Raw genomic sequence first — 57,671 nt, 5'->3', positions numbered from 1 at the left:
CGAGGGACACCATCGAGTCTCTGGTTGCGTGATGAATTGCGCGATATCTTTGGTATCGAGGAGAAGATAAACTCCGCCAACGCGCAGAAGATTTACGACGCCCTTGAAGAGAAACTACACAGCCCTGAGTTTCAGCCGCGCCAGATGTTTGAACGCTTTCACATTGAGGTACTCGCCACGACCGATGCCGCTACCGACACACTTCACTATCATGAAAGCATTCGCCAATCGGGCTGGCACGGGCGCGTCATTCCAACCTTTCGTCCTGACATGGTTGTGAATATCGACGCGGAACACTTTGCAGAGAATATTCAACGCTTGAGTCAGGTATCCAACATCGATGTAACCAGTTATCACTCGTATATCGCAGCGCTGAAACAGCGGCGTCGCTTCTTTAAAGAGATGGGAGCCACCGCCACCGATCATGCCGCCATGACCGCGTACACCGAGCATCTCAGCGAACGTGAGGCTGAGATTATTTTTCAACGAGCATTGAAGGGTCAGGTCAGTACAGAGGATGCGCGCCGCTTTACAGGTCATATGTTGCTTGAAATGGCGCGCATGAGCGTTGAAGATGGCCTCGTCATGCAATTGCATATTGGAAGCTATCGTGACCACAATCCTGCGATTTACGAGCGCTTCGGACGTGACATGGGCGCTGATATCCCTGTCGCCAGCGAATTTACACGCAACTTGAAACCCTTGCTTGACCGCTTTGGGCGGGAAGATGACCTGACCATCGTTGTATTTAACCTCGATGAGACAACCTATAGCCGAGAACTCGCGCCACTGGCGGGCCACTATCCCGCCCTGCGCCTTGGTCCCCCCTGGTGGTTCTTTGATAGCTTGAACGGTATACGCCGCTTCTTCGATAATGTCGTGGAGACTGCCGGGATATACAACACCACTGGCTTCAACGACGATACGCGCGCCTATCCCTCCATTCCTGCGCGCCATGATTTATGGCGGCGTGCCAGCGCCGACTGGCTGGCTGGAATGGTGCTACGTGGCATCATTGATGAAGAGGATGCCCATGAGATGGTTGTGGATATGGCCTATCGCCTGGCAAAACAGGCCTATAAACTGGAGTCATAAGAATGCTTCATAATCTCAATCTACCGATCATTGATACATCAGTCGTTACCCTCGATAACACAACATATGCTCTGATCACGACAGCCATACCAGGCGAGAAGCTGCTCGTCGTGCAGGGCCATACCAATGGCTTTGTTGGGGAACTGCGACACAGCGACCAGGTTATGCTATGCGCCCGAACCCCTGAAAACGCGCGTGTTCTACGCGCACGTCTTCCATGGCTACAACCAAGCGTACTAGGCCTGCAAACATCAGCAGGCTTTGGTGATCGCCTGGGCATCGCCACCCCCGGACATGTGCAAAGCGTACGCGGCACAGGCGTGGCTCCCATCTTCGCGCAACAATCAGTACGCGAAAATACACGTACGGGTCGTACACCACAACAGGTACTCGATGACGCCATGTGGGGAGCGTTTGAAGCGGGCTGGCGCGAACCCTGGGGAGCGGATGCCGACCACTTGAAAGCTCTGGCTGATATTGAACCCTTCATCGCCGCCGGTTATACATTCTATACTATTGACCCCGGCGATTATGTTGACGATGATGCCGAAGAAGATAACACTGCAACCCTACGTCAGAAAGCCTCTGCTCTTCCCTGGAGCGATCTACGAAGCTCGCTCAATGAAACGCAACAGCGGTATCACCGACAATTCGATATTGAAGATCTTCCTCTAGCGTTTGATGAACATACCTTGCTCAAAGCGGTTGTCAAATATGGTGCTGCCGTGGCTCACATGGCGCGCATGACACGGAGGATTCAAGAACTCGCTGGTCAGCGTCCCTTTGAAATGGAGATCTCGGTTGATGAGACCAGGACCACAACCGCATTGCTTGAACATTTCTACATTGTATCCGAGTTGAAGAGGCTCAGTGTTCCTTTCGTCAGTCTGGCACCGCGCTTTGTGGGACGCTTCGAGAAAGGGGTGGACTACATTGGTGATCTCGCGGAACTGGAACAAAATATCGCTGGACACGCCAGCATTATGCGCTACTTTCACAATGACTATAAGCTCAGCTTGCATACGGGCTCGGACAAATTCGAGGTCTATCCCATCACGATGCGCCATACCCAGGGCCTTGTACATCTTAAGACCGCAGGAACAAGCTATCTTGAAGCCCTGCGCCTCATCGCTTCCATCGACAGTTCGTTCTTCAGGGAGATCGTCGAATTCGCCTGTAGCCGCTATGATACCGACCGCAAAACGTATCATGTCTCGGCCACGCTAGCGAAGCTCCCACTCATCGCGTCCTTAACTAAGGATCAACTACCAGATCTCTTAAACCAGTTTGATGCACGCCAGGTCTTACATGTCACCTTCGGATCAGTCCTAGATACCTTTGGCTCCAGGCTGCATCACCTCCTGAATGAACACCAGGCGGACTACCATGTGTATATCAAGAGGCACTTCGATAAACACCTGGAAGCCTTTCGAAGCCGTTGATCTCATAAGGAATGTCTTTTGAAATAAAGAAGGCACTAGGAAGAGCACTATATCATGAGCTTTTCCTGGTGCCTTTTAAATGGGTCTAATGACCCATGTTTGGCGTGACCAAGAGACATATACTGAGGTGACAATGGTCGTTGTTGATATGGTAAAAGCACCATAAGAAAAATATTCTCGTGGCCCAATATATCACAGTGGCTCAATATATTACATTAGAATAGCAAGGAAGTTTTCATGAGCACTTTCATCAGCAATACGCCTGTTCGGGTTGTAGCCCCCAGGAAATCTCGCCTTCTGAGTCCGCAAAGGATCTTAGTGACCTTGCTCTCGCTGATTCTTCTATGCGCAATCGCGTGCGGAGGCATTGGCTATTACTTCTCCAATGTACTTTTAGTACCTACGCACGATATATCCTATAATTTAGAGGCAACCAATGTGAGCACGCAAGTGGTGACCCTGCCACACACCCAGGACACCGAGCAGCCAGGTACATTTGGCATCACCTGGGCCAACGGAGCAGCCATCGTGGGCAAGGTTACCGACGAAAACCAGGACACCGTGACGCGCCAGTTACTCCAGACAACCGCCCCTCTGGCATCACACACTATGGTTTCCTGGAATAGAGAGGTATATCTAAACGGATTGAAGGATACACTGGAGCTACATATCAGCACCGTTCAAGTCTCGACGTCTTTAGGAGAGATGCCCGCCTGGTATGTGCCTGGTAAGCTGGATACCTGGGGCATCCTGGTTCATGGGCGAGGCGATACGCTCGATAGCAGCCTGCGCTTCATGCAACCGCTGGCGAAACTTGGCATACCCATGCTTGCCATCTCGTACAGAAATGATATGAATGCCCCAGCTAGCCCGGATGGCTACTATCACCTGGGTGATACTGAGTGGCAGGATCTGGAAGCTGGCGTCAAGTATGCTCTGGCTCATGGCGCCCACCACCTCGTGCTATATGGCTGGTCGATGGGTGGCGCGATCGTTGAAGCGTTCCAGCATCGCTCACAATATGCGAGCAACGTTCAGGCACTCGTGCTCGATGCCCCATTACTCGATTGGCGCTCCACGCTGAGCTTTCAGGCTGCCAGTCGCTACTTGCCAGATGTGGTTGCCAGCACCGCCGAGTTCTTCGCCACTCAACGCGCCAAAATCAATTTCGACGCGCTCAACCAGCTCAATCAGCCGCAGGGCAAGACCCCCATTCTGCTCTTCCATGGCACAAATGATACCACCACGCCCGTCTCGGTAAGCGATACCTTCGCGCAAGCACATACCGATATTGTCACCTATAATCGCGTCAATGGCGCGGACCATGTCCAATCATGGAATCTCGATCCTCAGTGGTATAACACACAAGTGGAATCGTATCTGACGCGCGTCCTGCACCTGTAATCCTTCTGGTGAATCTCGTCTCATTCGCCTGTTTCCTCCTCATGTATGAATGTGGGGGCTCCAAGAGCATTATCCAAGAAACAATACAACGTGTCTCTGATGCGAGTTTCATCGATATATACCGGGTAACCTGCCTGTTGCTCAGCACACGAGAAGCGAATGACACGTTGCGGATGCGCATATTGTACCTCTTCAACAATGTGTCGTGTAAGCTCGGCCAAATTGGAACGTTGTTTATGCAGGATGAGATTCCCGGACTGGAGCAGTGAGTCATCAATCATGTGATTGATGAGGCGCTTCATCTGGTAGGCACTCAACCAGGCGCTCCTGAGTCCATGTTGCATACGCTCAAAGCATCGTATCAGTTGTTGCGGATCGATATTCCCATTTGCGCATTTTTGTAAACGATGTTGCGCCAACTGCAGGCTTCCCATCAAGCTGGTGAGCGGAGTGTTCAATTCATGGCTGGTCAAGCTGATAAAGCTGTTCATGCGTCGATTCGTCTCTGCGAGCGCCACTTCGTTTGCCTGAGATTTTACCCATTCATGCATTACAAATAAACGCTCGAGCGCCAACATAATCAGTGTGGCAATGGCTTTGATAATCTCGAAGTTTTCCTGTGTATACGCATTTGCGTAACTCGGCTTTCCTACGATAAGAATGCCACTCAAACAATCTCTTGCATAGAGAGGAGCAATGAGAACATTTTGGTCTCGCATCATCCCCTCATATTCGGAAGGAATGTGAATATGTGTGCGAGGCAAGAGAAGCACTTGCCCCGCGTGGAGAGAGGCGCGTGCATCTGCATCAAAGTAATCTGAGAGGGTATGGCTACCAGATCTTTCTTGTAAAAATTGAGCTTCTACAGGCGTAAATCCACTAACTGCCACTGTATGCAAATATTCTTCAGGAGGAGAGATAGCAATCATACCGATCTGATCACAATCAATTTGCTGTTTGGCAAGCATGATCAGATGTTGCGCCATGCCCCTCATCTCAGTCAGTGCATGCCAGGCCTGTTGAGGTGGCATGAGGGATGTATGGACTGGTAATGCTTCAAGCAGAGAGACAAACGACAACACCGGCTGCTCGGCCGCAGTCGATGCACTTTGCCTCTTTTCCGCTTGCGCTGTTGCTGTTGACCGTTTAAAGGCATGACTATCTTTTTTCATAGGTTGCCTCATATTGTTGGAGACCTGGCGCCAGCACGCATGAACTCTCTACACATTCCCACTCACATCATTATTTTGCCGTCTTCCAACCTGAGCAAGTGCAATGTGGGGAGTTTTCAGTGCTTTAGCCAGGCAGAGGCATCAAAGACGTAATGTCGCTGTGCGGAGAAAGAGGCAGGGGAACGATGGAAAAATCAAGAATATCCTCATCCATATGCAGCATCCTGAAAAGGCTGTTCTTGAAAAAGAGCGGCACCTTTTCACCATTGAGCCAGATACAAATAACTCCTTCCTGTCTGCGCTGGCTCGAGCCAGAATAAGCAATTCTTGCTTCTCCCGCAGCTTCTGCCTTAATTTTATCTTCAATTTCATAGGCGAGTTGTCTCAAAACAGAAAGTGAGCATGTACATATAATATATGATTCAGTTCCTTCTAGCACCTTCCCACCTCTCTTCATATACATCATTCCTCTCTACCTTTCTGACAACAAGAGCAACCTATCTGCTTTCAGGATGGTGTTATTACTATCTGCCCTTGTGCTTTGCTTCTTCCGCGATAATGGGTATAATGTGAGAGAAGTGTAGCATATAACCTTATGGTCATACATCGGTGAGTTCCCCTATATCCAGATCTTTTTATAGAGTAGAGAGCTGTTTGTGCACCACAGGTGAGAGCGTGTTATGGTTGAAAACAAGCAGTCAGATGAGAATCTAGCGACGCTGCTCTGCGCGCTTTCCTTTGCCACGGGTATGGGCTTTGGTGAGGATATGGAGCACGGGATGAAAAGCGCCTACCTTGGCCTCCAGCTTACCAACGCCCTTCGACTCTCGCCCGACATACAGGAAGCCGTCTTCTACGGCGCGCTACTCAAGGATGTCGGCTGCACCGCCTGTTCGGCAGGTATCTCGGCATTCTTTCCGGACGACGAACAGGTGCCGCGTGCTGATTTCATGCTCGTCGATCCATCACAGCTTCATGAAATGCTAGGCTGGCTCTCGCGCAATGTCCCCCTGGATGCACGCTTCCCCAGTCGCGTCACCAAACTCTTCTCCTTCATCGCCCAATGTGGCCCTGTCATTCGTGAAGCTATGCGCGGACATTGCGAAGTGGCTGAGCTCTTTGCGCGCAGGCTCGGGTTTCCAGAGACTGTACAACATACGCTCCGCTTCCAGTGGGAACGTTGGGATGGCAAAGGGTTGGCTTATAGCTTAAAGGCCAGCGAGATACCGCTTCCCGCGCGTATCTTACACCTGGCACAGGTCATGGAACTCACAACCAGCGTTGGAGGAATAGCCGCAGCACGCACCCTCGCCAGAGAAAAGCAAGGTACCCGCTTTGATCCAGACATTGTGGAGGCGTTCCTGCACCTGACCCCCTCAGACCAGGGGGGAGACGACCTGGAGCACCCAATAACCCGCGAAGCGATCATACAAATGCGCCCATATACATCCGCTGATACTGTCACGACAGACCGCAAAGAAGACGTATGCCAGGCCCTGGCGGACTTTGTTGATGGCAAAACGCCTGGAACCTGGCATCACTCACAACTTGTCGCCCAGGTAGCGGAGGGCATAGGCAAGCAACTTGACTTAAGCCCTGGCGAGCTCTACACACTCAAATGCTCGGGCCTGGTCCATGACATTGGCAAGGTCGCGACACCCTCTGGTATTCTTGTCAAAGGAGCGCGTAGATCCCAGAGCGAATGGGAAATTTATCGTCTCCACTCTTACTATACCCAGCGTGTCCTGGAACAGGTCGCCCCATTGCGCGATCTTGCCCCTATTGCCGCCTCACATCACGAATGGGTCAACGGGCAAGGCTACCATAGGCAACTCCAGGGTGAGCAGATACCACTTGCAGGGCGTATTCTTGCCGTCGCCAATACCTATGTGCGCGCAACGCAAGAGGGGCAGCAAAATCATGAAGAACAAAAATCGCGTGTACTCGCCTCAATGTCTGCATGCGTGGGAACGCAACTTGATACTGCATGCTATGAGGCCCTGGTCGCTTCCTTGCAAGCTGGCGATACTAGCAAAAAAGTAGCGCCGAAGCGCTCACAGGCGACTGATCTGACCCAGCGCGAAATAGAGGTGGTGCGCCTCCTCACCCGGGGGCAGAACACCCCTCAAATCGCACGCACCTTGAGTATCAGTAAAAAAACGGTTGAGCACCACCTGGCCCATATCTATACAAAATTCGGCGTCTCCTGCCGTACCGCCGCGGTTGCCTATGCCGTACAACAAAACCTCGTCTAGTATACTGCGAATCTCATCAGGTTAAGGAGAGCGAACTTTGGGGGCTGTGCCTCGCGCCATTGTGAAGCGCCCCCGGTGGCCAGCGTTCGTACCCGGCGAGATAATGCATGCGGGCTAAGGTCTCATTCTAGCACATGGGGATGAAAGCGAGCTATCCAGGAACAAAGCGACCAGGTAAAACACATCGCAGATATCTCGATGAGATACCCGCGACCAGGATCACTTAGATTTGTGCCTGCCCTCCATCGACGAAGAGTTCAATCCCATTGACAAAGCTGCTCTCATCTGATGCGAGGAACACGGCGGCTTTCGCAATTTCGTCAGGATCACCCAATCGCCCTAGCGGCACGATGGACGCGAAGTGCGTCAAAAGCTGTTCACGCTCCTCCTCAGTCTGTACTAAGCCATTCAGTCCCGGCGTATTGGTCGGGCCAGGGCTGATGGCGTTAACCCGGATCTGGCGGGATCTCAGGTCCAGAATCCAACTGCGCGCGAACGAGCGTACAGCAGCCTTGGCTGCACTGTAAACACTCAACGCTTCAATACCTGTAATCGAGGTCGTCGAGCCAGTGAGAATGACTGAACCGCCGTCTCGCAAGAGGGGAAGGGCCTTTTGCACGGTAAAGAGCGTCCCTTTGACATTGGTGTTAAACGTTTGATCGAAGTGAGCTTCAGTGATGGCCTCTAATGTAACCAGTTCTCCCCCACCGGCGTTGGCGAAGAGGATGTCAATGTGATCGTGACGCTGCTTGACCGTGGCATATAACTGATCAAGATCCGCGAGATTCGAGATATCCGATTGAACTCCAGTAATGTTTCTCCCGATCTGCTTGACTGCCTCATCGAGGAGGCCCTGGCGGCGACCGGTGATGTACACGTACGCCCCCTCTGCGACGAAGCGCTGGGCTGTGGCGAGGCCAATGCCACTGTTCCCACCCGTGATAACAGCAACTTTCCCTTCGAGTTTGGTCATGATTGTTCCCTCCATTCGTAGTGTGGGTTGTCAGAAAAAAATAAACAGCCTCAAGGTCTCTCAAGCCACTATTCAGGCAGTTTTGCCAGGAGGATATCGACCTTCTCTATGGCAAGCGATCCCTCAACAAACAGTTGGGAAGCTCTTGTTTGCAATTGCGGCCAACGGGCCTGGTAATATGCTTGCCGACCTGCTTCATCGGAGAACACATCGAAGACATTGAATACTGAAGGCTCCTGGCGAAATGCGACCCAGGTGGTTGTGGCATGCTCCTGCTGAACGATGGAGAACGCTTCCTGGAGAGCCTGTACAATGAGTGCCTCATTACCGGACTTTACCTCTACTCGCGTAAGAGTTCCTACAATCGCCATTACCGTAACTCCTTTTCTTCTTGCCTATACCCTTTCTGCAAAATACACCTCTTGCAGAAAAACATCTTAATTCCTCATGTATTGGTTCCAGGAAATAGTATAGAAGGGAGCAGGTGTTGTACCAAGTGTAAAACTACACCTGGATTGGCGAGAAATTATTCAATGGATCGGATCTTAGCCAGTCCTCATAGCAGGAGAGAGGCATGATTGAAAGCAACCCCAAATCTTCTCAGAGATCAAATGTGCTACACGACACCCTTGAGGAGATTGAAATCCTGCGGCTCGCTCGTCAGAAAGAGGTGAGGGATCACCCTCATCCACTCCTCAAACGCTTTACGCAACAGGAGCTAACTGATGAAGTGTGTCCCACCTATAAAAATTTGCTGGTCGGCCGCTCACAGCGAATTCCCAGCCGCCAGACATTGATGCAGATTGCCGATTATCTGGAATGTACCATTGCCCAGCGCAATGACTTGCTCTTAGCCGCTCGCTATCTTCCAGAAAGTCTTGAATTAAAGGGCATTGAACTTCGGCAAGCATTAGAGCAAGCCCGACAACTCATGGGAACCCTCCCCTATCCCGCCATGCTTGTGACCCATACCCTGGAAATAGAGACAATCAACAAGGCCTTCCAGCGCCTCTTTGAGCTTCCCTCACTCACCGCGCTTCCACGTACACAACGACATGTCCTCCCTTTATTTTTTCGGTATGATTTGCCAATCCGAAGGCGCTCAACCTTTAATGAGCAGGCCGTCACAGCCTGGCAGGCGGGAGTGTCACGGGGCATTCAACTCTTTAAGCAAAGCAACAGGTTATATCAATTTGAACCGTGGTATCAAGAACTGGTAGATCAGTTCTGCGCAGTTGCTGATTTTCGTCAGTATTGGGAACGAACGCCTGAGCTACACGATCAGCATCAGGAGCCATCAAAGTTGCTGCTCGGCCAAAATGCCACAACTGGAGAAATGCTCCCCATTCAACTCCAGCATGTTCGCATCTCGGTCTGTAGCCACATGTATCCCTGTATCATAGCGCTTCTCCCCCTGGATGACGCGGCTCGCGCTGTCATTGCATCCCTTAGCAATGCTGAGGGATCTGTGCTCAATGATCTGGCATGGGCAAAATCAGGCCAGAAAGTTGTCCCAAAAGTGACCGCGTAACCCTCTTTCTCTCTAGATGATCACCAAGAGTGGTCATGAGCATAACATCTCCATTGCTAGAAAAGGAAAGAGGGAAGATGGCAACAGATATCCCATCAGGCTCTTTAGCAAGCATAGTAGCAAGCACGATTCCAACCGACATTCCATTGCAGGAACAGATTGATACATTCGTGGCTCGGGGGGCAAAATATGTCCCAGAAGAAATGGCGAGGCAAGTGGATAGCCACATTGAGCACCTTGCCGCATCTGGCGTTGCGGAATTCGCGCTGAAGGAAGATGAGCAGGCACCTGATTTCACGCTGCCCGACGCCTTGGGGCAAGCGGTGACGCTCTCGCAGCTACTCACACAGGGGCCGGTCGTCATCATATTCTATCGTGGCGAATGGTGTCCCTACTGCAACCTGGAATTGCGTGCCTATCAGAAGGCGTTGCCGCAGCTCCAGGAACTGGGGGCAACACTTGTCGCGATTTCTCCACAGACGCCAGACCACAGCCTCTCAACGCAGGAAAAGCACGAGCTGGGCTTTGTCGTACTTTCAGATAGGGGGAATCGTGTGGCACGAGCGTACGGGCTTGCCTTCGAGCTCGACGAGGCAGGAAAAGCCTTGCATGCCCAGCTTGGCGCAGACTTACCTGCCTACAACGGCGACGATTCATGGGAATTGCCGGTGCCAGGAACATTTCTCATCGATCAAGCCAGGACGGTTCGCCTGGCTTCCGTCGACTCAAACTTTTTCCATCGGCTTGACCCATCGGTCGTGATTGCGCGGCTTAAGGAGTTAAAATGAAAATTGTCATTTTTGGCGCGAATGGTGCGACAGGAAAAATCTTGACCAAACAGGCCCTGGAGGCAGGGCATATCGTGACGGCTGTTACTCGCCACCCGGAAACCTTCCCCCTGCAAGATGTCCACTTGAACGTGATGGAAGGAGACGTGTTCGATCTCGCGGTGGTTGAACAGGCTGTTGCTGGACAGGACGCGGTCCTCTCCACCCTTGGTGTCCCCTTTAGTCGCGAGCCAATTACCATCTATTCGCGGGGCATGGCCCATATCACACAAGCCATGAAGCACTCCAGCGTTCGTCGCGTCATCTGTGTCAGTTCAAGCGCGACTGGTACGAACCACGAGACGGGAGGCGGTTTCATCTTTGATAAAATTCTGCAACCGATCGTGATGTCCACAATTGGGAAGACGACCTACGCGGATATGAAAGAGATGGAAACTATGTTGAGGAAGAGCGACTTTGACTGGACGGTCGTCCGGCCCTCTGGTCTCTTTGAGACAGAAACCGTCACCGATTACCAGGTGGCTGAAGATCACATCAGCCGACAATTTACCTCCAGGGCAGACCTGGCCGACTGTATGCTCAAACAACTCACCACGAACCAGTACGCACGTAAGGTGATCGCCGTGGCAACGTTTTCGGCGCAGCCCAGCATGCTGAAGTTTATGCTGCAAGAGGCCTTCAAAGAGCCCGCCAAAAGCTGAGAAGAAGGACGAAAAACACTCTAAGAGATTGGTCATAATTATGGCAAAAACATATCATGCCCCTCTGTTTGTACGTTTGGCAAATGTTATGACAACGACCCTGCTGCGCGCGGGCTTCAAGCTCGTAGGACCCGGCAACTACCCTATGTACCTGCTTACGGTGCGTGGGCGCAAAAGTGGACAGCCACGTACGGTTCCGATTGTAACTATTGAGCGTAATGGGAAGCGCTATCTGGCCTCCCCGTTTGGAGCCGTGGCCTGGGTGCGCAATCTGCAAGCCGCGGGAGAGGCTACCCTCACGCGTGGGCGGCGCGTTGAAAGAGTCAATGCACGAGAACTACCCCTCAAGGAGGCAGCTCTCGTCTTGCAAGAAGATATCAAAGGCGGCAACCCTTTTGCTAGCTACTACCAGGTCAACGCGGAATCTTCCTTTGAGGAATTTGAACGTGTGGCGGGCAAACATCCTGTGTTTTTGTTACAGGGCGCCATGTGAAACCTTATATAACCGCACTGCCCTCTGCTGGACGCAGAGGGCAGTGCGCTCATTATTTCGTGCCAACGACCGAGGCGAGTACCAATGGCCGCACCCGTTGCAGGAGTTCGTTGAGAAACTGTTCTGGCCGTGCAAAAGCCGCCAGGTGACCAGCCTGTTTGATCAGGACAAATTCCTTGTGCGGAGCCTCAAGTGTGTCGAAGTAGGCCTTCGCCGCAGCTGTTGGCGTGATCGCATCGGTATCGCCCTGGAAGACGAAGAATGGGATTTCGAAGCGCGCACCAAGCGCGCAGAGATCGGACACCATAAGTTCGTTCAATAGTTGATCAGTCGAAAAGTTCATGCCCTTGAAGATGTCTATAAGATCTCCCAGCGTGTGATCGGGTGAGGTCAGCATGGCTGGCAACATGATATCCATAATCATGTTTGGAATCGTTGGGTTGGCCTTGATCGTCCACTGGTGCAGTGCTGTAAACTCTTTAGCAGTAAGCTTCCCTTTCCTGGCTCCAAGTTTCTCCACTGCTTTCACACCTCGGGTATTGCCTGAGGCGCGAAGCCACTCCAGCGTCAGTTGATACGAAAGCTCGCTGGCATCGGGCGTGCTATTTTGGTCGGTGCCCACATAGGCGGCAAACAACTCAGGCCGATGTTTGACCATCATGGTCCCAGTAATGCTGCCGACCGAGCTGCCCACGAGAATGATGGGCTGACCAAGGTATTGGCGCAAAAACTCCGCGATCTCGATCCCGTCCTGGACCAGGCGCTCAAACGTGAGGGGGCCGGTGCCAGCCTTCCCATTTTTGTGGAAGGTCTTGCCCGCGCCGCGCTGATCCCACTGAACGAGCGTAAAGTACTTTTCCCAGGAACGTAATAGGGGAGCAAAGATCGAATAGGTTGAGCCTGGGCCACCATGGACAAAAAACAGGACCGGGTTGCGGCGGTCCTCGCCGCGGATCGTGATCCACTGGTCGATACCACCAACCTTGATGAAGCGTTCATTGACAATCCCATTGGGAGTAGTGATCATAAGCGCTTTCGCGAGCTTTTGCTGCCTGCTTTTGCGTGTCATAAGAGCGGTGAACATGTTGACAGCCATGAATATTTTCACTTTCTTTTCGCGCCATCTCTCTGGAGAGAAGAGCAAGATTTTTGTTTTTTATTGTGTGTCTGTTGTCATTGCTTGCTACTGTTGAGAGTATAGCCATTTCAGGAGAAGAACTCCCCACCCATGCGGGTAGTGCGAAGGGTAGTTGATAGAGAGGCGAGGAGGTAGTGAAGAGAGGAGAGGCTATCTAGCGTGGCTCATAACGCTGAGTATTAGAGGGAGAGGAGAGATGTAACTGGCGCGCCGCCTCACTGGCCTGGAGGCGGTTGCTGACACCTAGCTTCTGATAGAGGTGCTTGATATGGTACTTCACAGTATTGACTGAGATAATCAATTCGCTCGCGATCTCCTGGTTGCTCAAGCCCGCGATCAGCAGGTGCAGCACTCGTTCTTCGTGCGCGGAGAGCGGCTCCACCAGTCCATTGGTTTCCACTCTCCCTTCCAGTCTGTCCAGCTCACGCTGCGCCTCTACGATCACCTTCTCATCAGAGAGTTCGCGAGCGCTTAAGAGCGCCTGGTGAAGATGCGTTTGCGCGAGCGCGAAGTCGCCCTGGGCCAGGTAAATCTTGCCCAGGGTCAGAAGAATGTCAACGGCAAGAAAGCGGTTGCCAGGCGGAAGGTTATCCTCCTGAGCCTGGAGCAGCATCGCGCGCGCCTCGCTCACCTGGCCAAGATCCAGCTTTTCCTTGCCCACAAAAAAGAGGCATGCCGACCGATACATCTGCACTCGCCGATCCAACGCTCCTTTTCGCGGCAAGAAGATGAGTGCCTGCTGGGCGAAATGCACAACTGAAGAGAAGGGGGCTTCATCCAGCAAGGCGCTCAACGCGCGGTGCGCCCAGATGGCACCAATCCAGGAGACGTCGCCACTGCGCTGCCAGCCCTCTTCGGCCAGTTGCAATAACCTCTCGATACGCACGCGTTCGCCATCAGGGATAGTGGCCACCTCAGTGGCTAACGCTGCTTCCTGAGCAAACCAGAGTTTCACCGGAAAGCGGAGTTCGGTGGCAAAGAGAAAGCAGAGCATGGGATGCGCGCGTACAACCACTTCCGGAAGCAGCTCCATCCATCGCAACATCGTTTGTGGCTCAGAGAAATTTTGGACGTGTACCCGCTCGATCAGCCGCGCGACCCGCTCCATATCCTGCGCCAGCGATGCGGCCTCGATAGCCTCTGTGAGCAACGCCTCCTGCTCATACCATACGCTGGCTCGCAAGGAGAGGTCACGCAGGGCCTCTTCACCCAGCCTCCGTTCGGCCTCATGCCGCATGGCCGCCGCAAAGAGCGCATGATAGCGATACCAACCTCCAGGTCCCTCCAGGGCTTCCAGGAAGAGTCCAGCCTGCTCGGCTGCCTCCAGTTGAGTCGCGCTCTGCTCATCCCCGGTGACGGCTACACACAGCGTAGCAGAGAGGCGGCCGAGAATGCTGGTTTGAAGGAGAAAGCGCTGTATTGGCTCAGGCTGCGTCTCCAAAATCTCGTAGACAAAGTAATCGAGTAGCGAGCGATCGGCAGCGGTATCCAGCGCGCCAAGCGAGAGGACGGCCTGGTCAATGGCCTCCTGAGTTCGCCATTTCGAGAGGGCCAGCGAGAGCAAGCGTAATCCGGCAGCCCACCCCTCCAGCTTGTTATCAAGTTGCTGCAGAGCCATTGGCGACAGGTCGTGAGGGAGGGCCTGGCGAAAGAACGCTGCTGTCTCCTGGAGGGAGAAGCGCAGATCGCTTGTCTGTAGCTCGTATACCTCACCCCTGGCTCGCCAGCGCAGGAGCGGAAGTGGCGGTTCAGAGCGCGAAAGCAGCAGAATATGAATCGTCGCGGGCAAGTAATCGATAAAAAAGGCCAGCGTCTCATGAACACGAGCATCCTCGATCACATGATAGTCGTCGATTACCAGCAGACCCTCGAAGGGCGAGCGCGCAAGGGTGTTGAGCAACTGCGTCAGAGCCGAGTCCAAGGCAGGTGGCTCAAAGGGTGAAGGGGTGAGCGGACTAAGCAGGGCCAGCGCTGCCTGTCCCGAGGCCTGCTGCTCCGGTGCCAGGAATTTGAGGCAGGCAGTCATGAGGTAGCGCCAGAAGCGCAGGAGATCGTTGTCGCCAACATCAAGCGAAAGCCAGGCAAGAACGGCATCTGCTCCCGATGTGTCCTGTGCCTCAGGAAAATGGAGATGCTGCCACTGATTAACCAGCGTCGTTTTGCCGGAGCCTGCTGGCGCCTGGAGCACCGTCACTTTGTAGTTCAGGCTCGCGTCAAGCTGCTCAAGCAAGCAAGGTCGTCTGACCAGCTTCCCTGAGAGAAGTGGCGGATGCAGCTTGGTTTCCAGCAGCGGTAGCACGGATGGAACAGGAATCAGGTTAGTATCCTTTTCAAAAGGCGTATCGCGAGACACAGAGCCGCCCTTTCCAGTCGTTGATGTCAGAAATATCTTATCTGAGAAGTATAACAGATAAAGAAGATTTTGGATAAAACTTGTTGCGCTTCCTTCCTAAAAAAGGATTGGGTGATGGGTCAGTTGACTCATCACCCAATCCTTTTTTAAGCGCCTACCCGACGCATGTGCGGGTTCAGTGTGGCTGCGAGGGCAAGAAGTATAAGGCCGGCTGTCATGATGAGGATGGTGAACGTCGTCCCGGCATTCTGGAGCAGGAACCCGGTCAGCGCCAGGCTCACAGGGTTACTACTAAAGACAATCAGTCTGTACACGCTATTGATGCGACCCTGTAAGGCATCAGGGATCAGGGCCATACGCTGACTTCGCTGTAGGACATCAAAGATAGGAAAAAGGAAAAAGAGGAGGGCGAGAATAGCCCCAAGCGTGAGCAGGTTGGGAGCCAGGATCAGCAAAGGCGCAAGCAATGCCTGTGCCCACAAGGTGATGAGAGAGATCACAAAGAAGCTCAGACGGCGGTGGAGTAGCGGCGCCGCCAGCGCACCAAGCACCCCGGCAACCCCTGCGACGGCGAACAGGACGCCAAGATCTACCGTCGAGGCATGCACATGTTGCCCCAGCACAATACTGACCAATGTGATTCCCCCTGTCATCAGATTGATCCCGCACAGGAGCAGTGCCAGCGAGCGAATGAAGCGCTGCTCCCATAGCCACTTCAGACCCTCTTTGACCTCTGTCATCAAGGCACGTGAGGCCCTTGCTGTACGCTCCTGTTGAAATGAGGTTCGAATGAAGAGAAGCGAAAGACAAGAGCAGAAATACGAGACAGTATCTGCCAGAAAAGGGAAGAGACTCCCAACACTATAGAGGAGGCCACCCAGCGGCGAGCCGAGGAGCATCGCAATATTATAGGTCGCGATATTTTGCGCGCTGGCGGCAGACAATTGCTCCTTTGAGACGACCTGCGGCAGGCTGGAGACTTCGGCGAGGTCGAAGAAGACAAAGAGAGTCCCTTCCAGAAGGGAGACAAGATACAGTTGGATAAGGGTCAGATGGCCGAAGAATAGCGCCAGCGGAATGCTTGCCATACTCAGAAAACGCCCAATATCACAGAAGATCATCACCTTCTTGCGGTCCCATCGATCCATCAGGGCACCTGCGGGCAAACTGAGGAAGAGATAAGGAATGGTACGCAGCGCCGCCGCAATCCCGGCCTGAGCAGGTGAATGGGTGAGCGCGAGGATCAGCAGAGGGAAAGCCAACTGTGACACCTGTGAGCCAGTCTGCGAGACCACCTGACCACCCCAGAGGAGCAGATAGTCCCGATTCCGCCACAGCGGAAGAGGCGCACGTGCCTCTGATATCGCTTCTTTGATCACAACCTGATTTTGATTCTCTATCACGAAATTGTTCCTTTTTAGTTAGCTTTATAAATTGCACGAAAAGCATGCAGGCATAAAATGCTTGCAAAAATGAATAAGGGAGTGATGGATGCATCCGAAATCAGGCCAGGTATGAGGGCTGATCATCTTCGAGACTGAAGGGAATGCAAGGGAGGAAACATGTAGAGCTGTCTTAGCGCGTTGTGGATGTGCCCAACCCGGAAAGGATGCACCATCTTTCTGTCGAAGGAATGTGCTGCATAAGAGTGCCCCTTTCTTTCTGTTGGATAAACGACGCTTGCCTGGCTTAGTATAGCATACCAGGTAGCCCATCGCAACGAACGAGCCAGAGAAGGCAAAGAGCCGCAATACGATCTTGAACATGCCCTCATGGACCATCTCAGCTTAAAAGACGGGGCTTTCTCGCTCGCGGCTGTAACTCATGTGGGAATACCATTGCAAGTCAAGCCATTTTCCTGGCTGGTTGATGGGAAAAAGCCTGAACATTCTGCTCTATCTCAAGAGGGATTTGTACAAAAAAGGTAGTGCCTTCTCCCTCAATGGATTTCACCCAGATTTGCCCGCCGTGGCGCTCGACAATTTCTTTACTCACAGTGAGCCCCAGGCCCCAACCTTCTCTGAAAAGAGCCTCGGCGTAAGGAGTACGATAAAATGGGTCAAAAAGGTGTGACTGCTGCTCGAGAGAAAGAGCAGGCCCCTCATTATGTATCTGGAAAAGCACAGAGGCATCCTCCACGTGTGCGCCAATAGAGATCACCGTGTCTTCTAATGAGTAGTGAAGAGCATTGCTCACCAGGTTAATCGCAACCTGGGTAAGTCGTTTGCCATCAGCTTGCATGATTATAGGATCGAGAGGAAGTTGTAGCTCAATCTGGCGACCTGAATACGTACGTTGATCCTCGACGACCTCATCACAAATCTTGCTGAAATCGCAGGGGCCAAACTGCAAGAGCTTCTCCCCGGTATGTAAACTACTGAACTCAATCAGATCTTCAACCAATGCCTGTAACACGCGTGTCCTTGCCTCAATTTTGTCAAAATGCCTTCTATACAAAAGTGCTTCTTTCTCTGTGCTTTTCGCTTTATCCAGACGTCGTAGAGCGAGCTGCACTTCTCCTAGTATGGTGGTAAGAGGGGTTCGTAACTCGTGAGCTGCGCGTATCATAAAATAATCCTTGAGATGGTTGGCCCGCTCAAGCTCTTGATTGATTTGTTCAAGTTTATGGTTCGTTGCTGCCAGTTCCTGGGCATAGGCATGCACCTTTTGTTCGGCCACACGTATACGCCAGTATTTCACCATATTCTGGCCCGCGAGAACAGCGATTATGCATTGGGCAAATACGAAAGGGCCAAGTGTTGCTATGGCAGTTCCAAAATTCAGACTCACTATATCGTAATGGGGAAAGACAATGAGGAAAAAAGCAAGCAACCCAACCAGAGTCGTTACCAGAGCAGGACTTACCCCCCACACAAAGCCAACGATAACAGATGCAAGGCACAAGGGTACCCACATAACACGTACGCTTGGAATAAGAAGAGCTAAGAGCACTGCTATACCCGTGAGGAAAAGCCCGATAAGATACCCAAAAACGGGTAGACGCCACCTTGGAAGGTATATGGTAGCCTCATGATGCACCGCTCTCTGGCGATCAAGGTACTGGCTTATTTTTCTCCTTGGCATCATAAGGCACTCCTGATCATTTACCAATCCCTTGTTTCGTTGCTACGAGGGGGGGAAGATTATACAGCGGGGATAGGCTATTTCATTTTTATGATACGCCTTGGAGACAAGAGAGATTTCACAGGATACAAATAGGTCACCTTTATTGAGGAAAGGGAGATCTCTACTAGGTATTGACAAAGTGTGCGGAAGTGAACTAAAATTATTACATGTACTCAGTCGCACAGTTTGCCAAGCAGGTGGGTGTCAGCGTGAAAACGTTGCAGCGCTGGGACCGGGAAGGCAGGCTCAAAGCCAAACGAACGCTTTCTGGGCGTCGCTACTATAATGAGGCCGATCTGGCTACGGCGCTCAACCTTCCTCAGCGGCCAGCCGCTCGCCGAACGATAGCCTATTGCCGGGTGTCCAGTCCTGCTCAACGACCGGACTTGCAGAACCAACGGGCAGCGCTCTCGAGCTACGCGGTCTCCAAGCAGCTTGTGGTAGACGACTGGATTATGGAGATCGGCGGGGGTCTCAATTTTGAGCGCAAACGGTTTCTGGCTCTGGTGGATGCCATTGTGGCAGGAGAAGTGGAGCGTGTGCTCATTGCTCACCAGGATCGGCTGGCGCGCTTTGGCTTTGCTCTGATCAAGCACCTGTGCGAGACCCACCACACGGAATTGGTCGTGATGAACACGGAGACGCTCTCTCCAGAACAAGAGCTTGTCCAGGATTTGATGAGCATTCTCCACTGCTTTTCATCGAGATTGTATGGCCTGCGGAATTACCGCAAAGCGTTAGAAAAGGCGCTGAAGGATGAAAACCGCGCACAAGATCCGGATGAATCCCACGCCTGAACAGGTGGAGTATCTCAAGCGAGCCTGTGGCACGAGGCGATTTATCTACAACTGGGGGCGGGAGCAGTGGGAAAAGCAGTATCAGGCGTATAAAGCTGAGCAGGAAACCGTTCCCGAAGAGCAGCGCGTGCTCAAACCGCCACATGCCCTCGCACTCAAGAAGCAATTCAACCAGATCCGGGAGCAGGAGTATCCGTGGACCTATCACGTGACGAAGTGTGTGGTGGAAGGTGCGTTCGATGACCTCAAAAACGCCTACGACAACTTCTTCGCGGGTAGATCGAACTACCCCCAGTACAAGAAAAAGGGGAAGTCGCACGAGTCGTTCTATCTCTCCAACGATAAATTCGTCTTGGGGACCCATTGGATCTCCATTCCTGGCTTGGGTCGCTTCATCCTCGATCAACGCCAAACGAAGAAGGACCGAGGCAAGCTCTTACGCAGACTGGGGACGGTGAACGTCGCCGAAAAACTGCGCTTCGTCGAAAAAGGGAAAGCCACCACTCCCGCGAAGAAGCGAAACAAGCGCAAGCACGTCGTGTGCGAACGAGTCAAGATCCTGGGGGCGACGGTCTGCTGTGAAGCGGGGCACTGGTACGTCTCCATCCAGGTAGAAATCACACGGGAGCGCCCCAAAACTCCCGAACCAGTGGTGGGGGTAGATGTGGGCTTAAAGCAAGCTGCTGTGGTGAGCGATGGACGCAGGCTTGAGAACCAAAGGCCATTAGCGCTCCATCTCAAGAAACTCGGCAAGCTGCAACGCCAACTCAGTAAAAAACAGAAGACGAAAGACCCGGAAACCAAGCGAACCGTGTTCAGCAAGAATTATGAGAAACAACGGCTCAAGGTAGCGCGCAAGCATCAGCAAATTGCCACTCTTCGCCGAGATGTGCAGCACAAGTTCACGACCGAGTTGGCGCGCACCTGTGGGGTCATTGGCATCGAAGACCTCAACATCCTGGGAATGATGGCCAATCGGAAGCTCGCCAGAGCCGTCGCCGATGCAGCGATGGGGCAACTGTTGCAATTCTTGAAGACCAAGGCCGCCAACGCAGGGGGAAATCTCTTCATCGCCTCTCGCTGGTTTCCTTCGACCAAACGCTGTTCGTGTTGTGGGCATGTCAAGAAACGCATGCCGCTCAAACACCGCACCTATGAGTGCCAGATCTGTGGACTGGTGATCGACCGGGATTTGAACGCCGCTTTGAACCTGGCCTGGTTCGCCATGGAAATGCTTCGCCAACGAGCAGAGCCTCACGTTGGCCGTCCTGGGTAGTGGCTACGACCGTGACGTTAAATGCCTGTGGAGCTGGTGTGAGACCGAAACGAGAGGGCTGATCCAAAGGTTCTCGTGCGATGGCAACTGGCTGAGAAACAGGAACAACTGACCGCTCGGGGATGTTTACACACGTTCGAGTATGAGAAAGGTAGCAGGATACCGTAAATTTCTCGGCAGGCCACGAAAGTCGTAATAGGAACTGACCGCTTCGCGCGCCTCTGTCTCCAGGTCGAAGGATTGGTCGAAGGGTTTGAGGAGGATGTCAAGCTCATTCTTCTTCAGCGTGCGCTTCCAGGTGCCAGCAATCTGGCCCGCGACGACAAGCATGGGCATGAAGACACCGTTGTTGCCCGGCACGACTTTCTGGACATGCTCGGCAGCGAGCACGGCACTACGGTCCTTGTATCCAAGCAGGTATTCATCGAAGCCGGGTAGCAAGTAGAAGTCAGAGGATGGATGTGCCTCGCCGTTGAGCACGTCACCGGAGAACCAGTACTCCTGCCCATTGTGCTTCTCGACACACAGCTCGCTTCGGACGGCGTGAAATCCGGTCCTGGCCTCGCTGATGGTCAAACCTGTCCACCAGGCGAAGTCGTGAACAGTAACCGGCCCATGACTCGCCACATAGCGCTTCACAAGCTCGTTCAGGGCCTCCTCGCGCGAGAATTTACGTGGTTGTGGCACCCATTCATCGAGCAGCACAAAGGTCTGTTGCTTGCCCTCGTATGGTCCCAGGCAGATCAGCCCCGTTTGGGCCAGGTACCACAACAGGTGATAGCCACGCTGGCCCCTGGTGCTGATACCCGCATCTTCCCATAGCGTCATGACACCGGGGCGAGAGAGACGCTTGCCACCGTGCAGTGCGTCGTGAAGGAGTTGCGCGGCACGCTCGATGATGGTCTCGTCAAGTTCAAGCTGCTCCTGTCTGCGCTTATCCTTCGCGATCATGCGCGTGGCCGTCAGTTCCAGCATCCATTTCGCATCTTGCGCCGGGACAAAGTGCAGCGTGCCACGCATAGGCCAGGTGCGTACGATCTTCCCCTCGGCTATCGCTTGTTCGACCATTGCCAGTGTCGCGGAGCGCGTGCGCAGACCAATCGCCCACAAGGCCTCCTGATACTCCTGCGCCTGCATCGCGCCCAGCCAACGCACCACCTCTTCCGGCGTCTGGCAGCGCTCACCATTAATCCGCTGGCTCAGCAATCGTTGCTGCGCAATGTCCATGCTTATCTTCTCCCTCATGGTCTACAAGTATTCATGGTTTTCACTCATTGGTTCGCATACACGAGTCGTTGGAGCGCACTCAGGCAGACCTGGCGCATCTGTGCAGGGCTAAGTGTGGGATTCTGGAGCGTGGCTTGAATAGCTAATCCATCAATCAACGCCGCCAGTTGCGTGGCGACGATAGCTGCATCAACTGCTGCGAATTCGCCGGAAGCGCTCCCTTCGGCGATGATGCGCGCCAGAAAACGCGTCCAGCGGCGATGTTGTTTCTCACTGACTGCGCGCAACCGTGCATTGCGTGTGACTTCTCCCCAGAAGATCAGCCACAAACGCCATTCGTCGCGGACCTCCTCGCTTTCGGGCAGGCTGGCCGTTACCAAGCGCTCCAGGCGTTCCCAGGCACTCTGGGCGCCAGTGAGCGCCGCCCGAAAGGCAATGCCGGTATCCTGCACTTTCTCAAGAAGCGCGGCCTCAAGCATGGTGTCTTTATCACCAAAATAATGGACGATGGTTCCGGTACTGACTCCGGCCGTTTCCGCCACGTCACGCATCGTCACGCGCTCATAGCCGAGTTCCACAATACAACTGCGTGCGGCGCGCAAAATTTGCGTGCGGCGAGCAGCCTCATGGATGCCGGGTTTTGCTGGCATGGGGTGAGTCCTCCTTTGCTCTTATTGCCTCACCTATGATATCATAGAACTGGCCGTGTTTATAAAACGAACATTCGATTTACAAACACGGGAGTGATGATTGTTATTTGACAGTGTGAAGGAGAGTTGAAAATGATCCAAGCAATGATTCCTGGCTATCCGCGTCTTGGCGCCAGGCGCGAACTGAAAAAGGCGCTTGAACAGTTCTGGTCTGGTCGTATCACTGAAACAGAACTGCTTGAACAGGCAAGTGCACTACGCAAGCAGCGCTGGCAGTTGCAACGCCAGGCCGGACTGACTCACATCCCGTCGAACGATTTTTCCCTCTACGACCATGTACTTGATACAATCGCCCTGGTTGGAGCCGTTCCCAGACGCTATCAATGGAATGGAGGCCTGGTTGATCTGCATACCTATTTCGCTATGGCGCGTGGCATGGAAAAGGACCAGGCCAATGCGGTTCCTGCCATGGAGATGACCAAGTGGTTCGACACCAATTATCACTATATCGTTCCTGAGTTTGAGCCAGGGCAAGCGTTTCACCTTGCCTCACGCAAGCCTGTCGAGGAGTTTTTGGAGGCGAAGGCGTTGGGCATCCAGACATGTCCAGTGCTGCTCGGCCCGCTCTCCTTCTTGCTGCTCGGCAAGACAACACAGAGCGGGATGAACCAGCTTGCACTGTTGAATGCCCTCCTGCCTGTCTATGAGGAGACTCTGCAAGCCCTGGCGCAGGCGGGGGCTGAGTGGGTACAGATCGATGAGCCATGCCTGGTTCTCGATCTAGATGAGGCAACGCGGGCAGCCTACCAATCTGCCTATACGCGCCTGGCTGCGCAGAGAGCGGCCCAGGCCCCATCACTGCGCATCTTACTCGCCACCTACTTTGGCGATCTGGGCGAGAATCTGCCGCTGGCGTTACAGTTGCCCATAGATGCGCTGCACCTTGACCTGGTTCGTGCTCCAGAACAGCTTGAGCAGGCGCTTGAGCAGGCCCCGTCCTCGCTCTCACTCTCACTCGGCCTTGTCGATGGGCGCAACATCTGGCTCACCGATTTTGAGCGTGTGCTGACTGTGGCTTCGCAAGCTGTGCAGGCACTTGGCACAGAGCGCGTCTTGCTCGGCGCCTCCTGCTCACTGCTGCATGTGCCTATTGATGTGATGCAAGAGACGCATCTTGACGAAGAAATGCGTTCCTGGCTCGCCTTCGCCAGGCAAAAGGTCGAGGAGATCAGTCTGCTCACCCGCGCGCTCAATGAGGGTCGAGAGACGATTGAGGCTGCGCTCCAGGCCAATAGGCAGGCGCTGGAGAGCAGGCGCAGTTCAGCACGCATTCACAAAGTGGAGGTTGCCCAAAGTGTCCAGGCCATTACAGAACAGATGGCACAACGTTCGCGGCCATATCATATGCGCAAAGAGCGTCAGCAAGCTGGACTAAAGCTGCCGCTTTTACCCACCACGACGCTTGGCTCCTATCCGCAGACAGCAGATGTGCGCGCAGCGCGTGCCGCCTACAAGAGCCACAAGTTGGATCAGAACAGCTATGAAGCCTTCCTCAAGCAAGGGATCGAAGAGGTGATTCGCTTTCAGGAGGAGGCCGGGCTAGATATGCTGGTGCATGGCGAGGTAGAGCGGGGTGATATGGTCGAATACTTTGGTGAGTATCTGACCGGGATGCTGCTGACACAGCATGGATGGGTCCAGAGCTATGGATCGCGTGCCGTGCGTCCCCCGATCATTTATGGTGACGTGGCACGCCCTGGGCAGATAACCGTTGAGTGGTCACGCTTTGCCCAATCGCTCACCGCTCGCCCGGTCAGAGGGATGCTCACCGGTCCGGTGACTATCATGCAGTGGTCCTTTGTGCGCGATGACCAGCCCCGTTCAGAAACGTGCAAGCAGATTGCCCTGGCGATTCGCGAGGAAGTCCTGGACCTGGAAGCGGCTGGCATACGCGCGATTCAGATCGATGAGCCAGCACTACGTGAGGGCTTTCCTCTACGCCATGCTGACTGGCAGGAGTATCTCTCCTGGGCAATCTTCTGTTTCCGCCTGGCTGCAAACGGTGTACGTGACGAAACGCAGATCCACACCCATCTGTGCTACTCAAAGTTTGATGACATCGTTCCTGAGATCGCCAGCATGGATGCTGATGTGGTCCTCATCGAAGCCTCGCGTTCTCAGTTCGATCTCCTGGAGGCACTCAGAGCCTATCGCTATCCTAACGGCATTGGACTTGGCATCTACGATGTGCACTCGCCGCATGTGCCGACAACACAGGATTTTGATGAGAAACTGCGTCTCGTCCTCCAGATTCTTCCATCCGAACAGTTGTGGGTGAATCCAGATTGTGGTCTCAAGACACGCAAGTGGGAAGAAGTCAAGCCAGCGTTGAAGCACATGGTCTCTGCCACTCAACAAGTGCGATCCTCACTACCACTACAAACCGGTACCTTGTAATGATCTAGGGATCAGACGAGAAACATTTGCAGTGCTGCCCAGGTTTGTGCGATAAAGCAGTGTCTTCGTTCACAAAACCTGGGAAACTTGAGCTGGCCTCTCATCAAGTACTTCGCGCAAGCGGTGGGCAAAAGCCCTCGGATTGCTCACATAGCCCGCGTGGCGGCCCGGGAATTCTACCATATCCGTTCCGAGCCGGTCCGCCACGGCGGCGGCGCTTAAGTATGTCGCGGCCTCCTGATAGTCGTGTCCGCCAGCAAGCACAATTCGCGTCTGACTGGTAGCACTTGCGAGTGCGGCAAAATCCAGTAGGTAGTGGTCGTACATGGCTACCTCATGCTCAAACAAGAAGATCGTGTTCTTCACAATCTGATCCTTTATAGAGGCAGGTAGCTCACTCACTATGTCTCGGCCGCTCTCGTCCAGGCCATCCAACTGAAAGAGCGCCTGTAAGGCCGCCATAACTCCTGAATGCCGGTACACGTCCTGGATGCCTTTCATCTCCTGGATGGGGTCAGTCTCGGGCAATAGGTGCGTTGGCGGCTCATGCGCGACCAACGTATAGACCTGCCCGGGGTGGCGGGCCACCAGGTCAAGTCCAATAATGGCACCGCCGCTACTCCCGAATACATATGCCGATTCATAGTCGCTCCCCAAGGCTTTAAGCAAACGATGGGCATCGTCGCTGTGTGCCTCGACGCGCTGTTCTTCACCTGGATTGTCGAGCTGACTGCGCGAAAGGCCCCTGCGATCATAGGTCACAACGGTATATTGATCGGTGAGATAGCCCACAATCTCATGGAAGACAATGCGATCATTGCCTCCACCAGCGATAAGAAGCAGGAGAGGACCGCTTCCACGCACCTCGTAGGAAAGAGTCGCGCCAGGCACACGTAAAGTGTTCGATTTTGTGCTACTCATGAAAAAGTTCTCCTTTTTTATCTCATTGCTTCGATGTGTTTTTGACAGAATGGGGCTTTAGCCCGCCACAAGCCACGGTTCTTTCGTCCGTGGTTAGGCGTGCTCGGCTTTAGCCCTTGTATTTCCACTTCTTCTCCTTTCAAAAAGAAGAGGTCAGTAGTACCTTGAAAACTGAATAGTGTACGGGTTTCGTAGCAAAGGGCTACGAGTAAAAACACTACCATGTTCACCAATGTGCAAGCTATTTGCTGCTGCGAAGGCACGGGTATCCATTCCACGGCTTTAGGAAGTGGAGCAGCCAGGACAAAATAGCACCAAGGAAAAGCCTCCACTCTGACGGGTACATTCCTCAGAGAGTAGCATCGAAAGATGCGGGTGTTGCTTCTCTCCAAGTTGCCAAAAACGGAAGTTGTGGACTATTCTTTCCTTTCCGAAAGGCATGAGAGAGGTAACGCGCAGGGCACCGCGCATGAAACAGTAGGCATGGATGGATGCTCTGTTTTAGCTTTTCTCTGTCCACTACGATGCTCAACGAGTCGTGGCCACGCCACATTTCTCAGAACATCGACTACGCGAGAGAGGCAGAAGAAGCCACTGGTCTTTAGACCATGTGGAGTGTCACATATAGACTTGATCCTCTCAATGCCAACGTCAAGCGTATGCAATGTTAGGTCTCAAGAAGAACAATACATGGGATTTGTAAACACAATTTAAATTGGCGCCCGCCAGAAAAAGCCACCCCGCCCACTCTGAGTCAACGATCCCCACGCATGAATGCGGGGGCTTGTCCCTTGTGTTGATGCCGTTTTCGTTGTCCAGCCGAGGTGGTGCGCCGCGTCACGAGCATCTGTATCCCTCGCACAGCGAGGATAGACTCGGAAGGAGGTCTATGGGTCAATCGGCTCACCTGGAGCGGAAACGCAAAGGGGACCTTAGCATGCCGATAACGCAGCAAAAAAAAGCGCTGCAAGACCCGCGCGATATGGCTAAACCTAAACTGGTTGAACCCTAATCCCTAAACGGAGAATGCTGGCTCTCACCGCGATGAGCGATGCCAGGGTGTGCCGCCATTTGGCACCTTGATGGTGGCAACTTCCGCACCCTGGGTGCCTGACAACGAGACAGGTATAAAGGGATGAGTAGGGGGCCTACGTCGTGCTCGATACGTACAGGAGTGACGGAACGCGGGATACCCTACAGGCCAAAAGGCCCAGGGGTACGGAGGACCCATAGTAGTCCGATCTCAGGAAAGCTGAGAACATGGCGAAGGGGTCCAGGGGATCTCAATAGCTCACACAGAGAGGTACTCGTGATGAGAAACGCCGAAACAGTGTTAGCTGTTATCCGTGATCGTGGCAGACACTCATCGTCTGCCATGAATGTCACGTCGCTATTCATGCCGGAAAGCCGACGCGACAACCTTTACGGGCATAGATCTCTGGAAAGCCGGATGAGCTGAAAGGTTCAAGTCCGGTTTGGGAAGGGGCGGATGGAGACGTACTGAGAAGCAACGCGCCAGCCGCCTACTTCACCCAGAGCCCGCAGGCAAGGCGCTGATTGGCACCAGCGTTACGCTCGTCATGACACCCAGTCGTGCTTCCTCAGTGGCTGGCGCTGTCGCTCAGCGTTAAAAGCACCCGTCGGGGTACGGGTCGGTGCGCTGAGCCGAACAAGCGAGTGCAACACCGGCGAGGGGAGCGTCCTGAGTCAGCCTGCTCAGGACCGTTACACCGCCCGGTAACGGGACCCTCACACGAGGGAAACGAAAGACCCTCTATGTCAAGAGCCAAAAAACGAGAAAGGAAAAAGCAAGGTGAGCAGAGGTGAAACTGCCTCCCGGTGTGGGCTTACAAGCCTCCCACCTCGGTCAAGGCCAAGACGAGCGCGCCCACCCCCGACTCTTTCCCCTCCTGCGCGGCCTTGACTCGAGGTGGGAGGCAGCGAGTAACCCACACCGGGAGTCGGGAACGCGGTGGTGGGCTGCGGCAGACGTTGGAGCGAGGGGCGGGGATGAAGGAATGGCTCACGCTCGGCAGAAAGAGCGCGGCGGGAACCGTTTGGGCGGCTCCGTTGGAGCACACAGTCTCAGCACTGACAACAGACGTTGCAGTGCTCAGTGGACCCAACCAGCCATGACGCCAAGGGACAGCCTGGGTTTAGGCGACACGTTGACGAGGCGCGTGAGCCAGCTTCGCCGCTTCAAACGTTGCGGCCTGATAGAGGTCCTTCCTCACCCACATGCGATAGATGATGCGTACCCAGACATTTGCCAGGCAGCGGACGGCCAGACTATGGGTCTTGCCTTCCATCCGCTTGCGCTGGTAATACGCTCGTGCCCAGCCATCTTGTCGTGTCGTCTGCCAGGCGAACTGATAGAGCCCATTACGCAGCGGCTTGAGGCAGGCAAAGCGTTTATGGGCTTTGGAAAAATTGCCGCTTTGGAACGGCACAGGAGCCGTACCCGCCAGTTCCTGCACGCTTTGGGCATCTCGGTAACGCGCTCGGTCATCACCCCATTCGGCAAGCAGCCGCGGAACCAGACGCTGAGCGGCCCGAGGCAGCGATTGCCACAGGTCATGGTCGGGATGCTTCAAAAAAAGGGTCGCAATCTCCTGATCGTAGCCTTTGATGTCCTCAAGCAGTGGCAGCAACTGTCTGACCAGCGAGAGCATCAGGCGCGATTTGGCACGCACGATGACCTCATTGGCCGTCAACTCTTGGTGATGCAGTTGCTCTACCATCTCAAGGGCTGCCCGCCGCGCATTGGGATACTTGCAGCTTTTGAGCAGTGCCTCAATCTCTTCAAGGGAAGCGGCGGCCGCTGCGGTTGGAGTCGGATACGCCTGCAAAAACAGCAGCGTCGAGGGCTGATGCAGTTTTCCAAACAGCTTCAAGCTGACCGGGTAATACTCTTTGAGGCAGGCGGTGAGTTGGTTGACCAGTCGCGTTTGACTTTGAATCAGAGCATCCTGATCGCGTGTGCGCGTCTTCAATTCAGCAATGATCGGGCTATCAGGAGAGAGGCGACGCAGATCGGCCAGGTCGAAGCGTCCGGTTTTCGCCAGCAGATAGGCATCAATGCGGTCTGTCTTCGCGCCTGCTGTTTTACGCAGTGTATTCGCGGTCTTCGGGTTGACCGGATACACCGGAATGCCTGCTTCCAACAGGAAGGTAATGAGCAGGCCGTGATTCGTTTCGACGATACAGGCCAGATCCTCCGGCCTAGAGGCGATGCCCAGCAAAAAGTCTTTCAAGTGGTGCAAACCTTGATGGCTGTGGGCAAAACGCTGCGTTCCCACCCGATGTCCGGCTTCATCGAGGACAACCACATCATGATGGGTATCGCTCCAATCCAATCCAACATACCACATCTTCGAACTTCCTTTCGCCAACACTTCCTGGGAGCGGTCGGGTCCTTCTATAACGGGTGCTCGAAGCAACTACCCCCCAATCATCGATTGGCCCAGGAAAAACTGCTGGGAAAGAGCGATCTTTCGTTGCCGGTCAAGCCGTGTGGAGTCATTAGCCTTTCCCCAGCAGGACGAATCGAGCAGGGAGCGACCCTGCTAGCCCTTGGTCGAGAGGGCTTGAAAACATATTAACATATAAGGAGTCACTGATGGTGTTTGTGCTCGACAGACACAAAAGGCCACTCATGCCGTGTACCCCCAGGCGCGCTCGCCTCCTGCTTGCGCGCAAGCGGGCCGTGGTCCATCGGCTCAGCCCCTTCACGATCCGGCTCAAGGACCGCAGCGTCCAGCAGAGCACGCTGCAACCGGTCGTGCTCAAGATCGATCCAGGCTCGAAAACGACTGGCCTGGCTCTGGCGCGGGTGGAAGAGACTGGCGAGGGAGAGGTGCACCACGCGCTGCACCTGGCCGAACTTTCCCATCGCGGGGAGGAGATCCGCGACCGGCTGCGCAAACGGGCCGGGTATCGGCGACGCAGGCGTTCGAGCAACCTGCGCTATCGGCCGGCGCGCTTCCTCAACCGCCGTCGAGCGCCTGGCTGGCTTGCGCCGTCCCTGCGCTCACGCATCGATAACGTCCTGTCCTGGGGCAGGCGCTACCAGCGCTGGGTCCCGCTGGTGCGTATCGCGGTCGAGCGCGTGAAGTTCGACACCCAACTGCTGCAGCATCCGGAGATCTCCGGGGTCGAGTACCAGCGCGGGGAACTGGCCGGTTGGGAAGTGCGCGCCTATCTCCTGGAGAAATTCGGGCGCAGGTGCGTGTACTGCGGGCGCACGAACACGCCCTTCGAGTTGGACCATATCCAGCCGCGCAGTCGGGGTGGCTCCAACCGCGTGTCGAATCTGGCGCTCAGTTGCCACGCGTGCAATGCGGCCAAGGGGGAGCGCACCGCCGCGGCGTTCGGCCATCCCGAAGTGGCCGCCCAGGCGAAGCAGCCGCTACGGGACGCGGCTGCGGTCAACGCCACCCGCTACGCGCTCTGTGACGAACTGCGCGCGCTGGGTCTGCCGCTCACCACCTGGAGCGGCGGACGCACGAGGTGGAACCGTGCTCGCTTCTCGATCCCCAAGACGCACGCGCTGGACGCGTTGTGTGTGGGGGAACTGGCAGGGGTTGCGATGGGTGGGCAGAACACCCTTGCGATCACCGCCACCGGTCGCGGACGCTACAGCCGGACCAATGTCGATGAACATGGTTTCCCCGTTGGCTATCTGATGCGCCGCAAGCAGGTCCTGGGCATCAAGACCGGTGATCGGGTGCGGGCGGTGGTCCCAGAGGGGTTTGCGGCGCAGGGGACACATACCGGGCGCATCGCCGTGCGCGCGAACAAGCAGTTTCGCATGGGCAAGGTGCAGGGGATTCCTGCGCGCTTTTGCCGGGTCCTCCAACCGGCCGACGGCTACGACTATGCTGTGGTGGCGACAGCCTTGCAGGGATGACGGACTGAGGAGCCCCTCCCCAGCCACCAGGAAAGGAATGCCTGCTTCCTCCCCATGGGTGAACCCAGGGGCATCCGCAGGCCGAATGAGGTGATAGTGGGCGGGGTGGCTTTTTCTGGCGACCTTATTCTGCTGCTGGCAAGGAAACAAACATACTCGTTCCGGCATGTGGTTGACTCACCACCTTAATGGTCCCCTGGTGGAGTTCCACTATTTTTCTGACGATGGCGAGTCCTAATCCGCTTCCCTCGCGGGCACGCTCCCGTGAGGCATCGACCTTATAGAAGCGCTCAAAGATACGCGTTTGCGCCTCCAGGGGGATACCTATCCCCGTATCCGTAATCCTGCATTCGATGCAACGATCCTGCCGATGCACTTCAACACACACTTTTCCGCCCTCTGGCGTGAATTTGATACTGTTGTGTAGGAGATTACTCCACACCTGTGAGAGCAGGTCTTCATTCGCGAAAAGCAAGACCTCTTCCAGATCCACCTCCATGGTGATGGCTTTACGCGTCCACTGTGGCTCACAGGCCAGGATCAACGTTCTGATCTGCTTATCCAGGCGATAAGGCTTCGGCTCAACCATCAGATGCTTTGATTCTAGAGAGGCGAGCTTGAGCATATTCTCAGTCATTCTGGAGAGCCGCATGCTTTCGGTTTCGATAATACCAAGATAGTGTTCCCTCTCTGAAACTGACAGGTGTTTATCATGCAGAGCCTGCGCAAAGCCCTGAATTGAGGTCAACGGTGACTGAATTTCATGCGAGACATTCGATATAAACTCCTGTCGCATATGCTCCATCTGGTTCAGTTCCTCAGCCATTTGATTCACACTCTTCGCCAGTTCGCTTGTAAACCCATTGGCCCCAACCTCTGGGTCAAGCCTGATCTGGAAATCGCCTTTCGCGATCCGCTTCATCGCCTCGATAATAGGTTCAAAGACCTGCATGCGTTGTCGCCTGACTTCTGACCTGGCGCTGCTCCAGGCAATGTAGGCAATGAAAAGCAAGACAAATACCAATAGACCAAAGAGTGAATTCAAGACCTGAATCAGGAAGGGCGGAAGTGTCAAGCCAGTCGCAGCGTACAGCGACGCCGTCAGAAAAAAGGTGCCAGTCCAGATAGCGCACAAGAGCAACATCGCGACCACGCCCACAGCAGTAACCTGAATAACCCACCTCGTCTTCATCCGTCCACCTCCAACCGGTATCCCAGACCACGGATAGTTTTTATGCGGAAGGAATGCTGGTTTTCGGGAAAGCGCTCGCGCAGCCGATTAATATGCACATCCAGAGTACGTTCATTGCCAGCAAAGTCATAGCCCCAGATATCCTCAATCAACTGGTCGCGAGAAAAGGTCCTTCCTGGCTCGCTCGCCAGCTTGAACAGCACCTCAAATTCTTTCAGGGGTAACGTGAGGCGTTCCCCATACACGCTCATTTCAAAGGTTTTATGATCCATAACCAACTCACCAATCTGAAGCCGCTGTGAGGTGGCAATGCGATAGCGCTTCAACAAGGCCTTGACTCTGGCAACCAGTTCAGGTGGCTCGAAAGGCTTGACCAGGTAATCATCAGTACCCACCTGGAAGCCTTTGAGTTTCTGACTGGTTTCCCCCCTGGCTGTGAGCATGAGGATGGGGACATCAGAGTACCTGCGTAGCTCCTGACACAACTTCCAGCCGTCCATCTTTGGCATCATGATATCAAGAATAACCAGGTCGATTTTGCTTTGTGCAAAGACGGCAAGGGCTTCAACGCCATCAGATGCTTCAGCGAGCGTAAAGCCTTCCTGTTGTAGGAAGATACGCGACAGCTCCCGAAGATGAACATCATCATCTACCAATAAAATAGTGCTCACAGAAATAGTCCGCCCTGTTTCTGGAATAAGAACAACAACCTGACGATCCCATCCAACACGCATCCAGCCCATTGATGGTAACAACCTTGCCTGGGCTGATATTCTCCGTGGGCTAAAGCTGTATGAGCAGGAAGCGCTCCCGCTCCTTCGCTGTCTGGGCCAGTTGTTGCGTCATCTGGCGTAGTATAGCACTCTGGCTCGCCCAATCCTCAGGAGTCATACGCGAAACGTGCTGATATATTTGCTCGCTGCCGCGTACAAGTAGCAGGTCAAAGTTCAGCAACTGTGTCAAAAGAGCGTGCTCTTGCCGAAAGCGCCACCATATACGATCCTGGGTCGGGACCGACATCCCACGGATGCCAGATTCCACACTCGCAAGGGCCTGTTGAGCCGCCTCAATGGCTCGTATTTGCGCCATGGCTTCCTGGGGTGGGTCAGGGTTGGCACGCGTCAGAGGAGGAATGAAGCGCGTATGATACTCGCCACGCAATTGTGCGAGCAGGGATACCGCTTGTGAAAGAGAATAGGAGGCTCGCTCTCGTACAAGCACATCGTCCGCGCGTGCCTGGTCTGTCTTATTATAGAAGTTATAGCCATAGCCCGTGAGCAGCAATTGCAGTTGTTGCACGAGCGGATTGTTGGATGGTTGTGAACTCATCTCGATCCCTCCCGATAACGGGCAAGCATGAGCTCGCCCGTATCCCTTTGATTATTCTTTTAGCGAGGTGGCTGACCCGGTGCGCGTGGAGGAGTGGGTGCAGGAGCGTGTGATGAGTTGACCGTATAGTGATCAGCATTTGTAGTTGGCTGTACACCATTGACATTGAAGGGTTGGCCAATCGCCATATTGGGAGCGGAGACAATCCCTCTTTCCGCCATCAACATCGCTGTATAGTAGCGCACCGCCTCTAGCTCGCTCAAACCAAAAGCCTTGAGCGAAATCAGCGCCTTCATGCGCTCATCGCGAGGAAACACCAGGACTTTCACTGTATTGAGCGCGATTCCATACGTCGTCAGGAATTGCTGGAGGTGCTGAAATACGATCTGCGAAAGATCGTGAATCTTTTCATTCACCACTTCGAGGGGTGTAATCTGCACAACCTGGTTGACCGCCTGCTCAATGACGGGGCCAGCATAGGCGTTGATCTCTTGCGTTGTCAATGCATGTCCCCGGTAGGGCATATGTTGGACAAGTTGTACCGCGGCCTCGCGCGTCTCAACATGAATATAGTAATCCACGCTGTAAACCATCTCGGCCATTTCTCGCGAGAGGGCCATGCCGGTTGTTTTCAGCACGAGCTTGGCGCGATTGATGTAGAGTGCCTCATACTGCCAAGGGCTCTGCCCACCATAGAAGGCCTGTTGCATAGAGCCGAAAAGCGGACGATCAGGGGTCTGAATCGTATACTGCCCTGTTTCATAGACATTGAGAATAGCTCCCCGCGACTTGAGAACGCAGAAATGGTTGCTCTCCACCGTAAGCAACGAGCCATTCATGATGCCATTGTGGGGATAATGCCAGAGGAGAATTTCTGGCCCCATTATCTCCTCGCCGTTTTCGCTCAACGTCGAAATCACGTTACGGATGCCTGTCATGATACCTCCTATTATCTCAAAACAAGATGCGAGACTTTTCAACCTGCTGGCAAATAAAACTGCCAACACATTGATAGACGTACTGATAGACGGCTTTTTTTGCATCTCATCAAATAGCGGCCCCTAGGTGTCCTACCTTATTTATGACTATTTTTTAATCTAGTTATTAAACATAATGTGTTTGATCGTATGCTTTATGTTGAAAATCTATAGGTAGAATGTCGAATTAATAATTGACATTCTTAGATTTATATGGCATCTTTAATTACGGTAGTTATGGCAGAGTTTATGATTGTTGAGCAGATCCAGGCAAGTTTGGAAATAGCCCAAGCATGCAGAGAAAGCTAGGTAAAAGAATATATGAAAGACAACATAAAGTTATTTTGTATCTTCTTTCTTGTCCTGTTCGCCCTTGCAGCCTGTGGTGGCGACCCAACAACAAAAACAGGCGACCACATCACTAAGATCCAGACAGGTAGCGGTTTTGATTCCCATGGAAATACAGTACAAGGAGAGAATAACTGCTCCAATTAATGTAGTAAAACATATGCAAGCATAGCTCTACCACACCTTTTGTTGTTCCTGTTTCATCCGTAGGAGCCTCAAGGCTGAAGCCTTTTTGGTCTTACCCCGCGTCCGCAGGCAAGTTTACGTCCTCGTCTGAGCCAATACCGCTGACGACTTGGTCAATGAGCCCGATCAAGTGAAGGGCTTCCCGCAGGATATTCTGGCTCGCATTCTGATCGCGATCTTGCGGGAACTGAAAATAGGGGCATGATGGATTCTGGCAGACAAAGGTGCGATCTTTGAGCGTCATCGCTTCCCACTTCCAGCCGCAGCAGTGGCAGGTCTTACTCGAAGGAAAGAAGCGTCCCACCTTGATCACCTGTCCACCCCGCTGCTCTACCTTCGCCCCGAGCAGGGAGAGCAGCTTGCCCAATGCTGCGTCAGAGAACGAACGAGACAGCCGCCGATTCTTGAGCAGTCCCTTGAGGTTGAGGTCTTCGATGCCAATGCTTCCATAGCAATTGGCAAGCTTGGTTGTGAGCTTGTGGAACACATCATCTCTCAGAGAGGTAATACGATAATGGAGTCGTGCCACCTGTCTACGCGCTTTCTCGCGGTTTTTTGATCCCGGTTTGCGGCGATGCAGTCGCTTATTGGCCTGACGCAATTTTTTGAGCGCCGTTTTGAGGAAGGCTTGGTTCTCGACTCCCTCTCCTGTACTCAAGGTGGCCAATCGGTTCAGTCCGACATCGATACCAACAGCGGCTGGTTTCTTCGTCGGGATCGCATCTGGGAGTTCGACCTGGAGAGACACAAACCACCAGTCTGCTGTTTTCGTGATGCGTGCTCCGGTCACGCGACCTTTGAAGCGCAGATTTTCCGCCATGTTGACCCATCCGAGCTTAGGAACCCACAGGCGGTGATCCCCCACCTCGAATTGATCGTTGGCAAGGTAAAAGGAGGCTTTGTTTTGTTTCTTGCTCTTGAACTTGGGGCGTTTGGCTTTGCCTTCAAAAAACGCGGTGAAGGCTTTTCCTAGATCGAGAAAGGGCTGATCTGAGGCGTTCTTCGTTACCTCCCATGTCCAGGGGAATTGCACCCGCCGGATCTCGTTGAATTGCTTCTTGAGTTTCAAGGCAGTGGGTTTCTCCCCGGCTTCGTATTGGCGGTTCCATTCGGCCAGCGCCCAATTCCACACAAAGCGAGCAACGCCTGCGGCACGAGCAAGGGCGTTGGCCTGCTCAGGTGTGGGATGCAGTCTGATCTTATGGGCGCGAATCATGCAGTTCTGCTCTTTCTCTTGCCTACTATCTTTTCAAGTATAGGACAAACGTTCTCATCTGTCAAGAAGCTCGAAAGTGTGGCGTCTTGCCCATGGTTGATCCCTTTTTCCCACTTTTTTGGGAACAGTTGCATTCTCTTTTGGGGTTGGAGAGACAATATATGTCGTCTTCACGGTAAATACAACAGACAAAAACGCTCTGGTGACACTTAGAATATTGCATAGTGGCGTGCTAGAAGATACCAGTATACCTCTGGCTATTCAGCAAGGAGAACACATTTACAATAAATCCATCGATATCCATGCAGCGGGCAAATACAGCATTAAAGCTGAATATAACAATAATGATGAGGCTTCTATTGATTTTTCAGCAAATTAGATTGTAGAGGCAAGCAATGAAACATATTCTACCGCTGGGTTGCATCTTTCTTCTCATTCTTCTTCCAATGCTTGGTTGTGGTGATGATTCGTCACAAACAACAGCGCCTTCCTGTAAACCCAAATACGTGTATGATCAAGTTAAGGATGGAGGCGAAGCATTAGAGGTACTCGATTTCGAATCTGCCTATAATGGCACGGCTGATAATGCAGACTTTACCCTCAGCGCTACTCATAGCGCGTCTGTGGCCATTTCACGTAGTGAGACTCAAATTCAGAAATTCCATGCGGAAGTCAAGGGTGAGGCTCCTGTCATAACTGGAAATGCCTTTGTACCGATGGCAATTGTACAAGCTAATGCCGTCTACGATAGCGTTCACCAGCAAAGCGAGAGTGTAAGCAAGACTATGACGTCAGTAACAGGCAGCAACATTAGATTAACAATCCCGCCCATGGCAAAAGGATATGGAATCTATGGGGTCGTTGTAAAAATCACCTCTGGACATCTCTACTCACAAAACTGTACCAATCATGACGATTTAGGAAACATATCCACTATTATTCCCGAACATTTCGATTGGTGTACATGGACAAGGGGACCCAATCTTTTTACAGAGGGTGGCCAGGGTCCATGCCTCGTTGTGGCTTATAATTTGTGAGAAAGCTAGAGCATAGCTTTTCTGCGCGCAGAGAACACCCTTTCAAGATGGGACAGCCATTAAAGAGTATGCTTTATAGTGTACGGGCCTCCTTCTTGGAGAAGGCCTGTACCATAAGAGCGCTTATCAAGGTCTTTCTGCAGTAACGGGTGGTTCCAGAAGGAGCACAGATGGTACCCGTCCCGGGTCGGCAAGCCTGAGCAAGGCGTAGCCAATGCCTGCTAATCCGATCATCAGCCCTGGCGCTTCAATGTTGTGTGGAGTACCCGGACGGAATGTACCGGCTTCGATACTCCTGAGCAAGCTTGTAGCGACAACGTTCAGTCGAGCGCTATATTCCTCGGCCAGTGGACCACGCAGTATCCGTCCAGCTAGCAAGAGCGCCTCCAGGTTGCCCGCGTCGCCATGGGCCAGGGAGTGATTAGGGCCAATCTGCTCATGACTATACCCAAAACCCTCCTCGCTGGTGGTGACAAGTGCAGCAGTGATCTCCTGGCGTAACGTGTTATCGTCAAGGTAGCGCAAGGATGCGAGCCGCCCCAACGCAATCCCAGGGGCACCATGCGCCCACGACATCCCATACCTCTGCGCCTGTGCCGAGAAGCCTGGCTGCTGGCGCAGGTTGCGCCAGTTGCGCACCTCCGGCACATACAGGCTACGCTCGTATGCAAGTGCCGCCAGAGCAGCCTGCCGAAAACGTTGCTGACCACTCACCTCCGAGAGGCGAAGCAAGCTCCAGACAATCCCCGCTGTTCCACGCGCAAAACCCGCCAGCGGAACCTCCTGGCGCAGCGTCTTCCAGCCTGCTCCTTGCGCACTGTGCTGAGCCTGTGCCAGCAGGTGATCGCCGCAAAGCTCAGCCATAGCCAGTGCCTCTGCTGTCGGCGCCATGGCATAGAGGCTCAGCAGACTAGCAATCCCACCGGCGCTCCCATCCACCAGGTCATAGCGCTCATCCTTCTTCAATACGTCTGGAAACAACTGAACCAGGCGCTCCGCTTCCTGTAAGAAGGTGGAGTCACGCCAGAGGATAGCCAGTTGCGTGAAGAGATAGATGCCTGACCCCCAACCATTGAAGCCTCCCACGCAATAGCGGTCGGGATGGACTGTAAGCCTGGCAAGCTCGCGGCGAAACGTCTTGAGGGCATAACTGGCCAATTCCGTATAGCGTGCGTTCTCGGTGAGTGCTCCCAGATAGCTCAAGAAGAGGATGATACCTGGCAAGCCATTGTAGAGATCGGCTCCAGCCAGTGCCACACCCCAGTCACGATCCATCACGAAGGAGAGTCCAATCCAATCCGCCATATCGTCTTTCACAATCGCGCTCGCGCAAAGGCGATCTCCAAGCACCTGTGCCGCCCTGAGTAGCCTCTCACGCTCAGGGAAGGGGCACGCCTGCCCGGTGGTAGGCTGCCCACCAGAGATGGAAAGAGCCGTGAGCGGTACACTGGCAAATGAAGCACGAATCAGCCAGATTTGCCGCTCCAGGTCCTCCTCATCGAGAGACGCAAGGCGCTGCCTGACCATGTCCAGGCTCGAAGTGGCAAAGAAGTCTGGAATGCGCTCGCCCTGGCTTGTGAAGAGATCACAACTGGCTGGACGCGTTGTAAACATCGGGATATCGCCTTGCCAGAGGTCCGCGCGCTCAGCGGCAATGAGACTGGCCAGGAGTGGTTGTTGCTCAACCTCTGTCCACAAACCATCAAAGAAGCGTTCGCGCTTCAACGCGTCTCGCAGCATATTGGGATGAAAGCTTTCGGTAAGCAATATCCCATAGGTCCTGGTAGCGCGCGCCACAAAGCGAATCTCATCCTGCGCGAAAAGCGAGAGGTATTCACGCGCAATACGCTCCTGGTGACGCACGAGGAAGTGGTACATAGCGCGAAAACCGCTCACAATATATTCAAGGTAGTCAACGGCCTGCATAGGACGCCCATTGAGACGTGGGAGGTTATTTCCGCCTCGCATCTCAATATGCTCACGCACCAGCTTCATCTCATCGCTCGCCACGTCTTCCCAGCGCGCAACCGGGTGAGGACTCAGCCCCTCTCCACTCCCTAACCCGCTTAGGTCAACTCCCTCAAAGGCTTCTGTGGACCAGAAACGCTCTGGTAGCAGGGCGATACGCCGTACAGAGTGATCAAGAATGTGGAATGCTGGGCGCTTCGCCACGCCATCCTCATCGAGGGTCCAGCGAGGATGAAAGAGCGCCTCCAGGTCCACCAGGACAGGATGCTCGCCTGCGGCCAGGACATTTTCTCCGTGAAAATCGCTGGCGTCCAGGGTATAGAGCAGAGCCAGGTATCGCCCCTGCCGTACAAAAAAGCGTTTTACCTCTTCTTCAGAACCGCACTCAGGAGTTGTCACAAACTCCGACCAACCATAGGTTTCGCGATCAAGAAGTTTCAGGGTACGAAACGCTGGCCCCTCACCCTGCTCATTTAGCCATTGGAGCAGTTGTTGAAAATGCACGTCAATTGCCAGCGATTTTGGCTTGTACACCAGTTGCAAGCCAGAACGGAACTTCAGCAGCATGACGCTGCGTCCACCACGATGGGTATCGCCCGCGCTCCCCCAATCTCGACGAGTTGTCCAGGCTCGCTATGAGGAGAGAAGAGCGCGCACATCTCGTCCCAATCCGCGCAGAGACGAGATACGAGTTCCTGGCTGCATAGCACCCAGCGATCCATGGCTACAAGAAATTGCCGGGCCAGGACGCAATACTCCTGCAGAAAAGCGATCAGGTGCTCACGTTGGCACAGGCGCTGGATATAGCTATGGAAGCGCTCTTGCGGCGTCTCACCCTGTAACTGGCCTCGTAGGCGCGCAATATTAAGTTCCAGGACCAGTGTCTTGCTTATTTTAGGCATAATCTGCTGGACAAAGTTCGGCAGAAGAAGCTCCATGATACGCTGCTGATCAAAGGGGAGAGAGCCATGAGCAAGCTTCTCTATTCCCGCGCGTAGTCGCGCAATCCCCGGGCGCATCAGTGAGGTAAATGGCAACAGGAAGGCAACCGCCTCCGACTCTGGCATCGCCTCGGCAAGCAGCCGCGCTATGTCCTCGCCCGGCGTAGGATCAAGAAGCGCGCTGCTCAATTCTACCAACCATTCAGGCGGATAGGGTTGCGAGAGCCGGGCCTGTAGAGACTCAAGCGGTTCGCCAAGCAGGGTCAGCAGGTCTTCTTCCGTAAGGCCATCCATCTCCAGCCGTTGGGTGAAAAATGCCCCTGTATTGAAGGGGGCCTGGTCTCGCCAGCGTTGAAATTTCTTCTGGGCCTGCTCAAGTTTGCTCCGGTCCGGCACAGGTGATGGCTCAGTACATAAACATGATATAATTCTCTCGCTTAATAGCGCGGCGTTATACCAGCCAGGAGCCTGCCACAAAGGACTTGTTGCCTGGTCTGTTTGGACTGGTGTTGTTTCCATATGCTAGTTCCTCTTTCCCTTCAAGACAAAAGGCAGGATGGCTTTACGTAAGTGGACTACTCCCACAGCAGCACCGAGGGAAGCTCCTGTGGGGAGGCCAGGTGCAAGAGGGTATAGCCAATGCCTGCCGTTCCATGAAAGAAGACCGGGTTGGGCACCCATTTCGGCAACAGGTCGTTCAGAGCCAGGCCACCTCTACGCTGTGCGCGTGCCAATATCTCCTTCGTCTGCCTAAGCGCGGCATCCGCCAGGTCAGAACGTTTCAGGCGTTGAGCCGCTGTCCACAAGATCTCGACGCGACCAAAGTTGCCACAACAGATGTGGTCGTCACCATAGATCCCCGCCTTCTGTGTAGTCCCCAACGCGACCTCAATATCGCGTCGAACCTGTGCATTATCGAGACAACCCAGACCGCCCAGGCGCGCGAGGCCAATGCCAGGAGCGCCATGACACCAGGTTGAAAGCACGACTGGCTCACCTGCTCCTTCTTCAACGAGTTCTTCGGCCCAGTTGTCCAGGGTGGGAAGAAAGGCTGCATCCTCGTAGGCGAGGGCCTCCCTTCCCGCCTCTAACAAAGTGGGGTCATGCGTGACCTCGTAGAGCCTGGTCAGGGCATAGACGATACCAGCCGTTCCATGCGAAAAGCCTGTAGAATGTCGCTTGTTCAGCGTTGGCCACGCGAGGCATCCGACCGTGCTGGCCGTCCGCTGGCGCAGAAGATGCCGAGCACAGAGGATGGCTCGTTCCAGAATCTCCTGGTCATGCGACACCTCATAGAGCGCCAGCAAACCGAGAATAGCCCCGGCTGAACCAGCGATAACATCGAGCGCGAGATCGCGTGCGATGCGTTCACGCGTCACCAGGCTCGCGGCCTGGGTCGCTACTACGTAGAGTTCTGGTAGGTCTAGAAATTGAGCCATGCGCGTCAGTGTATAGACCAGCGATCCCAGGCCAAGCGTGCCACCAATACCCATTTCATGCGCGAGCGTCTCGCCCTCATGTTGCAACGCTTGACGCAGCGTGAGAGTGGCTCCCTGCGCCAGGCGATGATAGGTCTCATTTCCTGAAAGTTTGGCGGTAGCGGCCAGAAAGAGTGCGATTCCACTCAGGCCATTCAGGAGGCTATAACGGACTGGCTGGAGCTGATAGCGCCTGGAGCGCATCTGGTACTCTGGCGCAAGCCAGGTGATACAGCCATGAGGCAGTTCTATGGCCTGCTCCGCAATGCGTTCCGCGATAGCCAGTGCCTGCCTGATAAGCACCTCACGCTCAAGATCAGGGCTTCCCTGGCGCTCCTCGCCGTCGATGTGATATATACGCGCAACACGCTTCTCTCCCAGCGTTCCAAGCAAGAATCCCTCCTGGCGGCGCATATCCTCAATATCAAAGTTCCGCAGTCGTTCAAGCACCAGCGCAAAACCGGAATGATAAAAACAGTCGGCGATGCTTTGTGCCTCGTCAAGGAAAAGCGTGGTACTATCTGTAGGCACCGTAAAAAAGGGCATATCTGCGCGTAAAAGCGCCGTCTCTTCGGCGCATTGGACTGGCAGCCAGTGTGCGAGATCCCCCTGTCCCCACAGGTAGTACTCGACAGGGATGGGATGTCGGCGCGGCGACTCCAGGAGCACCTGTCGCTGCACGCCATCGCACAGGTGCTCCGCGAGCAGTAGTTGTTGAAAGAGCGCGTGGTAAGCCCGGTCAGGGCGATAAACGAAACGCGCGAACCGCCCCCTAAAGGCGTAGAGAGGACTTCCAGGGGTAAGCAGGGTTTCACGTTTCCCCATCAACCACTGATACATGTCGACAAAACCCGTAGCGAGAATGTCGCGATACGCTTCCAGGCGCAAAGGGAGACCATTATACCTCGGTACATGCGCGCGTTCACGCATCTTCACCACCCCATATTTGAGCTGCAAAGGACGATACTCATGTACACCTTCAAACTTGAGAGTGGCCGCCTCCTTGCTCCGACCAAAGCCGCTGATATCCATATACATCTCCCCGGCTCGTGAAGATCCATCATGTGGAGTAAGTTGATCCCAACTGGCAAGGAGACCCGTATGCAGGACAGAGTATGTGCCCTCTTCCCAATTAGCGCCGGGAAGGAATTCTCGTGGCTCGGGGTTGACAAAGGGCTGGAGAAGAGCGCTCGCGTCAACCAGGACGGGATGTTCGCCATGCGCGACGATGTGATCGTAGAAACACTGCTTGCCTCCCAGCATATACGCCAGGCAGAGCAGCATCCCTGCGCGCCGGTAAAAGTTCTGCCCCGCCCGCTCATTTTCACACTCGACGTGCGCGACATACTCCATCCAACCGTAAGAGCCGCGCGGTACGACCGTCACAATTTTGAAGGGAGGCTCTACGCCCTGCTCATTACACCAGGCAAGCAAGGTAAAGTAGCTCGCCTCCATGCCAATGTCCCTGGGTTTATATACCAGCTTGCGGCCCGAGGCAAAGGTTAAGGCCATGGCCATACGCCGGCCATGATGGGGATTAGAGAAGGCAGGCTGGAGAGCAACAACCTGGCCTAGTGCTTGTCCATCCGCAAACTGCTGCTGGAGAAGCTCCTGGTCATCTGCCAATCGCCTGATAAATGCATAGGTGTTGTCGATCCAGGCCTCAACCGTTGTAGCCAGGAGGCGAGCCAGGACGCTATAAGAACATAGAAAGCTTGCCAATCCACCTCGTGCGGCTTGCTGGAGAAACTGCTGATAGAATCCCTGCTCATCGAGAGGTTGAGCCTGCTGCCTATACTGGCTGGAGAATTCGGTATAGAGCGCCTGCACTGCCAGCGAAGTGAGCGCCTGGAGCAGGTGTAGCTTGAGGCTAGTATGAGCCTCCTGAGTGAGCAAATGATACGAAGGACTAGACTGCTCAACGTAGCGCTGGTGCCCAACAATCACAAAGGGGAGCAAGAGCTCTACAAAAGGGGAAGGCTTCTCGGCAGCAGTTTTATACCATTGGTCCTGCTCGCCCAGATAGGTCTCGGCGGGAGTGCTTTCTATATATTGCACAATGTCCTGTAAAAGCTCGGCCCAGGCGGGGAGATCTTTGCGCAGGTACGGTGGACTTAGCAACCGTACAGCATCCTGCGACTCGTCTGGGATAAAGCCACTGCATTGCCTCTCGGCAAGTGTACTGGCAGCGCTCACAATGGCATGCAAATCAGCGTGAGAGAGAGGCATTGATAATGGCCCATCCTTTCTTCTACAAAGGGATTTAGCACAATACGGACAATAGGCTGAAGCCGCCTGGAGGAAGAAGCCGCCAGCATAGTATCCAACGGCCCCTTCCTCGCAGGCAGAGCTAGTGAAGAAAAGGTGACAGATTGTGAGATTACTAAATGGCAGAGAGCCTACAGGTGGGGTTACAAACCAATGAAGTTTCCTCACAGGTCACAGTACAACGCAGTCCGCCGATCACTTCCTGCAACTCCTCTTCCGTGAGTTCCTGGCCCACCGAGTTCGCCGGAATATGAGCCTCTAATGCGGTCTCCTCGGACTTCCAGGCTTTAACGATCTCTTCAATACTCATAGCGGTTATTTCCTTTCTGCTTTATTCTGCTTTAATTTTGCTTTACTGGAGTGTGCTCTACATCTTAAGGCTGGATCTTGGAAGGGCCTGGGCGGCAGTCCAGTGAAGTGTCAAGGCAGGTCATCGTACACATCATCCCGCCCACAGTCTCCAGGAGTTCCTCTTCCGTGAGCTCCTGGCCTACCGGGTTCGCTGGAACGCTTGCCTCAAGAGCCTGCTCTTCAGACTTCCAGGCTTTGATGATCTCTTCAATGCTCATGATGATTCTTCCTTTCTATGCTCTTTGTCTTCGACTTCGAATATGGCACACCTGGGCAAGTAACAGGCTCAGGCGTAGGAGGTATAGCAGGTTGGATTACACTGGAGCGATATTTCCTCACAGGTGATGGTACAGCGCTCGCCGCCAACCACCTCCTGTAACTCTTCTTCTGACAGCTCCTGGCCTACCGGGTTCGCTGGAACGCTTACTTCAAGAGCCTGCTCTTCAGACTTCCAGGCCTTGATGATCTCTTCAATGCTCATTTTTCACCTCCTTTCTCCGCGTGTTTTGAGGTTCGCACAGTTTCTACCACTCTTCTGCGGCATATTTATAGATGCGATACCAATCTATGGCAACGGCAGAATGTCTTACGCACAACCCGTCATCATAGTTGCTTAAAAAGGTGCTTAAGCGAGAGACGGTGTCACAGAACGCGTTTCCATTCACACCGGAATGCCCGGAGTTACTCGTTTCTCAGTGCTCCATGAGCCAGTTGGTGCTCAATTAATTGCGCATAGTAACCACCCTGCTGGAGCAGTGCCTCATGGGTTCCCTGCTCAACCACGCTCCCCTGTTCAAGAACCAGGATCAGATCAGCATTGCGAATGGTGCTGAGGCGATGGGCGATAATAATTTGTGTGCAAGCCAGATCGCGCAGGTTTTGCTCGATGAGATGCTCGGTCGCGACATCCAGGGCGCTCGTGGCTTCATCAAGCAGGAGCAGCGCTGGTGAATTCAGGAGGGCGCGCGCAAGCGCTATCCGCTGGCGCTGGCCGCCCGAGAGGGCGTTGCCCGCCTCAGCTACATAGGTCTCATAGCCCATGGGCATGCGTACAATATCCTCGTGGATGGCTGCCAGGCGCGCGACCCTGACGACTGCGTCATAATCAATCCCTGGCCTGTTCAAGGTAATGTTATCCCGTATCGAGCCACTAAAGAGGTTTGACGACTGGATCACACCCCCAAATTGGGAGCGTACCGCCTGGTAGTTCAGCGTATGTAACGGCCTGTTGTCGAAGAGAATCTCCCCTTGCGTCGGCAGATACAGACCCAGGAGCAGGTTTCCCAGCGTGCTCTTGCCCGATCCTGTACGCCCCACAATGGCCACTTTCTGGCCAGCCCTAATGGTCACATTGATATGATGTAACACCTGCGGCGCGTGCGTATCATAGCGAAAACAGACATCTTCGAGGTGCACACTGCCCGTCAAACGCGGGGGAAGTGCCACCGTATGCCCCTCCTGTTCTGGCGCGGTCTCCATTACATCGGCGATGCGCTCCAGGTGCGAGTGAATAAGTTGCAGGCTCTGCCCATTCGTCACCAGGGTGACAAAGGGAATGAGGCAGGCGGTACTTAGAGCATTCAAGGCCAGCATGGTGCCGACCTGCAGCGTACCAGCAAGCACCTGCCAGGTTCCAAACCAGAGCAAGGCAACAGGCGCGAAGACGCGTACCGTGGTCAGGATCGCATTAATGATCGTTGAAAGCATGTTACGCCGCACCGATATATTCATCTGCTCATAGAAGAGATTGGACCAGCGCTCAAGTGCCTGCTGCTCTGCGCCCATAGACTTGAGCGTCTGTATGCCAACCAGCACCTCTGCCATATAGCCCTCCGCCTTCCCCTGAGCCATCAACTCACGATGCGAGTGGCCGCGTACCTGACGGTTTGTCGCCAGTAAGAGCAGAAACTGGAGCGCGCCAATGCCCAACACCAGAAGACCGAAACCTGGAGATTGAGATAACAAGATGATGAAATAGACAATGGCAAAACTGCCATCGAGTACCGTTGAGATGAGCTGGTTACTAATCGTCTCGCGAATAACCAGGTTGCTATTCATGCGCGCGAGAATATCACCGCTGGACCGTTGCTGGAAGAAGCGCTGCGGCAACGCCAGGAGATGCTCAAAGAAGTCAAGCATCATATGCCTGTCAATGCGTGTCTGCAAGTAGAGCAAAACCGAGCCACGCAGGAACGTCGTCGCCAGTTGCGCGAGCAACAGAATCCCCATGCCAATACCCAGCAACACCAGAAGGTCTCGCAACGTATGAGGGATAACCTGGTCGATCACGACCTTGGTCAGCACGGGAATCGCCAGGCCAAAGAGTTGAAGCAGCAACGAGGCCACGATAATCTGGAGAAGTGCTACAGGTGATTGTTGTACATATTTTCTGGCATAGGCGCGCAACCTTACGCTCACATCAGAGCCCTGACGGGAAAAATCGGACCCTGGTTCTAGCAGGATGGCGATCCCCGTAAAGCTCTGTTGAAACTCCTTCGTGGAGACACGGGTTCGCCCGCAAGAGGGATCGACTACATCCAGGGTGGTAGCCGACCAGCGCTCAACAACCAGGAAATGATTAAAGTTCCAATGAATAATGGCTGGCAAGGGCAGAAAACGAACCTCTTGCTCAGAAACGCTGACTGCACGTACACGCAGGCCATAGGAACGGGCCACACTTACAATAGCAGAGGCAGAGAGGCCATCTCGGCCCGGACCACAACGCTCCACGACCTCCGCGACAGTGGTTACGCGTCCATAATAGCTGAGAATCATAGCCAGGCAGGCGGCACCACACTCTACCATTCCCATCTGCATACGTACCGGTACGCGCCGCCGAAACTTAAACAGAATCGCGGGTGGCGAGGCAACGCGAAGGAGAATATCTTTCTCCCTTCTTCGCGTATAATGCTCCAAGGCTGCCCGGCGAAAGATGCCGCGTTTCTCCTCTGACATGGTACTGCATTCCCTCTTTTGCTCTTTCGTTCGCTCTCGAGTACCTTCAAAGTCTAACGCAAAAAACGGCAAATTCCGCCTGTAGAATTACTGGTTCATGAAACTGGGGATATAGCCAGCCAGGAGGAGGCAAAGCCGGTAGAATTACCGGTTTCGCTATCAGGACCATTGCACTTCAGTAACCATCGAGTACTTACCACCACCCTGATGATCGAACCAGATATAGAAGCACTTCCTTTCGCACCTGCATGGACGTGGGAATTGAGCAATCACCCTTAACTTAATGCATATGGTCCATGCAAGCATGGACCATACAACTTTGGGACTGTGCTTTCTCCAAGGCTTTTCAATTTATCTGGCCAGGTAGCCACCGTTAATAAAGAGTGTTTGCGCTGTAATCCACTGAGACGCTGGCGAGGCGAGAAATTCGATCAAGGGTACAATATCCTCGACTTTTCCCAGGCGGCCAGCAACGCTTGCCAGCGTAGCACGCGCGACCGATTCGGGTTCTGGCACCTGGCAACCCTCACCGTCAATCCGCTGACTCACCAATCGTTGTCGCGCAATGTCTATATCTACGCCTATCTTCTCCCTCTCGTCCTGCATTGAGAGCTTTCACTATATCAGCTATCAGCCTCGTCCGTCAAAAAATTAAGCTTGGCCCCTTTTCAGTGAATACTCACTGAAAAGGGGTCAAGCTCATCTTTCCTGAGCTGGTTTCCTCATCCCTGCCGAAGTTGAGACATGGGGACAGGAATGGTATAGGTCTGACCCCCTACACCTACTCCTCCTTCGCAGCTATTTGGAGGGGTCGTACAGGCACCCCGCGCTGAAGGACACTCGGCGGCCCAGAACATATAGCCCAGCATCCCACTCGTGGTCCCTGCTCCGTTAGGAGCCACCGAATGCACATAGCTGCCAGTGGTATCTATGAGCGATCCACTGAAATGGTAGCATTCCGGCTGAACAGCCCCGTTGGCACTGGTAATATAGAGACCTCCGGTGAACTTGGCTGGAGCAAGTGGGGGAATCGGGGGGCTATACTGGGGCTTCCCATCAATATGTTCTTGCCAGTTCCCCTCAGCGCTGCTTGCACTGCTTGGTTGTCTGCTCGGCACCATGGCATTGGCATAATCGAGTACAGGAGTCGAAGTTGTAAGCCAGGAAGTGGTCGCCTTCGTCGTCAAGCCTATCAGCCACCGATCGCCAGCAGCCAGATCAATAGTCAAGCGCGCCGCGGGATTGCTCCCCATCGCATCGTAGGGCTCTACAGAACGATAGGCATCAATGAACGCTTGCATCCCCGTCAAATTGGGTGAGCTTGACTCCTCATAGTCAATCTCGATGCCCACTCCCAATTGTTGAGCGACCGCTGCCGCGTTAAGCCCTAACTGGGTGGGATTGGTAGTAAGTGCCTGATTCCAGGCATTGACATAGGTAATCCCGCCGATGGAGAGCATGACACGGATATTATGACTCTTGAAATAGTTCACGATATCCGCTGTCATCCCAATGGGAAGACCCTGCGTTGTTTGCGTATCTGTGGTCTTATTGAGCAATTTGAGCGGTTGAACGAAACTCAAAACCACCAGATTTACAGAGGGAACACCGTCTCCTCGATCAATAAGCCAATGATTTTTGCTATCGAACTCAGTCACACTACGTACCGTTCCCCAGAGGCATCCATCGTTACTACACTGCCAGGCACCATAGACCGAGATCGGGGTAGAAGTGGCAGCTCCTACATGGGATGAGGCTTTACTAAGAGGAACGTGGATAAAGAGCAGAAACAGTGCCGTACAGATGCCTAGTACATGAGCTACGAGCTTTTTGTGTGGCATTCTCTCCTCCTCAAAAACAGGGGATTCACATACATTAAACAAAACGTTCGTAAAATGAAGCGAAAAGAGGCCCTGCAATCTCCAGCTGAGTGGCGTCCCCATTCGCTATCCGGGGTGGTATCACCCCGGATAAGGACTGTTGAACCGATGCGAACTAGCTTAGGGGTAGCTGACCTGATCAGCAACATTGGTGCTGGAGTTCGATGGACCGCCAGTTGTGTTGATAATATGAGTAATAGTGCCAGTTCCACCTAGTAGTCAGTCTAGTTTGAAATTTATGGTATGCTGAGGAAAAACAGGAGAACATCTCATGGGACGACCAGCTCCGATGCACCTCAGCGAAGATGAACGAGACCACGTGCAGGTGTTTGTGCGACGTGGAAAAGCCAATGCGCGAACCCTCACACGGGCGAGAGTGCTGCTGAAAAGCGATGCAGGCTGGATAGATGCCGAAATCGCCCAGGCTCTCGACATCTCGGAGCAGACGATCCGCAACATTCGCCAGCGCTTTCGCGCGGGAGGCGTCGAGGCAGTGCTGACCGACAAACGGCAAGAGCGCCGACACCAGGCACTGACGGATGAGCAAGCTGCCCATCTCATTGCCATTGCGTGTAGCAAGGTTCCTGATGGACATGACCACTGGACGGTGCGCATGCTGGCAGGCCAGGCGGTCGAGTTGGGATATGTTCGGGGGATCTCGCCAGAAACCGTGCGCCAGTTACTCAAAAAAACACGTTGAAACCGTGGCAGCACGAACACTGGTGCATTCCCAACGTCGATGCTCCCTTTGTGGCGGCGATGGAAGACGTGCTGGATTTGTACGCCCAGCCCTATGATCCAGACGCGCCTTTGATCTGTTTTGACGAAAAACCGCTGGTGGTGCATGGAGAGGTCCGTGAGCCCCTGCCAGTGAAACCGGGATCTGCCCAGCGGTCGGATTATGAGTACGAACGGTTGGGGACCGCCAATCTGTTTGTGTTCGTTGAACCTCTGGCTGGACGCCGTTGTGTTGAGATGACTGAGCGACGCACCAGACTGGATTTTGCGCAGACCATCCGCTGGCTGGTTGATGAGGTTTATCCTGATGCTCGCGTCATTCGCCTGGTCATGGACAACCTCAACACCCATACGGCGGCCAGTCTCTACGAAGCGTTTCCTCCCGAGGAAGCGCAACGCATCTGGCAACGACTGGAGGTGCATCACACGCCCAAACATGGGAGTTGGCTCAATATGGCAGAGATCGAGATCAGCATTTTTGAGCGAGGCTGTCTGTCCAAGCGCGTCACAAGCTTCGATCATTTGTGGCAACACATCGTGACCTTGGCTACTGAGCGCAATACGCGCCAATGGATCTGACATTGGCGCTTTACCTGTGCTGATGCGCGCGCTCAGATGCATGATCTCTATCCTTCCCCAAAATTCAAAGTGGACTGACTACTAGCGAGACGGTGACCATATCGTGGAATTGGACCCCAGAGGTAGTGGGAAACTCTCATCGTACTTTCCTCCATGAAAGGCGAGAAATAAAACCTGGAAGTCCCGCGTCTTGAGGGACTGGGAAGGTGTCACCGGCAAAAAGAAAGAGGGGAACGGAAACAAAGGGGAATTTTTGGGAAAGGAACAGACATATTTCCTCCTTGAAATATCTAGCAAACGCGGCATTTTCTGTTAGCAAGCTCCTGCCTGGAGGCCTTTCCGCTTCATGCGTACTTGTTCACCTGGCGTTTCGCTCACATCATGCAAAATAATCTCTAGGGAAAGCATACCATGCTTCTAAGCATAAGGTCAATATATCTATACCACCATACAAGATCTCATAACGGTGAGTTTTGGCACTTGATCTTTTACGCCTTAGGGAGAAAAAGCGTATTTTTCGAATGTTATAATTTCCCGTTTTTTGCGATAGAAAGGAGAGATCTCAAAAGGTAGGGAAACAATGAAGAAAGGATTCACTGTAATAGAGCAGGATAGAAGCGCACTACTCTATAAACGGCAGGCGCCTGCCATTCTCGCCGATTTCTATCGGCAGACCGCTTCCTGGAATGACGCTGAAGATCTTCTTGTCGAGGTCTTTTTGTCTGCTCTGGAAAATCAGCGTTTTCGAGTCATCTCCGAGGAAGAGCAAGAACGCTGGCTGTGGAAAGTTGCACACAATAAGGCGGCGGATTACTTCCGCCGCCTCAAACGGCAAGCTAGCCTACCGCTCCATGTAGAGACAATCGAAGCCGTTCTTGCAGACACGGCTCTGACACCGGAGAATCGTTTATTACGACAAGAAACATATGCTGATTTGGATGCCATGCTCAAGACATTACCCAAAATCCAACAGGATATGTTGGAACTGCACTTTGCCCATGGACTCAGCGTGAAACAGATCGCGGCGGTCTTTGAAAAAAATGAGGGAGCCATCAGAATGCTCCTCTTCCGTACGCTCAAACACCTACGAATCATCTACACAAAAACGGCGAGGTGATCAATGACAGAACATAATCCAGACTTTCACCCAGAAAAAGAAGAGAAAGATATTGAACAATACTTCCACCATCTTTCATCCGAAGACGCACAACTGCTGGATGATTTGCACAATCACTATAGCTTGATGCGTGCGCGTAGCACACGCATCCTCGCACATGCCTGGGAGCGCATTCAGCAGGAGCAGCCATCATTGCGAGATGAGAACATGAACGTGTTCATTTACCCAACCAGTGAGATAAAAAGAGAAGGACGTCTGAAAGTTGCCTCAAAGAAGGTAGGTCGGCTGAGACAATTAGTGAACGTACTGGTAGCAGCGATACTCCTGACAGTTATCGTTGGAAGCATGGTACTGGTCTCAAGTTATTTTCGCGCACAAACTAACACAGGGCATAGGGATAAGATCGTCATCACAGCAGTCACTCCTTCGCCAGGGAAGGGGACAACTCCTGGTGCTCAAGGAGGTCAATCGTCCTCAACCGGAGAAAAGTCTCTCGACTGGCCCGTTGGACAGGATACCTACTGGGCCAATCGTCGCTATCATCAATTAACTGGTTACTGGATAGCCTGGCACGGCGACGCGAACCAATGGGTCTCTGGCGCACAAGCCGCAGGTTGGCAAGTTTCACAAACACCACACTTTCCCTCTATCATCGTACTGATGCCATCTGTACAGGGGGCGGGTGGACATGGACATGTCGGGGTGGTCGAGAATCTTGACACCACCAGCAGTTCTACAACAATACACACCAGCAACATGGATTGGTACATCAATGGAGGCGGTCTAAATCTTTTATCATACGCCGATTTCACCGTTGGGACGGGCGTCTATTTTATCCGGCACCCTTAATTATTGCGCGTAATGAGCTTTATACCAACCAGCCTGGCGTATGTGTTACAGTCGCGCCAGGCATTTACTCTACGCCCACCTATCATGTAACTACAAGGATGTGAGCAATAAATGAAGGATTCACACTTCAGTTCGGAGCCCCGCAGAGCAAGCCATACCACTGTGTTACGCGATCCTATTGTCATCAAACCAACAAACACCAGGAGTTCCCCGCCTCGTCACTCGCAAGGGCAGCGCATCATTATCCAGATCACAGTTACTTCGCTTTTCATCATGCTTCTCGCCGTAACGCTGCTTGCAGCAACAACGAGTGGACAGGCTGAAACTGGCTCTGGGAATGTTTTCAACAGCGTTAGCCATCTCTTTGACTCCAGGAACGACAATTCAACGCTGTTAGCTCAACAGGCTGCAACGGCGACAGCGGTGACCCAAGATGGCTTTGATGGAGGTAATCAGTCATATGCTGGAGTGAATGGAGGCCCGGTCCTAGATGGTACAGGTAATCATTTTTTCCAGGGACAATGCACCTACTGGGCGGCCTTCCGTTTTCACCAAATATACAAGGTGTGGGTTCCCTGGCTAGGCAATGCCTGGGAATGGTTGGGGCAAGCACAGCGCTATGGCTGGAAAGTTTCCGCCCAACCCACTGTAGGCGCGATCCTTGTACTGCAACCTGACGTTCAAGGGGCAGGTGCCTATGGCCATGTAGCCATCGTGGAGAAGATTAACACGGACCATACTGTGTATATCAGCCAGTACAACTGGCAGGGAGGCTTTGGTCAGCTTTCTAACTGGAATTTTTCATATCCAGACTATCCCAGAGTAGCCTTCATTAGTTTACCGTAGATATGTTCTTTTCCAGTGATGAGAAGCGATGTCAGGCCTGGCAAGAGGGCAAACAGCTCTTGACGAGTTTTCTAAATCAACCTTACAATGTTTCTGCATATAAAGATAAAAACCAGGCAGGAACGCTCCTGCCTTAAGCAGCGTTGTGGAGGATACAGAATGCTCACGGCCATTGCTTCTCAGATCGGCTCCTATCGCCTCAAACGCCAGATTGGTTCAGGCGGCTTTGGGAAGGTATTTCTCGCGGAACACACCACAAAGCAGACTCAGGTCGCTCTCAAAGTACTCCATACGTTCTCTGATGGCGACGAGGAAGAGAAAGAAGCCTATGCAGAGGCAGTCGTAGCCTTTCAGCAGGAATTCCGCATATTGTAAAAAATGCAACACACTCATATTGTGCATGTGCTGGATGGGCAGTTGGAAGGAGAAACGCCGTATGTGGCGATGGAGTACTGCTCCTATGGAGCCTTTGCGCGGCGCTACCCTCTGGGAGTGATTTTCCCGCTGGCCTTAATTGTCTCACGCGTGCGCCAGATCGCGTCAGCACTGCATTACGCTCATGAACTGGGAGTAATTCATCGCGATGTGAAACCACAAAACATGTTGTTTGGGGTCAACGAGGAAATCTTGCTCAGCGACTTTGGACTGGCGGCGCTTACGCACAAGGGTGACGGTGATCCTGATGATCCCTACCGCTTCTCCGGCACTCTATACTATATGGCGCCTGAGCAGTTCTTCGGGTCTCCGGTCCCCAACAGTGATCAATACGCCCTCGGCGTGACCGTCTACAACTGGTTAAGCGGCAACTTTCCTTTTTCTGGCTCGACCCACCAGTTTGCCGCGTATTTCCAGGGAGCAACGCCACCTATACCATTGGGCGATCAGGTGCTCGACCTGCCTGCTGGCGTCGAAGCGGTAATCATGCGCGCCCTGGCGATAAACCCCGATGAGCGTTATCCCAACGTCATGGCCTTCGCAGATGCCCTGGAAGAAGCCAGTCAGGTTAAAGCAGACTTCTATGCCCTGCCCATTGGCTGGGATCAAGAAGCCAATGCTCAGCGCTGGGCCGATCAGGCCCTGGTGCTCCATGATGCCAAACGCTACGAGGAGGCCAAAGAGGCCTGTAGCCGTGCGCTAGCACTCAATCCCCGTTTCTACGAGGCCTATGCCCATCGAGGTTTGATCAAATATGAGCTCAAAGACTACGCTGCGGCGCTAGAAGATCTAAGTCATGTGATTGAGCTTGCTCCCGACCTACAAATCGCGTATAAATATCGCGCCCTGGTCTATCACAAGTTAGAACAATTTGAGCAGGCCATCGCTGACCACACCCACATTCTTGAACGTGATGATGCGGACGCGGTTATGTATAATAATCGCGGCTATGCCTATCAAAGGTTGGGGCAGTTCCAGGCTGCGCTCACTGATTTTCAGCAGGCCCTCACACTCTTCCCACGTTTCGCCCTCGCGTATGCCAATCGGGCTGGAGTCTATCGTGAACTTGACGAATTCCAGAAGGCGCAGGACAATATCCAGCAAGCCCTGGAACTGGAACCAACCCTGGTTCTCGCATACAACGAACAGGCAATGTTATTGCATAAGCTTGGCAGGCACGAAGAGGCACTGGTCAGTATCAGGCGCGCACAGGAAATAACCCCGCATGATAGTCAGACCTGGGTCGTGCTGGGTGGGATAACCTATGATCTTGAAGAATACGAGCAGGCCCGCGTCGCGTTCACTCGGGCGTTAGAGCTTCATCCAACCTCCGCTGATGGCTGGTATCTTCTTGGATGTATCTCCATTAAGCTCGAAGATTACTCTCGTGCGCTAGAAGAACTTTTGCAAGCCGTGAAGGTTCGTCCAACCTACACGCGTGCCTATCATGAGCGTGCCCTGCTGTTGTATACCATAGAGCAATACGAACAGGCGCTGGTGGAATTTGAGAAAGCGTTTGAACTCGATCCAACAAATGCAAAGTACTGGTCTGAGTTCACCTCGCTGCTCCTCAAACTGGGGGGAAACGACCTGGTTCGAGACATGTTGCTGCGCGTCATTCAGCACCATCCAACGCTCTCCGAAGCCTGGTTTCAACTGGCATCGTGTTCCGCGTATAACGACCGTTTTGTCTCAGCGCACCAACAATATAGTAGAGCACTTAAATTCAATCCCCATAACGCCTTTGCCTACGCTATGCGCGCCCTGTGCAACCTGGAGATGAAGCACTATAATAGCGCGCTCGTCGATTGTCGCAGAGCCAGCACGCTTGATCCCGAGCACTATCTCCCCTGCCAGACACGTGGAAACGTTTTTATGGCAATCGGTCAGAATGACAGGGCCTACCAGGCTTTCAGCCAATTGATTGAAAGAAACCCAGATGATGCTGCCAACTGGCAGACACGCGCCCTTGCCTCATATCAAGCACACAATTATGCGCAGGCCATTGCTGACTGCACCCAGGCGCTCACGTTGGATGAAGAACTTGCTGAAGCCTATCTGACCCGAGCACAGAGCCAGCGAGAATTCGCGCATTTTACTGAGGCCATAGCGGATTACCAAACTTACCTGGCTACCAGCTCTGAAGATACAGATGCCTGGAGACAATTGGGACAGGTCTACGATATGCTGGGTGATGTGGAGCACGCGCAGGCAGCGTATCAACAGGCCGAGCAACTAATGACGTCGTCGCATGCATTGGTCAAACATCAGAGCAGAAGCAAGTAACCAGTAGAGGTTACACAAAGCAGTCAGGCGGTGTGACATAATACTTTCTTAGAAAGCATGCCGCCTGTGATGATATGACGCACTTTCACACATCCACGGCTTAGGAGCATTAAATGACAAATTCCCACTATACAGTCTATGTTGGCAGTTATGCCACCGCCGATACACCCGGCATTCATGCCTTTACCTTTGACACGACAACTGGAACATTGCAGGCCGAAGGGTCCTCTGCTGGCATTGCGCATCCATCCTTTATTCTCGCTCACCCCAACCGGCGCTGGCTCTATGCGGTAAGTGAACAGAGTGAACAGGTAGATGGCAAGGCCGGCGCGGTCTGGGGGCTGGCACTGGACAACATCAGCGCACTGAATACTTCGCCCCTCTTAAACAGTCAGGCCAGCGGCGGCAACTGGCCCTGTCACCTGGCGCTGGATGCCAGCGGCAAGTGGCTGGTCGCATCCAACTATGGCAGCGGAACAGTCGCTGTTTTTCCCATTCAGGATGACGGCAGTCTTGGCGCAATGAGCGAGCTTATCCAACACCATGGGAGTGGACCAAATCCAGAGCGACAGGAGGGTCCACATGCGCACTCCGCGCTCTTTACGCCTGATAGCCGTTTTCTGATCGTGGCAGACCTGGGAATTGATCAGCTTGTCATCTATGCCTTTGATCCTGTTAAAGGAACCCTCAAAGCGCACGCACAGGTTCACGCCCGGCCTGGAGCCGGTCCTCGCCATATGGCTTTTCATCCCCAGCGTCCACAACTCGCGGTCGCATGCGAGCTAGATAACACCGTAGTCATCTATGACTACACCGTGGAAGACTGCCGTCTTGAGGCACGCCAGGTACTCGAAACGCTACCGCCAGGCGCCCCTGAAAGTGCGGTCGCCGATATTCACTTTGCCCCTTCAGGGGAACGGCTCTATGTCTCGAATCGAGGCCATAATAGCATCGCAGCCTTTGCCGTTGCCCCAGATGGAGAGTGGCAGCGCCTGGCAACTGCGCCCACGGGCGGCGATTGGCCTCGCAATTTCGCCATCGCGCCCGATGGGCGCTTCTTGCTGGTCGCGAATCAGTATAGCGGCGAGATCACGGTCCTCCCAGTAATAGAGAGCGAACAAGCTCTCGGAGAACCCGTGACCAGAGTAGCCGTTCCAGGGGCATCATGCATACAATTTGTGAGCAGAGAGAGCTAGATTATGCGAGTTTGCCGATTTGTTGCAATAGCTCCTGGTTAGAGTTGTGTCCAGCGATTATAAATTCAACATGTGTTAAAATAGGGTGAGGAAACCCAATATCCAGGAGATAGATAAGGAGATACAGAGGATGAATGATACAGAGTTCATTGAGCGCAATCAAAAAGTTGTCGAGGAATTTCGCGCTAATAGGGGAAAGGTCCCAGGTTGGGCGCCTTTGATCCTCATTACAACGAAGGGGGCGAAATCAGGTCAGGAGCGTATTTATCCGTTAATGTCGGTTCCTTATGGAGATACCTATCTTGCGGTCGCCTCCAAGGGAGGCTCACCGAAGCATCCTCTATGGTATCACAATCTCATGGCACATCCCGATATCACGATTGAGGTTGGAAGCGAGAAGTTTCCTGCCAGGGCCAGGTTGCTCAGTGGCGATGAGCGGGCGCAGGCCTTCGCGAAGGCAATCTCGGTCTTTCCCCCTTACGGCGAATATCAGAAGAAGACCGCCCGCGAGATCCCCGTTTTCCTGCTCGAGCGCATCTAATTGCAGTAAAAGCATGTTGAGAATACTTGCCACTATCCACTCATAAGGGAAGGCATGGGCTTTTGCGCGATCTTGGTACAAAAGTCCATGCCTCTTAGCTCTTAGTCGTTCTGGGGAATGGCGCAGTTGTCGCCTTCACAGACGCCCGCGTCCTGCGTGTTTCCGCTGAGATTGATAAGTGGATGGGACTCGGACCACGCCTTCGTGAGCACCTCCGCAAATACCTGGCTCGGCTGCGCGCCGGAGATCC

51 protein-coding genes (2 of these 51 cut by a window edge) are annotated in these 57,671 nt (G+C 53.6%); 24 read left to right on the top strand and 27 right to left on the bottom strand.

The genetic code is table 11. The annotated features are described in order from the left end of the window. The 3 genes from uxaC to KTE_RS22040 all read left to right on the top strand — a co-directional run. Positions 1-1,095 carry the 3' portion of a glucuronate isomerase gene (gene uxaC / locus KTE_RS22050; RefSeq protein ID WP_201384689.1) on the top strand. 327 nt of this gene lie to the left of the window's left edge, so the window shows 1,095 of its 1,422 coding nt (coding positions 328-1,422); its start codon lies beyond the left edge, outside the window; its stop codon occupies positions 1,093-1,095. Between the two features lie 2 nt (positions 1,096-1,097). After that, positions 1,098-2,537, top strand: a complete 1,440-nt coding sequence (locus KTE_RS22045; RefSeq protein ID WP_201384687.1) for a tagaturonate epimerase family protein — start codon at positions 1,098-1,100, stop codon at positions 2,535-2,537. A 237-nt stretch (positions 2,538-2,774) separates the two neighbouring features. After that, complete coding sequence (locus KTE_RS22040; protein ID WP_201384685.1) at positions 2,775-3,941, top strand: S9 family peptidase; 1,167 nt, start codon at positions 2,775-2,777, stop codon at positions 3,939-3,941. 20 nt (positions 3,942-3,961) lie between these two features. Here KTE_RS22040 and KTE_RS22035 read toward each other — a convergent pair whose 3' ends face one another. Beyond that, positions 3,962-5,113 (bottom strand): HAMP domain-containing histidine kinase, encoded by a 1,152-nt coding sequence (locus KTE_RS22035; protein ID WP_201384683.1) that lies wholly within the window; start codon positions 5,111-5,113, stop codon positions 3,962-3,964. A gap of 124 nt (positions 5,114-5,237) precedes the next feature. After that, positions 5,238-5,570, bottom strand: a complete 333-nt coding sequence (locus KTE_RS22030; protein WP_201384681.1) for a hypothetical protein — start codon at positions 5,568-5,570, stop codon at positions 5,238-5,240. A gap of 223 nt (positions 5,571-5,793) precedes the next feature. Here KTE_RS22030 and KTE_RS22025 point away from each other — a divergent pair, with 223 nt between their 5' ends. After that, the gene (locus KTE_RS22025) at positions 5,794-7,368 is read left to right on the top strand and encodes an HD domain-containing phosphohydrolase (RefSeq protein ID WP_201384679.1); all 1,575 of its coding nucleotides are present in this window, start codon (positions 5,794-5,796) and stop codon (positions 7,366-7,368) included. Between the two features lie 223 nt (positions 7,369-7,591). On the opposite strand, the gene KTE_RS22020 is transcribed toward KTE_RS22025, so the two are convergent. Both KTE_RS22020 and KTE_RS22015 read right to left on the bottom strand, forming a co-directional pair. Further along, positions 7,592-8,341, bottom strand: coding sequence for an SDR family NAD(P)-dependent oxidoreductase (locus KTE_RS22020; protein ID WP_201384677.1), 750 nt, complete (start codon positions 8,339-8,341; stop codon positions 7,592-7,594). 68 nt (positions 8,342-8,409) lie between these two features. Further along, on the bottom strand, positions 8,410-8,712 hold the full coding sequence (locus KTE_RS22015; protein WP_201384675.1) for an antibiotic biosynthesis monooxygenase: 303 nt from the start codon (positions 8,710-8,712) through the stop codon (positions 8,410-8,412). Positions 8,713-8,915: 203 nt separating this feature from the next. On the opposite strand from KTE_RS22015, the gene KTE_RS22010 reads away from it, so the two are divergent. The 4 genes from KTE_RS22010 (at position 8,916) to KTE_RS21995 (ending at position 11,854) form a co-directional block, all read left to right on the top strand. Continuing rightward, positions 8,916-9,872 carry a hypothetical protein gene (locus tag KTE_RS22010; protein WP_201384673.1) on the top strand — a complete coding sequence of 319 codons (957 nt, stop codon included), beginning with the start codon at positions 8,916-8,918 and terminating at the stop codon, positions 9,870-9,872. 77 nt (positions 9,873-9,949) lie between these two features. Further along, on the top strand, positions 9,950-10,660 hold the full coding sequence (locus tag KTE_RS22005) for a peroxiredoxin-like family protein (protein ID WP_201384671.1): 711 nt from the start codon (positions 9,950-9,952) through the stop codon (positions 10,658-10,660). Further along, positions 10,657-11,361: an NAD(P)-dependent oxidoreductase gene (locus tag KTE_RS22000; RefSeq protein WP_201384669.1), complete on the top strand. Its 705-nt coding sequence runs from the start codon at positions 10,657-10,659 to the stop codon at positions 11,359-11,361. The genes KTE_RS22005 and KTE_RS22000 overlap by 4 nt, the downstream gene beginning before the upstream one ends. 40 nt (positions 11,362-11,401) lie before the next feature. Beyond that, complete coding sequence (locus KTE_RS21995) at positions 11,402-11,854, top strand: nitroreductase family deazaflavin-dependent oxidoreductase (protein WP_201384667.1); 453 nt, start codon at positions 11,402-11,404, stop codon at positions 11,852-11,854. A 52-nt stretch (positions 11,855-11,906) separates the two neighbouring features. On the opposite strand, the gene KTE_RS21990 is transcribed toward KTE_RS21995, so the two are convergent. The 4 genes from KTE_RS21990 to KTE_RS21975 all read right to left on the bottom strand — a co-directional run bounded on the left by KTE_RS21990 (position 11,907) and on the right by KTE_RS21975 (position 18,024). Then, positions 11,907-12,950: an alpha/beta fold hydrolase gene (locus tag KTE_RS21990; RefSeq protein WP_201384658.1), complete on the bottom strand. Its 1,044-nt coding sequence runs from the start codon at positions 12,948-12,950 to the stop codon at positions 11,907-11,909. A 196-nt stretch (positions 12,951-13,146) separates the two neighbouring features. Beyond that, positions 13,147-15,345, bottom strand: a complete 2,199-nt coding sequence (locus tag KTE_RS47650; RefSeq protein ID WP_236600516.1) for a LuxR C-terminal-related transcriptional regulator — start codon at positions 15,343-15,345, stop codon at positions 13,147-13,149. A gap of 146 nt (positions 15,346-15,491) precedes the next feature. After that, a complete protein-coding gene (locus KTE_RS21980; RefSeq protein ID WP_201384656.1) occupies positions 15,492-16,748 on the bottom strand; it encodes an MFS transporter in 1,257 nt (418 codons plus the stop codon). A 442-nt stretch (positions 16,749-17,190) separates the two neighbouring features. Beyond that, positions 17,191-18,024, bottom strand: coding sequence for a sensor histidine kinase KdpD (locus KTE_RS21975; protein ID WP_201384655.1), 834 nt, complete (start codon positions 18,022-18,024; stop codon positions 17,191-17,193). 614 nt (positions 18,025-18,638) lie between these two features. Between KTE_RS21975 and KTE_RS21970 the strand changes: the two genes are divergently transcribed. After that, positions 18,639-19,268: an IS607 family transposase gene (locus KTE_RS21970; protein WP_201384653.1), complete on the top strand. Its 630-nt coding sequence runs from the start codon at positions 18,639-18,641 to the stop codon at positions 19,266-19,268. Beyond that, positions 19,228-20,544, top strand: a complete 1,317-nt coding sequence (locus KTE_RS21965) for an RNA-guided endonuclease TnpB family protein (RefSeq protein WP_201384651.1) — start codon at positions 19,228-19,230, stop codon at positions 20,542-20,544. Before KTE_RS21970 ends, KTE_RS21965 begins: the two co-directional genes overlap by 41 nt. 126 nt (positions 20,545-20,670) lie before the next feature. Here the strand turns inward: KTE_RS21965 and KTE_RS21960 are convergent, their stop codons facing one another. Further along, positions 20,671-21,771: a winged helix DNA-binding domain-containing protein gene (locus KTE_RS21960; protein ID WP_201384649.1), complete on the bottom strand. Its 1,101-nt coding sequence runs from the start codon at positions 21,769-21,771 to the stop codon at positions 20,671-20,673. Positions 21,772-21,815: 44 nt separating this feature from the next. Then, positions 21,816-22,421 (bottom strand): TetR/AcrR family transcriptional regulator, encoded by a 606-nt coding sequence (locus tag KTE_RS21955; protein WP_201384646.1) that lies wholly within the window; start codon positions 22,419-22,421, stop codon positions 21,816-21,818. A gap of 132 nt (positions 22,422-22,553) precedes the next feature. Between KTE_RS21955 and metE the strand changes: the two genes are divergently transcribed. After that, positions 22,554-24,878 (top strand): 5-methyltetrahydropteroyltriglutamate--homocysteine S-methyltransferase, encoded by a 2,325-nt coding sequence (metE, locus tag KTE_RS21950; RefSeq protein WP_201384644.1) that lies wholly within the window; start codon positions 22,554-22,556, stop codon positions 24,876-24,878. 69 nt (positions 24,879-24,947) lie between these two features. On the opposite strand, the gene KTE_RS21945 is transcribed toward metE, so the two are convergent. Next, on the bottom strand, positions 24,948-25,799 hold the full coding sequence (locus KTE_RS21945; protein WP_201384642.1) for an alpha/beta fold hydrolase: 852 nt from the start codon (positions 25,797-25,799) through the stop codon (positions 24,948-24,950). 889 nt (positions 25,800-26,688) lie between these two features. Between KTE_RS21945 and KTE_RS48920 the strand changes: the two genes are divergently transcribed. Beyond that, a complete protein-coding gene (locus KTE_RS48920; RefSeq protein ID WP_255552921.1) occupies positions 26,689-26,811 on the top strand; it encodes a hypothetical protein in 123 nt (40 codons plus the stop codon). An 827-nt stretch (positions 26,812-27,638) separates the two neighbouring features. After that, on the top strand, positions 27,639-27,935 hold the full coding sequence (locus KTE_RS21940) for a hypothetical protein (RefSeq protein WP_201384640.1): 297 nt from the start codon (positions 27,639-27,641) through the stop codon (positions 27,933-27,935). Positions 27,936-27,955: 20 nt separating this feature from the next. Here the strand turns inward: KTE_RS21940 and KTE_RS21935 are convergent, their stop codons facing one another. Next, a complete protein-coding gene (locus KTE_RS21935; RefSeq protein ID WP_201384638.1) occupies positions 27,956-29,170 on the bottom strand; it encodes an IS110 family transposase in 1,215 nt (404 codons plus the stop codon). Between the two features lie 248 nt (positions 29,171-29,418). Here KTE_RS21935 and iscB point away from each other — a divergent pair, with 248 nt between their 5' ends. Continuing rightward, the gene (iscB, locus tag KTE_RS21930; protein ID WP_201384636.1) at positions 29,419-30,708 is read left to right on the top strand and encodes an RNA-guided endonuclease IscB; all 1,290 of its coding nucleotides are present in this window, start codon (positions 29,419-29,421) and stop codon (positions 30,706-30,708) included. A 124-nt stretch (positions 30,709-30,832) separates the two neighbouring features. On the opposite strand, the gene KTE_RS21925 is transcribed toward iscB, so the two are convergent. From KTE_RS21925 to KTE_RS21905, 5 genes are all read right to left on the bottom strand, one after another. Continuing rightward, positions 30,833-31,900 (bottom strand): cell wall metabolism sensor histidine kinase WalK, encoded by a 1,068-nt coding sequence (locus KTE_RS21925; RefSeq protein WP_201384634.1) that lies wholly within the window; start codon positions 31,898-31,900, stop codon positions 30,833-30,835. After that, positions 31,897-32,571, bottom strand: a complete 675-nt coding sequence (locus tag KTE_RS21920; RefSeq protein ID WP_201384632.1) for a response regulator transcription factor — start codon at positions 32,569-32,571, stop codon at positions 31,897-31,899. Before KTE_RS21920 ends, KTE_RS21925 begins: the two co-directional genes overlap by 4 nt. Before the next feature lie 112 nt (positions 32,572-32,683). After that, positions 32,684-33,229: a hypothetical protein gene (locus KTE_RS21915; protein WP_201384630.1), complete on the bottom strand. Its 546-nt coding sequence runs from the start codon at positions 33,227-33,229 to the stop codon at positions 32,684-32,686. A 59-nt stretch (positions 33,230-33,288) separates the two neighbouring features. After that, entirely contained in the window at positions 33,289-34,167 is an 879-nt protein-coding gene (locus KTE_RS21910) for an SPFH domain-containing protein (RefSeq protein ID WP_201368819.1), read from the bottom strand. A 625-nt stretch (positions 34,168-34,792) separates the two neighbouring features. Next, positions 34,793-35,956 carry an RNA-guided endonuclease TnpB family protein gene (locus tag KTE_RS21905; protein ID WP_201384628.1) on the bottom strand — a complete coding sequence of 388 codons (1,164 nt, stop codon included), beginning with the start codon at positions 35,954-35,956 and terminating at the stop codon, positions 34,793-34,795. 395 nt (positions 35,957-36,351) lie between these two features. Here KTE_RS21905 and KTE_RS21900 point away from each other — a divergent pair, with 395 nt between their 5' ends. After that, positions 36,352-36,993 (top strand): hypothetical protein, encoded by a 642-nt coding sequence (locus KTE_RS21900; protein ID WP_201384626.1) that lies wholly within the window; start codon positions 36,352-36,354, stop codon positions 36,991-36,993. A gap of 126 nt (positions 36,994-37,119) precedes the next feature. Here KTE_RS21900 and KTE_RS21895 read toward each other — a convergent pair whose 3' ends face one another. The 9 genes from KTE_RS21895 to KTE_RS21855 all read right to left on the bottom strand — a co-directional run bounded on the left by KTE_RS21895 (position 37,120) and on the right by KTE_RS21855 (position 48,795). Continuing rightward, positions 37,120-39,528 carry a type 2 lanthipeptide synthetase LanM family protein gene (locus tag KTE_RS21895; protein WP_201384624.1) on the bottom strand — a complete coding sequence of 803 codons (2,409 nt, stop codon included), beginning with the start codon at positions 39,526-39,528 and terminating at the stop codon, positions 37,120-37,122. Continuing rightward, positions 39,519-40,421 (bottom strand): hypothetical protein, encoded by a 903-nt coding sequence (locus KTE_RS21890; RefSeq protein ID WP_201384622.1) that lies wholly within the window; start codon positions 40,419-40,421, stop codon positions 39,519-39,521. The genes KTE_RS21895 and KTE_RS21890 overlap by 10 nt, the downstream gene beginning before the upstream one ends. Positions 40,422-40,477: 56 nt before the next feature. After that, complete coding sequence (locus KTE_RS21885; protein WP_201384619.1) at positions 40,478-43,609, bottom strand: type 2 lanthipeptide synthetase LanM family protein; 3,132 nt, start codon at positions 43,607-43,609, stop codon at positions 40,478-40,480. Between the two features lie 154 nt (positions 43,610-43,763). After that, positions 43,764-43,958, bottom strand: a complete 195-nt coding sequence (locus KTE_RS21880) for a bacteriocin (protein WP_201384617.1) — start codon at positions 43,956-43,958, stop codon at positions 43,764-43,766. 64 nt (positions 43,959-44,022) lie between these two features. Then, positions 44,023-44,217, bottom strand: a complete 195-nt coding sequence (locus KTE_RS21875) for a hypothetical protein (protein ID WP_201384614.1) — start codon at positions 44,215-44,217, stop codon at positions 44,023-44,025. Positions 44,218-44,285: 68 nt separating this feature from the next. Continuing rightward, positions 44,286-44,480, bottom strand: a complete 195-nt coding sequence (locus KTE_RS21870) for a mersacidin/lichenicidin family type 2 lantibiotic (RefSeq protein ID WP_201384612.1) — start codon at positions 44,478-44,480, stop codon at positions 44,286-44,288. Between the two features lie 200 nt (positions 44,481-44,680). Further along, entirely contained in the window at positions 44,681-46,954 is a 2,274-nt protein-coding gene (locus tag KTE_RS21865; RefSeq protein WP_201384610.1) for a peptidase domain-containing ABC transporter, read from the bottom strand. Positions 46,955-47,305: 351 nt separating this feature from the next. Next, positions 47,306-47,560 (bottom strand): SDR family oxidoreductase, encoded by a 255-nt coding sequence (locus KTE_RS21860; RefSeq protein WP_201384608.1) that lies wholly within the window; start codon positions 47,558-47,560, stop codon positions 47,306-47,308. Positions 47,561-47,676: 116 nt separating this feature from the next. Then, positions 47,677-48,795, bottom strand: coding sequence for a hypothetical protein (locus KTE_RS21855; protein ID WP_201384606.1), 1,119 nt, complete (start codon positions 48,793-48,795; stop codon positions 47,677-47,679). A 310-nt stretch (positions 48,796-49,105) separates the two neighbouring features. Between KTE_RS21855 and KTE_RS21850 the strand changes: the two genes are divergently transcribed. From KTE_RS21850 to KTE_RS21810, 9 genes are all read left to right on the top strand, one after another. Next, the gene (locus KTE_RS21850; RefSeq protein WP_201384604.1) at positions 49,106-49,534 is read left to right on the top strand and encodes a helix-turn-helix domain-containing protein; all 429 of its coding nucleotides are present in this window, start codon (positions 49,106-49,108) and stop codon (positions 49,532-49,534) included. Continuing rightward, entirely contained in the window at positions 49,531-50,151 is a 621-nt protein-coding gene (locus tag KTE_RS21845) for an IS630 family transposase (protein WP_201384602.1), read from the top strand. The genes KTE_RS21850 and KTE_RS21845 overlap by 4 nt, the downstream gene beginning before the upstream one ends. Before the next feature lie 580 nt (positions 50,152-50,731). Further along, on the top strand, positions 50,732-51,268 hold the full coding sequence (locus KTE_RS21840; RefSeq protein ID WP_201384600.1) for an RNA polymerase sigma factor: 537 nt from the start codon (positions 50,732-50,734) through the stop codon (positions 51,266-51,268). Positions 51,269-51,271: 3 nt separating this feature from the next. Further along, on the top strand, positions 51,272-52,117 hold the full coding sequence (locus tag KTE_RS21835) for a CHAP domain-containing protein (RefSeq protein WP_201384598.1): 846 nt from the start codon (positions 51,272-51,274) through the stop codon (positions 52,115-52,117). A 111-nt stretch (positions 52,118-52,228) separates the two neighbouring features. Beyond that, positions 52,229-52,963, top strand: coding sequence for a CHAP domain-containing protein (locus tag KTE_RS21830; protein WP_201384596.1), 735 nt, complete (start codon positions 52,229-52,231; stop codon positions 52,961-52,963). Positions 52,964-53,122: 159 nt separating this feature from the next. Further along, the gene (locus KTE_RS21825; RefSeq protein ID WP_201384594.1) at positions 53,123-53,338 is read left to right on the top strand and encodes a hypothetical protein; all 216 of its coding nucleotides are present in this window, start codon (positions 53,123-53,125) and stop codon (positions 53,336-53,338) included. A 3-nt stretch (positions 53,339-53,341) separates the two neighbouring features. Continuing rightward, positions 53,342-55,684 carry a serine/threonine-protein kinase gene (locus KTE_RS21820; RefSeq protein WP_201384592.1) on the top strand — a complete coding sequence of 781 codons (2,343 nt, stop codon included), beginning with the start codon at positions 53,342-53,344 and terminating at the stop codon, positions 55,682-55,684. Positions 55,685-55,797: 113 nt separating this feature from the next. Beyond that, positions 55,798-56,880, top strand: coding sequence for a lactonase family protein (locus KTE_RS21815; protein WP_201384590.1), 1,083 nt, complete (start codon positions 55,798-55,800; stop codon positions 56,878-56,880). A 130-nt stretch (positions 56,881-57,010) separates the two neighbouring features. Next, on the top strand, positions 57,011-57,421 hold the full coding sequence (locus tag KTE_RS21810; protein ID WP_201384588.1) for a nitroreductase family deazaflavin-dependent oxidoreductase: 411 nt from the start codon (positions 57,011-57,013) through the stop codon (positions 57,419-57,421). A gap of 101 nt (positions 57,422-57,522) precedes the next feature. Here KTE_RS21810 and KTE_RS21805 read toward each other — a convergent pair whose 3' ends face one another. Beyond that, positions 57,523-57,671, bottom strand: partial view of a DsbA family oxidoreductase gene (locus tag KTE_RS21805; protein ID WP_201384586.1) — the 3' portion only. It continues 565 nt past the right edge of the window; only the last 149 of its 714 coding nucleotides appear in the window; its start codon lies off the right edge, out of view — the gene reads right to left on this strand; the stop codon is at positions 57,523-57,525.

Source organism: Ktedonobacter sp. SOSP1-85, from assembly GCF_016587415.1.
Taxonomy (GTDB): Bacteria; Chloroflexota; Ktedonobacteria; order Ktedonobacterales; family Ktedonobacteraceae; genus Ktedonobacter.
Note: the sequence above shows the minus strand (reverse complement) of the source record. Positions and strands in the feature narration are given on the sequence as shown.

Coding starts and splice junctions, on each gene's coding strand:
- KTE_RS21960 (WP_201384649.1), bottom strand. CDS start 21,771: ATGGACATTGCGCAGCAACGATTGCTGAGCCAGCGGATTAATGGTGAG.
- KTE_RS21865 (WP_201384610.1), bottom strand. CDS start 46,954: ATGTCAGAGGAGAAACGCGGCATCTTTCGCCGGGCAGCCTTGGAGCAT.
- KTE_RS21990 (WP_201384658.1), bottom strand. CDS start 12,950: ATGGCTGTCAACATGTTCACCGCTCTTATGACACGCAAAAGCAGGCAG.
- KTE_RS21830 (WP_201384596.1), top strand. CDS start 52,229: ATGAAGGATTCACACTTCAGTTCGGAGCCCCGCAGAGCAAGCCATACC.
- KTE_RS21935 (WP_201384638.1), bottom strand. CDS start 29,170: ATGTGGTATGTTGGATTGGATTGGAGCGATACCCATCATGATGTGGTT.
- KTE_RS21895 (WP_201384624.1), bottom strand. CDS start 39,528: ATGCTGCTGAAGTTCCGTTCTGGCTTGCAACTGGTGTACAAGCCAAAA.
- KTE_RS21850 (WP_201384604.1), top strand. CDS start 49,106: ATGGGACGACCAGCTCCGATGCACCTCAGCGAAGATGAACGAGACCAC.
- KTE_RS21815 (WP_201384590.1), top strand. CDS start 55,798: ATGACAAATTCCCACTATACAGTCTATGTTGGCAGTTATGCCACCGCC.
- KTE_RS21820 (WP_201384592.1), top strand. CDS start 53,342: ATGCAACACACTCATATTGTGCATGTGCTGGATGGGCAGTTGGAAGGA.
- KTE_RS21945 (WP_201384642.1), bottom strand. CDS start 25,799: ATGAGTAGCACAAAATCGAACACTTTACGTGTGCCTGGCGCGACTCTT.
- KTE_RS48920 (WP_255552921.1), top strand. CDS start 26,689: ATGGGTCAATCGGCTCACCTGGAGCGGAAACGCAAAGGGGACCTTAGC.
- KTE_RS21995 (WP_201384667.1), top strand. CDS start 11,402: ATGGCAAAAACATATCATGCCCCTCTGTTTGTACGTTTGGCAAATGTT.
- KTE_RS21870 (WP_201384612.1), bottom strand. CDS start 44,480: ATGAGCATTGAAGAGATCATCAAGGCCTGGAAGTCTGAAGAGCAGGCT.
- metE (WP_201384644.1), top strand. CDS start 22,554: ATGATCCAAGCAATGATTCCTGGCTATCCGCGTCTTGGCGCCAGGCGC.
- KTE_RS22030 (WP_201384681.1), bottom strand. CDS start 5,570: ATGAAGAGAGGTGGGAAGGTGCTAGAAGGAACTGAATCATATATTATA.
- KTE_RS21900 (WP_201384626.1), top strand. CDS start 36,352: ATGAAACATATTCTACCGCTGGGTTGCATCTTTCTTCTCATTCTTCTT.
- KTE_RS22000 (WP_201384669.1), top strand. CDS start 10,657: ATGAAAATTGTCATTTTTGGCGCGAATGGTGCGACAGGAAAAATCTTG.
- KTE_RS22045 (WP_201384687.1), top strand. CDS start 1,098: ATGCTTCATAATCTCAATCTACCGATCATTGATACATCAGTCGTTACC.
- KTE_RS21910 (WP_201368819.1), bottom strand. CDS start 34,167: ATGACAGGCATCCGTAACGTGATTTCGACGTTGAGCGAAAACGGCGAG.
- KTE_RS21875 (WP_201384614.1), bottom strand. CDS start 44,217: ATGAGCATTGAAGAGATCATCAAAGCCTGGAAGTCTGAAGAGCAGGCT.
- KTE_RS21825 (WP_201384594.1), top strand. CDS start 53,123: ATGCTCACGGCCATTGCTTCTCAGATCGGCTCCTATCGCCTCAAACGC.
- KTE_RS22025 (WP_201384679.1), top strand. CDS start 5,794: ATGGTTGAAAACAAGCAGTCAGATGAGAATCTAGCGACGCTGCTCTGC.
- KTE_RS21840 (WP_201384600.1), top strand. CDS start 50,732: ATGAAGAAAGGATTCACTGTAATAGAGCAGGATAGAAGCGCACTACTC.
- KTE_RS22010 (WP_201384673.1), top strand. CDS start 8,916: ATGATTGAAAGCAACCCCAAATCTTCTCAGAGATCAAATGTGCTACAC.
- KTE_RS22015 (WP_201384675.1), bottom strand. CDS start 8,712: ATGGCGATTGTAGGAACTCTTACGCGAGTAGAGGTAAAGTCCGGTAAT.
- KTE_RS21885 (WP_201384619.1), bottom strand. CDS start 43,609: ATGCCTCTCTCTCACGCTGATTTGCATGCCATTGTGAGCGCTGCCAGT.
- KTE_RS22040 (WP_201384685.1), top strand. CDS start 2,775: ATGAGCACTTTCATCAGCAATACGCCTGTTCGGGTTGTAGCCCCCAGG.
- KTE_RS21955 (WP_201384646.1), bottom strand. CDS start 22,421: ATGCCAGCAAAACCCGGCATCCATGAGGCTGCTCGCCGCACGCAAATT.
- KTE_RS21925 (WP_201384634.1), bottom strand. CDS start 31,900: ATGAAGACGAGGTGGGTTATTCAGGTTACTGCTGTGGGCGTGGTCGCG.
- KTE_RS21835 (WP_201384598.1), top strand. CDS start 51,272: ATGACAGAACATAATCCAGACTTTCACCCAGAAAAAGAAGAGAAAGAT.
- KTE_RS21810 (WP_201384588.1), top strand. CDS start 57,011: ATGAATGATACAGAGTTCATTGAGCGCAATCAAAAAGTTGTCGAGGAA.
- KTE_RS21860 (WP_201384608.1), bottom strand. CDS start 47,560: ATGCAGGACGAGAGGGAGAAGATAGGCGTAGATATAGACATTGCGCGA.
- KTE_RS21970 (WP_201384653.1), top strand. CDS start 18,639: ATGTACTCAGTCGCACAGTTTGCCAAGCAGGTGGGTGTCAGCGTGAAA.
- KTE_RS21890 (WP_201384622.1), bottom strand. CDS start 40,421: ATGGAAACAACACCAGTCCAAACAGACCAGGCAACAAGTCCTTTGTGG.
- KTE_RS21965 (WP_201384651.1), top strand. CDS start 19,228: ATGAAAACCGCGCACAAGATCCGGATGAATCCCACGCCTGAACAGGTG.
- KTE_RS22035 (WP_201384683.1), bottom strand. CDS start 5,113: ATGAAAAAAGATAGTCATGCCTTTAAACGGTCAACAGCAACAGCGCAA.
- KTE_RS21915 (WP_201384630.1), bottom strand. CDS start 33,229: ATGAGTTCACAACCATCCAACAATCCGCTCGTGCAACAACTGCAATTG.
- KTE_RS22005 (WP_201384671.1), top strand. CDS start 9,950: ATGGCAACAGATATCCCATCAGGCTCTTTAGCAAGCATAGTAGCAAGC.
- KTE_RS22020 (WP_201384677.1), bottom strand. CDS start 8,341: ATGACCAAACTCGAAGGGAAAGTTGCTGTTATCACGGGTGGGAACAGT.
- KTE_RS21905 (WP_201384628.1), bottom strand. CDS start 35,956: ATGATTCGCGCCCATAAGATCAGACTGCATCCCACACCTGAGCAGGCC.
- KTE_RS21880 (WP_201384617.1), bottom strand. CDS start 43,958: ATGAGTATTGAAGAGATCGTTAAAGCCTGGAAGTCCGAGGAGACCGCA.
- KTE_RS21855 (WP_201384606.1), bottom strand. CDS start 48,795: ATGCCACACAAAAAGCTCGTAGCTCATGTACTAGGCATCTGTACGGCA.
- iscB (WP_201384636.1), top strand. CDS start 29,419: ATGGTGTTTGTGCTCGACAGACACAAAAGGCCACTCATGCCGTGTACC.